The organism is Paenibacillus sp. FSL R5-0473, assembly GCF_038004565.1.
GTDB lineage: Bacteria > Bacillota > Bacilli > Paenibacillales > Paenibacillaceae > Paenibacillus > Paenibacillus amylolyticus.
Genome location: NZ_JBBORL010000001.1, coordinates 5536456 through 5594126 on the forward strand (window position 1 = coordinate 5536456; position 57671 = coordinate 5594126).

The 57671-nt window shown below is 47.3% G+C and carries 50 protein-coding genes, 17 tRNA genes and 3 rRNA genes (2 of these 70 only partly in view); 17 read left to right on the forward strand and 53 right to left on the reverse strand.

Annotated elements, in window-relative coordinates; all coding sequences use genetic code 11:
- From MKY28_RS24260 to MKY28_RS24285, 6 genes are all read right to left on the reverse strand, one after another.
- Nucleotides 1–918, reverse strand: the 5' portion of a protein-coding gene (locus tag MKY28_RS24260) for a DUF1343 domain-containing protein (protein ID WP_340937260.1). It extends 279 nt beyond the left edge of the window; the window shows 918 of its 1197 coding nt (coding positions 1–918); the start codon lies at nucleotides 916–918; its stop codon lies off the left edge, out of view.
- Nucleotides 918–1628, reverse strand: a complete 711-nt coding sequence (locus MKY28_RS24265) for a hypothetical protein (RefSeq protein WP_340937261.1) — start codon at nucleotides 1626–1628, stop codon at nucleotides 918–920. Before MKY28_RS24265 ends, MKY28_RS24260 begins: the two co-directional genes overlap by 1 nt.
- 48 nt (nucleotides 1629–1676) lie before the next feature.
- A complete protein-coding gene (locus MKY28_RS24270) occupies nucleotides 1677–2786 on the reverse strand; it encodes an ABC transporter ATP-binding protein (RefSeq protein ID WP_340937262.1) in 1110 nt (369 codons plus the stop codon).
- A gap of 271 nt (nucleotides 2787–3057) precedes the next feature.
- Nucleotides 3058–3891 (reverse strand): carbohydrate ABC transporter permease, encoded by an 834-nt coding sequence (locus MKY28_RS24275; protein WP_017691096.1) that lies wholly within the window; start codon nucleotides 3889–3891, stop codon nucleotides 3058–3060.
- Nucleotides 3892–3955: 64 nt separating this feature from the next.
- The gene (locus tag MKY28_RS24280; protein ID WP_036616502.1) at nucleotides 3956–4879 is read right to left on the reverse strand and encodes a carbohydrate ABC transporter permease; all 924 of its coding nucleotides are present in this window, start codon (nucleotides 4877–4879) and stop codon (nucleotides 3956–3958) included.
- Nucleotides 4880–4934: 55 nt separating this feature from the next.
- Complete coding sequence (locus MKY28_RS24285; protein ID WP_340937263.1) at nucleotides 4935–6287, reverse strand: ABC transporter substrate-binding protein; 1353 nt, start codon at nucleotides 6285–6287, stop codon at nucleotides 4935–4937.
- Between the two features lie 356 nt (nucleotides 6288–6643).
- Here MKY28_RS24285 and MKY28_RS24290 point away from each other — a divergent pair, with 356 nt between their 5' ends.
- Nucleotides 6644–7606 (forward strand): N-acetylglucosamine kinase, encoded by a 963-nt coding sequence (locus tag MKY28_RS24290; RefSeq protein WP_340937264.1) that lies wholly within the window; start codon nucleotides 6644–6646, stop codon nucleotides 7604–7606.
- Nucleotides 7607–7628: 22 nt separating this feature from the next.
- On the forward strand, nucleotides 7629–8534 hold the full coding sequence (gene murQ, locus MKY28_RS24295) for an N-acetylmuramic acid 6-phosphate etherase (RefSeq protein WP_340937265.1): 906 nt from the start codon (nucleotides 7629–7631) through the stop codon (nucleotides 8532–8534).
- Nucleotides 8535–8681: 147 nt separating this feature from the next.
- Here murQ and MKY28_RS24300 read toward each other — a convergent pair whose 3' ends face one another.
- Together MKY28_RS24300 and MKY28_RS24305 are read right to left on the reverse strand one after the other, a co-directional pair.
- Nucleotides 8682–9521, reverse strand: a complete 840-nt coding sequence (locus MKY28_RS24300; RefSeq protein WP_340938033.1) for a MurR/RpiR family transcriptional regulator — start codon at nucleotides 9519–9521, stop codon at nucleotides 8682–8684.
- Between the two features lie 125 nt (nucleotides 9522–9646).
- Nucleotides 9647–10876, reverse strand: coding sequence for an anhydro-N-acetylmuramic acid kinase (locus tag MKY28_RS24305; RefSeq protein WP_340937266.1), 1230 nt, complete (start codon nucleotides 10874–10876; stop codon nucleotides 9647–9649).
- A 282-nt stretch (nucleotides 10877–11158) separates the two neighbouring features.
- Between MKY28_RS24305 and MKY28_RS24310 the strand changes: the two genes are divergently transcribed.
- Nucleotides 11159–12571: an N-acetylmuramoyl-L-alanine amidase family protein gene (locus MKY28_RS24310; RefSeq protein ID WP_340937267.1), complete on the forward strand. Its 1413-nt coding sequence runs from the start codon at nucleotides 11159–11161 to the stop codon at nucleotides 12569–12571.
- Nucleotides 12572–12644: 73 nt separating this feature from the next.
- A complete protein-coding gene (locus MKY28_RS24315) occupies nucleotides 12645–13166 on the forward strand; it encodes a GerMN domain-containing protein (protein WP_340937268.1) in 522 nt (173 codons plus the stop codon).
- Between the two features lie 76 nt (nucleotides 13167–13242).
- On the opposite strand, the gene MKY28_RS24320 is transcribed toward MKY28_RS24315, so the two are convergent.
- The 4 genes from MKY28_RS24320 to MKY28_RS24335 all read right to left on the reverse strand — a co-directional run bounded on the left by MKY28_RS24320 (nucleotide 13243) and on the right by MKY28_RS24335 (nucleotide 18741).
- The gene (locus MKY28_RS24320; RefSeq protein ID WP_340937269.1) at nucleotides 13243–14832 is read right to left on the reverse strand and encodes an MBL fold metallo-hydrolase; all 1590 of its coding nucleotides are present in this window, start codon (nucleotides 14830–14832) and stop codon (nucleotides 13243–13245) included.
- Nucleotides 14829–16499: an ABC transporter permease gene (locus tag MKY28_RS24325; RefSeq protein ID WP_340938034.1), complete on the reverse strand. Its 1671-nt coding sequence runs from the start codon at nucleotides 16497–16499 to the stop codon at nucleotides 14829–14831. Before MKY28_RS24325 ends, MKY28_RS24320 begins: the two co-directional genes overlap by 4 nt.
- 81 nt (nucleotides 16500–16580) lie before the next feature.
- Nucleotides 16581–17654, reverse strand: coding sequence for an ABC transporter substrate-binding protein (locus tag MKY28_RS24330; RefSeq protein WP_076253948.1), 1074 nt, complete (start codon nucleotides 17652–17654; stop codon nucleotides 16581–16583).
- A 70-nt stretch (nucleotides 17655–17724) separates the two neighbouring features.
- The gene (locus MKY28_RS24335; RefSeq protein ID WP_076254002.1) at nucleotides 17725–18741 is read right to left on the reverse strand and encodes an ABC transporter ATP-binding protein; all 1017 of its coding nucleotides are present in this window, start codon (nucleotides 18739–18741) and stop codon (nucleotides 17725–17727) included.
- Between the two features lie 368 nt (nucleotides 18742–19109).
- Here MKY28_RS24335 and MKY28_RS24340 point away from each other — a divergent pair, with 368 nt between their 5' ends.
- The 4 genes from MKY28_RS24340 to MKY28_RS24355 all read left to right on the forward strand — a co-directional run bounded on the left by MKY28_RS24340 (nucleotide 19110) and on the right by MKY28_RS24355 (nucleotide 24226).
- Nucleotides 19110–20018, forward strand: a complete 909-nt coding sequence (locus MKY28_RS24340) for a LysR family transcriptional regulator (RefSeq protein ID WP_076253950.1) — start codon at nucleotides 19110–19112, stop codon at nucleotides 20016–20018.
- 146 nt (nucleotides 20019–20164) lie between these two features.
- Complete coding sequence (locus MKY28_RS24345; protein WP_340937271.1) at nucleotides 20165–21025, forward strand: hypothetical protein; 861 nt, start codon at nucleotides 20165–20167, stop codon at nucleotides 21023–21025.
- A gap of 374 nt (nucleotides 21026–21399) precedes the next feature.
- The gene (locus MKY28_RS24350) at nucleotides 21400–23082 is read left to right on the forward strand and encodes a helix-turn-helix domain-containing protein (RefSeq protein WP_036672996.1); all 1683 of its coding nucleotides are present in this window, start codon (nucleotides 21400–21402) and stop codon (nucleotides 23080–23082) included.
- Nucleotides 23083–23179: 97 nt separating this feature from the next.
- Nucleotides 23180–24226 carry an ABC transporter substrate-binding protein gene (locus tag MKY28_RS24355; protein WP_036672994.1) on the forward strand — a complete coding sequence of 349 codons (1047 nt, stop codon included), beginning with the start codon at nucleotides 23180–23182 and terminating at the stop codon, nucleotides 24224–24226.
- A gap of 223 nt (nucleotides 24227–24449) precedes the next feature.
- On the opposite strand, the gene MKY28_RS24360 is transcribed toward MKY28_RS24355, so the two are convergent.
- The 25 genes from MKY28_RS24360 to MKY28_RS24480 form a co-directional block, all read right to left on the reverse strand.
- Nucleotides 24450–25055 carry a short chain dehydrogenase gene (locus tag MKY28_RS24360; RefSeq protein WP_076329870.1) on the reverse strand — a complete coding sequence of 202 codons (606 nt, stop codon included), beginning with the start codon at nucleotides 25053–25055 and terminating at the stop codon, nucleotides 24450–24452.
- 185 nt (nucleotides 25056–25240) lie between these two features.
- Nucleotides 25241–25311, reverse strand: a tRNA-Gly gene (locus MKY28_RS24365).
- A 12-nt stretch (nucleotides 25312–25323) separates the two neighbouring features.
- Nucleotides 25324–25397 (reverse strand) — tRNA-Pro (locus MKY28_RS24370).
- 16 nt (nucleotides 25398–25413) lie between these two features.
- Nucleotides 25414–25490, reverse strand: a tRNA-Arg gene (locus MKY28_RS24375).
- Nucleotides 25491–25496: 6 nt separating this feature from the next.
- Nucleotides 25497–25571, reverse strand: a tRNA-Gly gene (locus MKY28_RS24380).
- Between the two features lie 8 nt (nucleotides 25572–25579).
- A tRNA-Leu gene (locus tag MKY28_RS24385) sits at nucleotides 25580–25666 on the reverse strand.
- A gap of 9 nt (nucleotides 25667–25675) precedes the next feature.
- Nucleotides 25676–25751, reverse strand: a tRNA-Lys gene (locus MKY28_RS24390).
- Between the two features lie 9 nt (nucleotides 25752–25760).
- Nucleotides 25761–25835: transfer RNA gene (locus tag MKY28_RS24395), tRNA-Gln, on the reverse strand.
- A gap of 11 nt (nucleotides 25836–25846) precedes the next feature.
- Nucleotides 25847–25922: transfer RNA gene (locus MKY28_RS24400), tRNA-His, on the reverse strand.
- Between the two features lie 97 nt (nucleotides 25923–26019).
- Nucleotides 26020–26095: transfer RNA gene (locus tag MKY28_RS24405), tRNA-Thr, on the reverse strand.
- Between the two features lie 23 nt (nucleotides 26096–26118).
- Nucleotides 26119–26196: transfer RNA gene (locus MKY28_RS24410), tRNA-Asp, on the reverse strand.
- A 27-nt stretch (nucleotides 26197–26223) separates the two neighbouring features.
- Nucleotides 26224–26297: transfer RNA gene (locus MKY28_RS24415), tRNA-Met, on the reverse strand.
- A gap of 17 nt (nucleotides 26298–26314) precedes the next feature.
- A tRNA-Val gene (locus tag MKY28_RS24420) sits at nucleotides 26315–26390 on the reverse strand.
- 6 nt (nucleotides 26391–26396) lie between these two features.
- Nucleotides 26397–26468, reverse strand: a tRNA-Glu gene (locus MKY28_RS24425).
- Between the two features lie 15 nt (nucleotides 26469–26483).
- A tRNA-Ser gene (locus MKY28_RS24430) sits at nucleotides 26484–26575 on the reverse strand.
- A 3-nt stretch (nucleotides 26576–26578) separates the two neighbouring features.
- A tRNA-Asn gene (locus MKY28_RS24435) sits at nucleotides 26579–26654 on the reverse strand.
- 1 nt (nucleotide 26655) lies between these two features.
- Nucleotides 26656–26731: transfer RNA gene (locus MKY28_RS24440), tRNA-Ala, on the reverse strand.
- A gap of 33 nt (nucleotides 26732–26764) precedes the next feature.
- Nucleotides 26765–26838, reverse strand: a tRNA-Ile gene (locus MKY28_RS24445).
- A gap of 59 nt (nucleotides 26839–26897) precedes the next feature.
- Nucleotides 26898–27014, reverse strand: a 5S ribosomal RNA gene (gene rrf, locus MKY28_RS24450).
- Between the two features lie 78 nt (nucleotides 27015–27092).
- Nucleotides 27093–30018: ribosomal RNA gene (locus MKY28_RS24455) — 23S ribosomal RNA — on the reverse strand.
- 310 nt (nucleotides 30019–30328) lie between these two features.
- Nucleotides 30329–31881, reverse strand: a 16S ribosomal RNA gene (locus MKY28_RS24460).
- The 16S, 23S and 5S rRNA genes sit together here with 17 tRNA genes alongside, the layout of an rRNA operon.
- A 614-nt stretch (nucleotides 31882–32495) precedes the next feature.
- Complete coding sequence (gene rocF / locus MKY28_RS24465) at nucleotides 32496–33461, reverse strand: arginase (RefSeq protein WP_340937272.1); 966 nt, start codon at nucleotides 33459–33461, stop codon at nucleotides 32496–32498.
- Nucleotides 33451–34671: an ornithine--oxo-acid transaminase gene (locus MKY28_RS24470; protein WP_340937273.1), complete on the reverse strand. Its 1221-nt coding sequence runs from the start codon at nucleotides 34669–34671 to the stop codon at nucleotides 33451–33453. Before MKY28_RS24470 ends, rocF begins: the two co-directional genes overlap by 11 nt.
- Nucleotides 34672–34812: 141 nt before the next feature.
- On the reverse strand, nucleotides 34813–35469 hold the full coding sequence (locus MKY28_RS24475; protein ID WP_036671925.1) for an amino acid ABC transporter permease: 657 nt from the start codon (nucleotides 35467–35469) through the stop codon (nucleotides 34813–34815).
- 23 nt (nucleotides 35470–35492) lie between these two features.
- Nucleotides 35493–36314 (reverse strand): transporter substrate-binding domain-containing protein, encoded by an 822-nt coding sequence (locus tag MKY28_RS24480; RefSeq protein WP_340937275.1) that lies wholly within the window; start codon nucleotides 36312–36314, stop codon nucleotides 35493–35495.
- Nucleotides 36315–36636: 322 nt separating this feature from the next.
- Here MKY28_RS24480 and MKY28_RS24485 point away from each other — a divergent pair, with 322 nt between their 5' ends.
- Nucleotides 36637–37281 carry a GntR family transcriptional regulator gene (locus tag MKY28_RS24485; RefSeq protein ID WP_036671927.1) on the forward strand — a complete coding sequence of 215 codons (645 nt, stop codon included), beginning with the start codon at nucleotides 36637–36639 and terminating at the stop codon, nucleotides 37279–37281.
- Between the two features lie 67 nt (nucleotides 37282–37348).
- On the opposite strand, the gene MKY28_RS24490 is transcribed toward MKY28_RS24485, so the two are convergent.
- Nucleotides 37349–38083, reverse strand: a complete 735-nt coding sequence (locus MKY28_RS24490) for a class I SAM-dependent methyltransferase (protein WP_340937276.1) — start codon at nucleotides 38081–38083, stop codon at nucleotides 37349–37351.
- Between the two features lie 164 nt (nucleotides 38084–38247).
- Here MKY28_RS24490 and MKY28_RS24495 point away from each other — a divergent pair, with 164 nt between their 5' ends.
- Complete coding sequence (locus MKY28_RS24495) at nucleotides 38248–38595, forward strand: hypothetical protein (RefSeq protein ID WP_036671929.1); 348 nt, start codon at nucleotides 38248–38250, stop codon at nucleotides 38593–38595.
- Between the two features lie 245 nt (nucleotides 38596–38840).
- On the opposite strand, the gene MKY28_RS24500 is transcribed toward MKY28_RS24495, so the two are convergent.
- The 4 genes from MKY28_RS24500 to MKY28_RS24515 all read right to left on the reverse strand — a co-directional run bounded on the left by MKY28_RS24500 (nucleotide 38841) and on the right by MKY28_RS24515 (nucleotide 41028).
- Entirely contained in the window at nucleotides 38841–39068 is a 228-nt protein-coding gene (locus MKY28_RS24500; RefSeq protein WP_017691121.1) for a cold-shock protein, read from the reverse strand.
- A gap of 188 nt (nucleotides 39069–39256) precedes the next feature.
- Entirely contained in the window at nucleotides 39257–39457 is a 201-nt protein-coding gene (locus MKY28_RS24505; RefSeq protein ID WP_017691122.1) for a cold-shock protein, read from the reverse strand.
- 395 nt (nucleotides 39458–39852) lie between these two features.
- Entirely contained in the window at nucleotides 39853–40089 is a 237-nt protein-coding gene (locus tag MKY28_RS24510; RefSeq protein WP_036607962.1) for a DUF6953 family protein, read from the reverse strand.
- Between the two features lie 150 nt (nucleotides 40090–40239).
- Complete coding sequence (locus tag MKY28_RS24515) at nucleotides 40240–41028, reverse strand: CPBP family intramembrane glutamic endopeptidase (protein WP_340937277.1); 789 nt, start codon at nucleotides 41026–41028, stop codon at nucleotides 40240–40242.
- A 303-nt stretch (nucleotides 41029–41331) separates the two neighbouring features.
- Here MKY28_RS24515 and MKY28_RS24520 point away from each other — a divergent pair, with 303 nt between their 5' ends.
- Complete coding sequence (locus MKY28_RS24520) at nucleotides 41332–42003, forward strand: phosphatase PAP2 family protein (RefSeq protein WP_100528685.1); 672 nt, start codon at nucleotides 41332–41334, stop codon at nucleotides 42001–42003.
- Nucleotides 42004–42137: 134 nt separating this feature from the next.
- On the opposite strand, the gene MKY28_RS24525 is transcribed toward MKY28_RS24520, so the two are convergent.
- On the reverse strand, nucleotides 42138–42917 hold the full coding sequence (locus tag MKY28_RS24525; RefSeq protein ID WP_036607966.1) for a helix-turn-helix transcriptional regulator: 780 nt from the start codon (nucleotides 42915–42917) through the stop codon (nucleotides 42138–42140).
- 112 nt (nucleotides 42918–43029) lie between these two features.
- Here MKY28_RS24525 and pyk point away from each other — a divergent pair, with 112 nt between their 5' ends.
- Nucleotides 43030–44445: a pyruvate kinase gene (pyk, locus tag MKY28_RS24530; protein WP_074093123.1), complete on the forward strand. Its 1416-nt coding sequence runs from the start codon at nucleotides 43030–43032 to the stop codon at nucleotides 44443–44445.
- A 140-nt stretch (nucleotides 44446–44585) separates the two neighbouring features.
- On the opposite strand, the gene MKY28_RS24535 is transcribed toward pyk, so the two are convergent.
- A complete protein-coding gene (locus tag MKY28_RS24535; RefSeq protein ID WP_340937278.1) occupies nucleotides 44586–46115 on the reverse strand; it encodes a methyl-accepting chemotaxis protein in 1530 nt (509 codons plus the stop codon).
- A 178-nt stretch (nucleotides 46116–46293) separates the two neighbouring features.
- Nucleotides 46294–46743: an SRPBCC family protein gene (locus MKY28_RS24540; RefSeq protein ID WP_017691129.1), complete on the reverse strand. Its 450-nt coding sequence runs from the start codon at nucleotides 46741–46743 to the stop codon at nucleotides 46294–46296.
- Between the two features lie 279 nt (nucleotides 46744–47022).
- Between MKY28_RS24540 and MKY28_RS24545 the strand changes: the two genes are divergently transcribed.
- Nucleotides 47023–47739 (forward strand): WecB/TagA/CpsF family glycosyltransferase, encoded by a 717-nt coding sequence (locus tag MKY28_RS24545; RefSeq protein ID WP_340937279.1) that lies wholly within the window; start codon nucleotides 47023–47025, stop codon nucleotides 47737–47739.
- A 28-nt stretch (nucleotides 47740–47767) separates the two neighbouring features.
- Nucleotides 47768–48607 carry a helix-turn-helix transcriptional regulator gene (locus tag MKY28_RS24550; protein WP_340937280.1) on the forward strand — a complete coding sequence of 280 codons (840 nt, stop codon included), beginning with the start codon at nucleotides 47768–47770 and terminating at the stop codon, nucleotides 48605–48607.
- A gap of 16 nt (nucleotides 48608–48623) precedes the next feature.
- Here the strand turns inward: MKY28_RS24550 and MKY28_RS24555 are convergent, their stop codons facing one another.
- Nucleotides 48624–49157 (reverse strand): MOSC domain-containing protein, encoded by a 534-nt coding sequence (locus tag MKY28_RS24555; protein ID WP_036671934.1) that lies wholly within the window; start codon nucleotides 49155–49157, stop codon nucleotides 48624–48626.
- Nucleotides 49158–49414: 257 nt separating this feature from the next.
- Here MKY28_RS24555 and MKY28_RS24560 point away from each other — a divergent pair, with 257 nt between their 5' ends.
- The 3 genes from MKY28_RS24560 (at nucleotide 49415) to MKY28_RS24570 (ending at nucleotide 51316) form a co-directional block, all read left to right on the forward strand.
- The gene (locus MKY28_RS24560; RefSeq protein WP_081745883.1) at nucleotides 49415–49780 is read left to right on the forward strand and encodes a DUF1304 domain-containing protein; all 366 of its coding nucleotides are present in this window, start codon (nucleotides 49415–49417) and stop codon (nucleotides 49778–49780) included.
- Between the two features lie 76 nt (nucleotides 49781–49856).
- Nucleotides 49857–50696, forward strand: a complete 840-nt coding sequence (locus MKY28_RS24565) for a DUF4261 domain-containing protein (RefSeq protein ID WP_340937281.1) — start codon at nucleotides 49857–49859, stop codon at nucleotides 50694–50696.
- Nucleotides 50697–50956: 260 nt separating this feature from the next.
- Nucleotides 50957–51316 (forward strand): hypothetical protein, encoded by a 360-nt coding sequence (locus MKY28_RS24570; RefSeq protein WP_076254902.1) that lies wholly within the window; start codon nucleotides 50957–50959, stop codon nucleotides 51314–51316.
- A gap of 148 nt (nucleotides 51317–51464) precedes the next feature.
- Here the strand turns inward: MKY28_RS24570 and MKY28_RS24575 are convergent, their stop codons facing one another.
- From MKY28_RS24575 to iolC, 7 genes are all read right to left on the reverse strand, one after another.
- Complete coding sequence (locus MKY28_RS24575; protein WP_051449808.1) at nucleotides 51465–51974, reverse strand: GNAT family N-acetyltransferase; 510 nt, start codon at nucleotides 51972–51974, stop codon at nucleotides 51465–51467.
- On the reverse strand, nucleotides 51971–52498 hold the full coding sequence (locus MKY28_RS24580; protein WP_340937282.1) for a hypothetical protein: 528 nt from the start codon (nucleotides 52496–52498) through the stop codon (nucleotides 51971–51973). Before MKY28_RS24580 ends, MKY28_RS24575 begins: the two co-directional genes overlap by 4 nt.
- Before the next feature lie 329 nt (nucleotides 52499–52827).
- Nucleotides 52828–53835: a LacI family DNA-binding transcriptional regulator gene (locus MKY28_RS24585; RefSeq protein WP_036607987.1), complete on the reverse strand. Its 1008-nt coding sequence runs from the start codon at nucleotides 53833–53835 to the stop codon at nucleotides 52828–52830.
- A gap of 129 nt (nucleotides 53836–53964) precedes the next feature.
- Complete coding sequence (gene iolB, locus MKY28_RS24590; protein WP_074093115.1) at nucleotides 53965–54771, reverse strand: 5-deoxy-glucuronate isomerase; 807 nt, start codon at nucleotides 54769–54771, stop codon at nucleotides 53965–53967.
- Nucleotides 54772–54882: 111 nt separating this feature from the next.
- Nucleotides 54883–55935, reverse strand: coding sequence for an inositol 2-dehydrogenase (iolG, locus tag MKY28_RS24595; protein WP_340937283.1), 1053 nt, complete (start codon nucleotides 55933–55935; stop codon nucleotides 54883–54885).
- A gap of 68 nt (nucleotides 55936–56003) precedes the next feature.
- Complete coding sequence (locus tag MKY28_RS24600) at nucleotides 56004–57479, reverse strand: CoA-acylating methylmalonate-semialdehyde dehydrogenase (RefSeq protein WP_244898267.1); 1476 nt, start codon at nucleotides 57477–57479, stop codon at nucleotides 56004–56006.
- Nucleotides 57480–57578: 99 nt separating this feature from the next.
- On the reverse strand, nucleotides 57579–57671 hold the 3' end of the coding sequence (iolC, locus tag MKY28_RS24605) for a 5-dehydro-2-deoxygluconokinase (RefSeq protein ID WP_340937284.1). Its footprint extends 918 nt past the window's final position; 93 of the gene's 1011 nt are visible here — the last part of the coding sequence; its start codon lies off the right edge, out of view; it ends in the stop codon at nucleotides 57579–57581.

The window sequence follows — 57671 nt, forward strand, 5'->3', positions numbered from 1 at the left end:
ACACAGCTCACCTGCGTGTTTGGAGAATGTTGGGGACATGTACACTGGATGCACATGTACACCTTCCAGCTTGTATTCCCCAAATCGTTCCGCCAAACGCTCACCATCAACCCAGGGTGCCCCAATCCACTCGAATGGGCGGGTCGTGCCCCTGCCCTCCGATACATTAGTGCCTTCGAACAGGCACGTACCCGCATATACCCGCACACTGTCCAGCGTGGGCATATTGGGAGAGGGTAACATCCAGGGAAGCCCACAATCCGCAAACTCCATGGAGCGCTGCCATCCTTCCATGGCAACCACGTCCAATTCGCAAGGTACATCCATCTCGCTGTTGACCATCAGGGCGAGTTCACCTATCGTCAATCCGGTACGTACAGGTACACGCCAAGCGCCAACGAGTGATTCATACCCCGCGTTCAGTACGCCGCCTTCCACAACGTTTCCACCTAGCGGATTGGGACGGTCCAGAATGAGCATACGTTTGCCTGCTCCAGCACAGGCATCCATCATATGGAACAAGGTTGAGGCATATGTGTAATAACGGATACCCACATCCTGAATGTCGAACAGCACCGTATCCACTCCAGCCAGCATTGCAGGCATAGGTTTCTTGTAATCTCCATACAGGCTGAACACCGGAATGTCCAGACGTGGATGAAACATGTCTCCGAATCTGACACCCGCCTGAAGCTCTCCATACAGTCCGTGCTCACAGGCATAGAGCGCTGTAAGCTCGGTATTAGCCAGTCCGGCGCACACATCTATTGTCGATACAAAATCCGCTGTAATACCAGTCGGGTTTGTAATTAGACCGATTAGGTTACCTGTTATCCATGGATGCGATAACCCTCTGGACAGAAGATCAACTCCCGTTTTTACAGCCGGGATCTGCTCGGTCCCATTCAACTGACCCATCACACATTCCCCTGGCTGACCCAGCCTGTATGCTGGTGATCATTACCACCTGTTACGACAGGCTCTTCTTCAGGCTCCAGCACATTAAGAGTAACCTTATGCTGATAAATGGCAAACATACCTCCAAACAGCGCTCCGAAACCAACGACAGTCAGCATCAGCAGAGCCGTCAGGCACATGGCCTGAAAACAAGCGCCCATCGTGTACCCCGGGTGACGGAAGAACAGCTTTACACTTTCCCCCATCGCCTGAACGATGCCCATGTTTTTTTGTAAAACAAGCTGCCAGGTATAGAACTGTGACATCAGCGCCATGAGAACAAAGAACGTCTGGAATACACCCACTGCTGTACCTGTAATTCCACCCTGTCCACCGTAATACCACCAAGTTGACCATAGAATGAAGCCTAGCACCGCGAAAAGCACACCCACCGATCCTCCCGGGATTATTCCCTTCAATGTTCCGACCCAGATATCCTTAAGTCCATTGCGCCGTTCCTTACGTTCCAATCTGTGATGCACGGCATAACAAACACCGAACAGGATGGGCATATACATCAAAGCCAGAAGCAGTATAGCGATCGGCAGCGGAGCAAACATCAGAATGGGAACCAATACGATGGAGCTAACGACACTGTACAAGGCCACCGAAATAATATCCCGATAGATTTCCGCACCCGACTTGATCAATACTTCACTCAGCTTACGCATGTTTATTCTCCCCTTTCTCACCGTTCCTTCTTCACCAGGCATCGTCTCTTACTCCCGTCCAATCGCAAGCTCCGTCTCTGGATCAAAAAAGTGCGCCTTACGTAGGTCCAGTACAAAAATTTTGTCCATACCTACATAAGCATGTGTTTCCGGGTGGACCTTGGCCGTAACAGTACGGGCACCGGAATGGAAATATACCAAATTCTCGGAGCCCAGATGTTCTACAACCTGAACTCGTGCCTGCAGCATATGGTCTGTCGGGATATTCGGAGCGACATCATCACCAAAAATATGCTCTGGACGCAGACCCATAATCACCGGCTTGCCTTGATGACTCTGAAGACGAGCGAGCACATCTACTGGCAAGGTGAATGATGCACCGTCCACGACAACCTGCGTGCCTTCAATCCGGGCATCAATGAAGTTCATCGCCGGAGAACCGATAAATCCGGCAACAAACATATTCCGCGGACTCGCATACAGTTCTTTTGGTGAAGCCACCTGCTGAATGTCTCCATGATTCATGACCACGATGCGTTCCCCAAGTGTCATGGCTTCTACCTGATCATGCGTCACGTACACAATCGTGGCACCGAGACGTTTATGCAGCTCACCCAACTCCACCCGCATCTGTACCCGCAACTTGGCATCCAGATTGGACAGTGGTTCATCGAATAAAAACACCTGCGGATCACGGACGATCGCCCGTCCCACCGCAACACGCTGGCGCTGACCACCAGACAGCTCGCGTGGTTTGCGCTCCAGCATAGCTTCCAGTCCCAGAATGGAGGCCGCATTCTGCACCTGTTCATCAATGTAGGACTTTGGCTTTTTCAGGTTTTTCAGTCCAAAGGAAAGATTCTCACGGATGGTCATATGCGGATAGAGTGCATAATCCTGAAACACCATCGCGATATCCCGATCCTTCGGATGCAGATCGTTAACTAGCCGGTCACCGATCACAATATCACCGCTTGTTTGCTTTTCAAGTCCGGCAATCATCCGCAGTGACGTTGTCTTGCCACAGCCCGAAGGACCCACAAACACTACGAATTCCTTATCTTCTATAACAAAGTCCGAGCCGGCCACAGCCGTGAACGTTCCTTTATGATCGTCTTTGAATTCTTTGCGCACTTGGCGAAACTCCACGCGTGCCATAGGTAGATCCCCCTTTACGTTGTCGCTTGTCCTGAACTATATAAGTTCAACTAACGAATATTTACACTTGCACTCCGATGACAGAACAACCTTCCGATCGCTGTTATCCCCAGATTTCTTTGATTCCTTTATAAAAGGGGAAATCCGGTGATAGCGTATGCTTCCGATGTAGCTTTCTTTTAGAAAGCTTTTAGGCGAACGCTTTCGCTTCTTCAGGTTATTTCTGTCCTCTCCGTTATAGTGTAAATGTTTAGTTGAACATATATTGGAATTAACCTTTAACTGCACCGATCGTAATGCCCTGCAGGAAGTAACGTTGCAGTGAGAAAAACAGAATGATCATGGGCAGCGCACCTATTGTAGCCCCCGCCATCATTGCGCCGAAGTCCGTTGATTCGGCAAATACAAACGAGGCCAGCCCCACCTGAATGGTACGCATCTCGTTGGAATTGGTAATGAGGAACGGCCAGAAGAATTCATTCCACGAAGCTACAAACGTGAATATCGCCAGCACCGCAATTCCCGGCTTTGCCATCGGCAGAATGACTTTCCAGAAGATACCGAATTCACTACATGCATCGATACGTGCCGCATGTATCAGCGATGTGGGCAGCGTAGACATGAACTGTTTCATCAAGAAAATGTTGCCCACACTAACGGCAGCAGGCAGAATAATGGCCGTATACGTATCTCCCAGGTCAAACACGTTGACCATCAGAATGTACAAAGGAATCAGTGTCACCTGCGCCGGGATCATCATGGTCCCAAGCAAAGTCCAGAATACCGCCTGACTACCCGGAAACTTCAGTTTGGCGAACGCATATCCCGCCAGGGAGGCGAAGAATACATTTGTGACGGTCAGAATAATCGAGATGAGCAGCGAATTGTATAACCAGCGCCAGGCATCGGTTTTGGCAAAAAAGCGCTCATATGGTGATAACGACAACTGCTCCGGAATCATCTGTGGTTTAAACGAAGCCGACATTGCACTATCCTGCACCGAACCAACGAGCATCCAATACATCGGAATGACCGTCACCAGCGCCCAGACCACCAGCAGAATGGATGCAACAACGAGCAGTATCTTTTTCTGTGTTGATTTCATGGATTTCATTCACCCCCGGATGCTTAATGCAACGTGCTCTAATCGTACGTGTTTTGAACTACCTCTAATACTCAATATCGCTGGAGAAATATTTGAACTGTATGACGGAGATGACAATGATGATAATCGCCAGTACAAACGACTGAGCCGAAGCCAATCCGAACTCATAGAATTTAAATGCCGTCTCATAGATCAGATAAGCGATTGTAGTTGTCGCAAAGTTTGGTCCACCCTGTGTCATCAGATATACCGAGATAAACACCTGAAAGGATGTAATGACACCCGTGACGAGCAGATACAGCGTCGTTGGTTTGAGCAACGGCCATGTAATCTTGCTGAACTGGGTCCAGCCGCTGGCATGATCAATATCCGCCGCTTCGTACAGCGATTTCGGAATACCACCCATGGCTGCCAGATACAGAATAATGCCCGCTCCGTGCGATCCAAGCCAGTTCATCAGAATGAGAGAAAAGAGTGCCGTTCCCGACTGGCCCAGCCAGATTACCGGGTCCAGGCCGAACAGACCGAGGAAACGGTTGAGCAGTCCTGAATCCGTCGGATCAAAGATCGCCAGCCATACAATGGAGATAGTCACCCCGGAGGCTACCGCAGGCAGATACATGGTAGCTTTGAAAAATGTCTGCCATTTGCTTTTCATTTGATAGATGAAATAGGACAGTACAAATGTAATGAGAATATTGACCGGGACTGTGCCTACGGTGAAGATGACTGTATTTTTAATCGACTTCCAGAACGTCTCATCCTTCACCAGTCGCTCGTAGTTATCCAACCCTACCCACGTTGAGTTCATAATGTTGTATTTCTGGAAGCTCATCACAAGAGCCGTCAGAACGGGATACAGTGTGAAAATGAGAAACAGCAGGACAGGCGCCAAAATAAACAAATACGCCCACCCGTAGTCTCGCCAAAACCGGGCAACCCGGGAAGTCCGGGGCACTGACGATTTTGGCGCGAGGGCGGTCTGCATGGCGAATCCTCCTCTCCTAATCAGTGTGGTTTTACGTTATGTTTGATTGTCCGAGTTATTGTCCAAACATCTGCTGGCCTTTGCTCTTGAAGTCTTCTGCGATCTGCTCCGGTGACTTTTCACCCGAGAACAGCGCCTGAATATTAGGCTTCACAACCTGTTCCTTGAATTGTTTTTGCTGAGATGCTTTGTCGATATCCAGTTCCAGTACAACCGGCATCGCGATATTCTCTGCCATGACTTTTGCAGCAGCCAGATTATCCGGTTGACCAAGCTCTTTTCCTTTAAACAGATCCACCTGGGACTGTCTTACGAATGGAAGCGCCAGTTCATTGGCCGAGTTCCCTGCTTTGGCACCACTAAGCGCCTCCATGACCAGGAACGTATTTTTGGCATGTTGTTCGCCTTTGTCCTTCTTCTGTTTGAAGGCTACATACCCTTCCCCACCCATCGTTGTGGCCGCAGGTTGATCATCATTATGCGGTACAGGCAACAGGACAAAATCAATCTTCTCTCCCTGCACCTTGCCATCATCGATGTCCTTGTTGCGATTCTGAATCATCACATCATAATAAGGAATCGCTTTGGAAATAATCGCTGTTTCCCCCGCGTAGAACATATCCGTCCGTTTCGCTGGAGCGAGAGCCGCCGTTTCCTTCGGCATATACCCTTGATCCATCAGGTTTTTGATAAAAGAGAGGGTATCCAGAATGCGACCATCATTCCATTGGAACGTGCCGTCTTTATCAAGAACATCGATCATCCCGTTGTTACGAGACAGCATTTCAATGAAGTCAAGCGAGGTTCCGTCGGTAACCAGTGCATATTGCTTGGCCCCGCCATCCATTGTTTTGGTCAGCTTGGCAGCAGCATCGTTGAATTCGGACCAGGTCCAGCCATTTTGTTGAATGGACTTCCAATCAATGCCCGCTTCCTCCAGAATGCGTTTGTTACCACCCCAAGCCCATTGGAATTGATACAAAGGCAGTCCATACTGTTTCCCCTGAATCTGGCCTAAATCAAGCGTACCTGGCAGGTAGTCGTCCTTGATCTCAGGTGTCAGGTAGCTGTCCAGCTCAAGTGCCAATCCCGTATTCACATATGTGCCGTCTACGCTATGAAAGTAAAGATCCGGCGGGTTACCTGCGTTCAGAGCGACATCGAATTTTTTGGGCCCTTCCGCCCAGGAAAGCATTTCCGTCTTCACGGTAATGTTCGGGTGTTCTTTATTGAAATCAGAGATTAGACCCTTCAGTTCATCTTCATATGTGCCATGTACAGGATAGGTCCATACCGTTACCGTATCATCGGCATTCGGGTCATCCGGAGCAGCACCTCCGCTATTCCCACAGGCAGTAACCCAGACCATCATCAACAACATCGTCCATACCAGACCCTTCTTTTTCATCCCTTCATCTCCTTTGCATGTCATCATCCGATTCTTTCATTGCCTAACCATGCTACCCCTTTGTGATCGTTCGGCCTTCAAACACCATCCACCTATACACGCGGCAGTAAGGAAAAGCACCTCCCCTGTAGATTTGGCCTGCCAGTCGCAGGCTAAATCTCTTAAATGCAATATTAACGTCAACTTAATTGACATTAACAGTATTAATTCCTTCCAAAATTGTAGATTGAATTCATTATATGAGTTGTAAAATAAAAATTCAACATTATTTTTTATTATAAAATTTAATTTTACTTTTTCTTTTCATGCAACTATACTATGTAAAAAGAAAACCCAAGCAAGCGAGGTGAGCCACTTTGCGAGTATATGTAGGCGTAGATGGAGGCGGTACCAATACTGATGCAGCAGTCATTTCTGAATCTGGTGAAATTCTTGCCCGACTCAGCGGCGGTCCCACGAATCCTCACAGCGTATCCACTGAACAGGCCATTTCCGAACTGCAACGAGTGCTGGAACAGCTATTTAATCTAATAAGTGATTTATCGACAAATTGTGAGGGTATATGCCTTGGTATGTCAGGTGTAGATACGATCCAAGAACGGCAACTTATAGCCGAAGCAGTAAATAACTATATGAAGAGTCGTAATCAACAGGCATCAGAAGGTTGTCCAGTCTGGGTTGTATCCGAAGGAGAGATTGCTCTGATGGCCTCTCTCGGACATACGCACGGTGTATTATGCATCTCTGGAACAGGGTCCATCGTGTACGGATTTACGCTGGAAGGAGAGCGATACCGTGCAGGAGGCTGGGGTCATCTGCTCGGAGATGAGGGGAGCGGCTATCGTATTGGGCAGCGTGCACTCCAAGTGGTTATGCAGAGTTATGACGGTGTTCTTCCTCCAACCCGCTTAACCCCTCTTCTTCTAAAGAATCTGAACCTTCGGGATATATCGGAGCTAAAGACGCGAGTGTATCAGACGGATTGGGGCAAAACCGAGACCGCATCCATCGCCCGCCTAGCTATAGAAGCTGCTGAACTCGGAGATGAGGCCGCCCGCGCACTGATCATTGACGAAGCCTCACAATTGGCGGATACCGCCAAGGCGCTGATTGCACGTCATCCCGAATTTGCATCCACTCCGGTTGTCCTGTCCGGATCACTGTTTCGATACGCTGTACTTTTCCGAAATACATTTATTCACAAACTATCTGAATATTATGAAGAGTTGGACTTTGTATATCATGAAGATGCCCCCGCTCCAGCGGTTGGCGCAGCACAACTGGCAAGACAACGCCGTTCCCTGAATGAATCATTTTAAAAGAGAGAAGGAGGCCATACGGATGAATCACATGCTGAATTCACTACTAACAGAACAACCCAATCCACTAACGGATCATATAGATGAATTGCCTTCGGCAGAAATTATGGAACTCATTAATAAGGAAGATCAACGGATTGCGGAGCTCATTCAGCCCCTCATTCCGGTCATTGCTCAAGCTGCGGATCGGATCTTGGAGGCATTTCAGTCTGGCGGCAGGCTTTTTTATGTAGGCGCAGGTACCAGTGGACGATTAGGAATACTTGACGCTTCGGAATGCCCGCCTACCTACGGAACCCCGCCATCCATGGTGCAGGGTATTATTGCAGGGGGATTCCGGGCAGTGAAGGACCCGGTTGAAGGTGCTGAAGATAATGAGGAGTTGGGAGCTGCCGACCTTGATGAACATGGCTTAGACAAAAACGATGTTGTGGTTGGCATTGCAGCCAGTGGACGAACGCCGTATGTGCTGGGTGCGATGAGGCACGCCAAGGAGATCGGGGCTACGGTGATCAGCCTGAGTAATAATGCAGGCACGCCGATGACCCTGTTGGCTGATGTGAGCATTGAGGCTGTTGTCGGCCCAGAGGTTGTCATGGGTTCAACACGTATGAAGGCAGGCAGCGCCCAGAAAATGATTCTGAATATGCTCACCACTACCGCCATGATTCGTCTGGGCAAGGTTTACCGTAATTTCATGGTTGATCTGAACCCTTCGAACGAAAAGCTTGTCCATCGGGCCAAACGCATGATACATCTGGCAACCGGAGCAAATGAAGCGGATATTGAAGAGGCTTTTACCGGTGCAGACGGTCATGTAAAAACGGCAATCGTCATGCTGATGGCAGGTGTGGACGCAACAGAAGCACAGCACAGGCTTAATCTGGCTGATGGATTTGTCCGTAGCGCCATTGCGGGGCCTTCCTGAGACATACAGGGGGATTATTAGAGGTTGAAAGAGAGGAGTCCGACATTAGTCTGGGCTCTTTTTTTTATTTTTTTATTCTAAAAGCGGATATAATCCGTCAAAAAATCCCCTCCTGCATAAACAGAAAGGGATTCATATGGTTTTACTTCACTTGTGCTCCAGAATAGCCTGTCGGCTCTTCTCCAAATACTCCACCGACTGGTTGTAATCCCGACTGGCAATCGCCAGATACAAAATGTCGATCACGTTCAGCTGTGCAATCCGTGACGAAGTTGCTCCGCTTCGAATATCACTTTCGGTGGAAGTAATCATCAGGGGCACATCCGCCATACTACTGAGTGTATTGCTGCCCCACTTGGTAATGCTGATTGTCGCTGCACCGCCATCATGAGCATGCTTGATACAGGAGATTACGTTTGACGTCTCCCCTGAATACGAGATACATACAACCGCATCATCCTCACGAAGCGTCGTTGCGGACGAAATCTGCATATGCGGATCGGCGAACGAAAAGCTTGTGCGATTGATTCGCATGAACTTGTAATGTGCATCCAGCGCAATCAGGTTGGAGGCCCCCACTCCATAGAAAAAGATCCGTTTCGCCTGATGAAGCACGTCCACGGCTTTTTCCACCAGACGTGGGTCCAGAATATGAACCGTATCCTTCACCGACTGAATATTGTTTGCGGACACATGCTGAATAATGCTCTCCATGGAGTCCTGGGGACGAATCTCCGTATATTGATATGGCTCACTCGTCTGCAAATCTCCGGCAATCTTCAGCTTCAGCTCCTGAAAACCCGTTACACCTAGTGATTTGCAGAGACGGATAATGGCAGCTGGGCTGCCTCCACTCCGTTCAGACAACTGGGCCACCGAGGATTGAACAGTTTCTTGAGGGTGATCGAGAATATAAGCTCCGATCTTCCGTTCGGACGGGGTCAAGTCATCCATTAATGCGCGTAAACGTACAAGTCCACCTTTCATGCCTTCCATTCGCTCCTCCTTTCCGTACTGCATTCATGTACAAGCATTTTATCTTATAATTCCACTCGCGTCTAATCGAATTCCTCGCTCTTCCATAACTGAACTCATATTAAAGTCAGGTCTCACTAAAGTGTGAGATTGCCCGAGATTACGGAGTGTTTTGCGCCGGTTACTGCCGGAAGTGTATTGGTTCTTCCCATAAGTGCCTCATGGCCAAGTAAAGCAAATCCAATGGCTTCCCGAGCATCATCGGGTATACCATAATCTGCCGTTCGCTCCAAACGGATATCCTTCGGTAGTCTCTGACGGATCATCTCCATTAACGTGGCATTGGAAGTGCCACCACCGCACGCGAGCATGGCCGATATTTGCACCTTGGGCAGGATAAAATCCTTCACTGCACGCACGATGGTTTCCGCGGTCAGACAGGTGGCAGTAGCCAGCGTATCTTCAAGGGATAAGGAACGCGTTGCGGCCATCTCCATCAGTCTCACTGCATACGCGGCTCCATATACTTCTCGCCCGGTACTTTTCGGCGGAAGCCTTTTGAAGTACTCATCCTCCAAACACAGGTTTACCAGACCCTGATCGACCTTCCCCTGTGCGGCAATACTTCCATTCGGATCATAATGCTGCCGCCCATCCGTTGCCTGCCGCACAATGGCGTCCATCACCATATTACCCGGTCCTGTATCAAAAGCCGAAATACCTTCGGTAGATGACTCGGAGGGAAGCACCGTGACATTGCCAATGCCGCCGATATTCTGCACTAGCCGTCCTTCCGTCGGGCTGCGGAACATCAGAGCATCCGCATAAGGCGTAAGCGGGGCACCTTCCCCACCAGCCGCCATATCCCTTGCCCGCAGGTTGCCAATCACTGGCAGTCCTGTCCGTTCTCGAACGACAGCACATTCACCGATCTGCAATGTCGATACCACATCAATACTTGCTCCCGTTGGCCCTGGAAATGCAGATGCTACAGGAGCATGCCATACCGTCTGTCCATGCATGCTAATCACATCCACCTGCTGCGTTGAGATACCGGCAGACTGCATCAGTTCCGTAACGCTATGCGCATACCACTCCGATACACCAAAGTGCGCGGCTGTCAGCTCGTCGACACGCGCCGTCCCCGGTGAACATAACCGGATCAGTACGTCTCTCAATCCATTCGAATACGGCACACAGACGAAATCAACCAGCTCTATCTGCTGTAATGCCCCGCTCATATCGGTTTGAATACGCACCAGTGCCGCGTCAGTTCCATCAAGTGACGTTCCTGACATTAGTCCGATGACCAGATGCTCCTGCTTCAAACGATACTTCTCCCACATCGGATAGCTGCCTGTATCCATCCACTTCCAACCTCCTGCAAGACCCGATGAACACGTCATCCTGCCATAATTTCACCCAGTATATGATATTAAATTTCACAAGTCAAACATTATATGAAATTTAATTACATCATTGAAAATAAAAAGAGAAATATTCATCCCATTTGCGATCACACATCATGTTTTCTTCCATCAATTGATAATTAGATATCAGAAGAGAAACATTTTTACATTTTTACCGTTTATATTATGTAGGGATATTTTGAAATTAAGAAAATGATCTAATATTAGTCGAGGTGCATAATGAAGAAAACCATTTTACTACTGTTTTTGAGTCTATTCTTACTCGTTTTGCTCCCTAATCAGGGAAATGCCGCTGCAAGCACGTCGAAAATCTTTATGGATGGAGAGGAATTAGTCCTCCCAAGTGATGTACAGGTGACGATTATCAATAAAAACGTGATGATCCCGATTCGTGTCGTTGCCGAAAATTTGAAATTCAAAGTCGATTGGAACCAACAAGCACGCACTGTAAAAATTCAGCAAGATCAACAGACGATTTCCCTAACCGTCGATCAAAAGCAAGCCATGGTTGCTGACAAACAAGTCACTTTGAACACAGCACCGCAGATTTTGAATAAAACGCTGGTGGTTCCCATTCGATTTGTTAGTGAACAGATGGGGCTTAAGGTGAGATGGAACAATCAAGACAAGATCGTATACTTAACAAACACCAGTAAGGAACCTGCTATTGAACCAGGAAATAGTCCTGGAAAAGGGGATTCAAGCTCTACCGCTCAGGTTACCGATATCCAATTTGCCAATAATCAGCTCGTTTTATCCACCGATGGGGCCGTTCAGCCGATAGTAACGACCCTCAAGTACCCTGATCGTCTGGTTGTGGACTTGCCCGGATCCACCTTTGGTGATATCTCCCAGCCGCTGGATCAAGGACTCAATGGCAAGTTGGATGTGAGCGGTTATCCCAATGTGACAGAAGTGAGATATTCACTGTTCAAACGAGAACCGGCACAAGTTCGCATTGTCGTAGAATTGAATAATGTGAAGGATGTCCAGTACAACCAGAACGTCATTGCCGACAAACTGATTATTGATCTGAATGTTGCGGGTGACAATGTCACACCTGCTCCAGTCACTCCAGTAGGCGACTCAGGACGCAAGGTTGTGGTCATCGATCCAGGACACGGTGGCAGTGATCCAGGGACGATCAGCATCACGAACAAACCCGAAAAGGAATACAATTTGGCATTAGCTCACAAAGTACAAGCCCTGCTGCTCAATGAACCTAATATCGAATTGGTGATGACTCGTGAAGGTGATACCTATCCGACCCGCCCTGAGCGTGTTCAACTCGCCAATCAATTAAATGCGGATGTATTTGTATCTATCCATGGCAATAGCGTGAAGTCCGCCCCCCAAGCCACAGGTACAGAGACATATTATTATCAACGCAGTAATAGTAAGGAATTAGCCACTATCATTCATCAACGTTTGTTGAAAGCCATGGGGCTTAGAGATCGTGGTGTGAAAAATGGCAACTTGGAAGTGATCCGAGACACGACCATGCCTGCGGTGCTTTTGGAAGTGGGATTCTTGAGTAATGTGCTCGATGAAGAACTGATGTCGTCCGATGAAGTTCAGATGAGAGCCGCTCAAGCGATAGCCGATGGAATCAAGGAGTATTTGGGCCTATAAATCATCAAATAAATCAGATAAAGGAAGTGATTCTTTGAATAAGAAGCTAGGTTGTGCACTTATATTATCATGCTTGATCCTTATCGGAGTTGGATGTGCCCAGAAGCCAGTGAGCCAATCCGGTTCGAATGAACCTGCTGTTCAGGGAGGACAGACGCAGGCACCAAACCCATCCGAAACGGAGGTGGATCTGGGCACAATGAATACACAAGTCGTCGATGTATATTTGGCAGACTCTCAGGTACTTGAGCTAGAGAAAACAGAGCAGGAAATTGAGTACAAGGATGACTCCGAAAAATATGAAAAAACATTTGCAGCGTTGCAAACGAACACCGATTCAGAGCTTGTTTCCCTCTGGGAGCAGGTGGAATTGCTCTCTGTCCAATATGCTGAGGGTACGGTGACTTTGGATGTTCATATCCCCGCTGAAGCGAACCTCGGTACCAGTGGAGAATTGCTCGCATTGGAAGCTTTAACAACAACGATGTTTCAATTTGATGAAGTGAAGAGTCTGGATATACTGGTGGATGGTGAAGCCGTTGATAGTTTGATGGGGCATGCCGAACTGGAGCACCCCATTCATCGCGAACCCTAAATGATCAGACAACAATGGAAAAAGAACGTCCCCAGGGACGTTCCAATCTGACGCATCAATTCGATTCATGCACAATTCACACATATAGCTCGTCACCAGCAGACAGTGAATGTATCACTGTTCCCGGTGACGGGCTATTTCTGAGCAATCCTTCTTTTAATCTGTCCGTCTCTGCCCGGTCAGCATGCACAAGGACCGTATGCCTTGCTGGAACCTGATGCAGCATCCGTTCAACATCCTTCCAGCCCTGATGCACTTTATAACGTATTTTCCGCACATCACACACGCCATACTTGTCAGGAACCCGTAGCAACTTATCAGCAAATGTGCCATGAGCAACATGCCCGGTGAGCAGAATCAGATTCTCCTCCCTGTCCGATAATTGACTATAGTACCAACGGGCAAGCGAGGACTGCATCATACCGTCCGGAATGAACCATAGCGAAGCAACATGATGTTCCAACAGTTGTTCCCGCTCTTGGGTGGTTGTAGGCAGATCCCATCCTCGTCCGGTCAGAAAGCCATCAATTTTGTCTTTCAACGAACTTCCGATGACATGCTCTCCCTTCTCCCTCAACCAATACGGAACATGCATAAGCTGCTTCATACCGTCCACCAGCCCTTGTTCCACTACGATTGGAATAGCCGGGAATTGTTGCTGTGCCCACAGTATGATCTCCTGTCCACGCCCTACGACAGGCATAGGTAAGAGCACCTTTCCACCTTGAGCAATCGTCTGGCGAATGGCTTGTTCCAGCTGTTCCAGTTTGTCGGCCTGTGTATCCTGGTCCGTACCGTAGGCCGCATCAATGATCGCCAGATCTACCAGCCCGACGGGAGATATTGGCGCAGCGTCTGCTACGTTTGCTCTGACCGCTTTGCCTGCTCCATCTGCTCCGTTGGATGTGAAATTTCTCTGCTTCATGGGTATCTCCATGGATACGAGTGTGCTTGACGATGTCTCTGATGCAACAGATTTCTGATCTGGTGACGTTATGAGTTCTCCAGCCTTTTGCCTACTGTTTATAACGATTAGTTCCTCCGCGCCCCACTGTTCACTGCTCGGAGTATCGAACAACGTATCTTCACGAATCATGTTTTCCCGTAAGAACGCCTCCGCTGGACAATCCTCCTGTAAAAGCATCGATTCTGACGTGTAGTCCCCGGAATAAAAAATCCGCTTGCCTTCCATTTCAACCCCAAACCACACCGATCCAGCCAGATGTCCACTCCGGCCCCACATCACTTTTACTCCAGGAATGGGTTCGAACCAGGTTTGGGATACAACCTCGTCCTCCAGATACCGATAACGAATAGCTTGCTCATCTGCTTCATCATAAGGAAGTTCTTCCCCTACACGCTCTACAAACCTACGCCAGTTGGCAAAATACGTACGCAGCTGCGCCCTCGTCTCCCTCGTCGTCCACACTTCACCCTGGTAGCCCAACTTATACAGTAAAGGGATAGCGACCGAATGGTCCTCATGGGCGTGGGACAACAGGACCGCATCCAGTTGCGGGACAATCTCCGGGTCAATCATCGGATACTCGCCCGTGCCTTCTTTTTTCACACCACAATCCAGCAAAAGGTGGAACTGGCTCCCGCTCAGGAGATAGGCGGAACGTCCGTGTTCCCCTGCACCGCCCCATACGTTCAGTTTGATCATGATGCATTCCACTTTCTCTTTGAATTCAGCAGTTCAATTCCAAGCAGCATCAGCACCGTCATGCCTACAGTCACAACAGCCATTGCCATTCCCAACGACACCTGACCTTGTTCAAACTGGGCAAAAATATACGTAGCCGACGTCTGCATCGACGGCGGAAGAATCAATAACGAACCTACCAGCTCCCGGGTAGCAATCGTAAAGGTCATCATCCAACCGGCCAACATGCCGGGCAGGATCAGCGGGATCAGGATTCGCCGCAGAATATACAGCGGCTTCCCGCCAAAGACTTGCCCAGCCTGGAACAACGTTCCGTCAATCTGGGTAAAGCTCGATTTTACATACTGCACGGTGTAAGGCAAGAAGAGCACAACGTACGTGAGCACAACCATGCCATAGGTGTTATACAACGTAACTGGCATCCAGGGTGAGTTCCAGAATAGAATCAGACCCACGACCATCACGATACCCGGCACCGTATTAGGCAACAGACTGAACAAGTCAATTACACGCTGCATGAATGAAGATGATCTGCCGATCGCCAGCGCAAATCCAGTTCCGATAATAACAGCGACCGTTGAAGCCGCAAGGGATAGACCGAGACTGTTCCCGATGGCCTTCATGCTCACCGATCCCCAAGATAACAGCTCTTTGTAATGATCCAAGGTCAGATTATCAAATGCAATTCCCGATCCCCGTAACTTCATGGTCGAAGCGGCAATGATGGAGAAATACGGGATACCTATCGACAGGATCAACAGAATCGCAAGATACACCCCGCATAACCATCCTGCTCCGCCACGAAGAGAATATCGCTTCGAACGTTGCCCTTTGCCACCGACCAGACGATACGTGAACTTTCGACTCATGGCAGACTGCATATACCACATCACCAGACAGACGGACAACAGCACCGATGCCAGCGAAGTCGCCTTGCCGAAGTCAATCGGCCAACTGGAGATGTACTTATGGATCTCGGAGGTCATGACATAATAGCCAATCTTGCGCCCGAAGGTTGCCGGAGTTCCGAATTCCGCAATCGTTTTGACAAAGACCAGCATGATCCCCATGCCGTAGGACGACAACAATAAGGGTAAAATAATACGTCTGAAACGGTATCCTGCACGTGCACCGTGCACAGCTCCCGCTTCTTCGAGATTGCCACCGATGCGGATCAACGCATCTCGAAGCAGCAGATACAGGAACGGGAACAGGTGCAAGCTCATGATGAGCACCATGCCCCAGAAGCTGAAGAACAGCTCACTCCAAACCGCAGATGAGGGCACCCATTGCTGCAGATATCCCCCTTTTTGCATAAACAGAATCCAGCCCATCGATCCGATATACGGCGGAGTCATGAACGGAATCATCAGGATTACATCGACCCAGCGATGCTCGCCCATTCGGGTCTTCGCCATCATCCAGGCCAGCGGCAGCGCCAGCAGCGTAGTTACCGCTACAACGCATATGCCAAGCCAGACGGAATTCAGCAATACACCTGATAGATGATGACCTGTAATCGTGCGAATCGGAGCCATCCAATCCCACTGCCCGTCCGGATACACACTTTGCCAGAAGATCAGCAAGAGCGGTACGCCAATGCTTATGGTCAGCAGAAAGAGGGCCAGAATCACGCCCACTCTCCGAAAAATTCGGTTGTTGTCCATTACAACAGGTTTCACTACGTTCACCTCACATGACTTTCCACAGACAGCAGGTATTCCTTTTGCCTAGTTGTCTCTATCCTATTATTTAAAAGTCTCGGAAAAACGTGCCGCTGTTTCTTCACCATGCTCACTCATCCAGTTCCAATCGACTTTAAGTTGTGGAATATCCTTCACATTGGCACGGTTAGTCGCTTCAATGTCTTCGCGGCCCGGGATCAGATAGGCATCTGCAACAAGCTTCTGTGCTTCATCGGACAACAAGTAGTCAATGAACGCTTTGGCATTCTCTACATTTGGGCTGGATTTCAGAATCGCTGCCGGTCTTGGGCTGATTACCGTGCCTTCCTCAGGATATACGATATCCAGTGGTTCGCCTTTTGCCTTGGAGGAATACGCCATGTAGTCCACACCTGCTGCTACGATGCTTTTGGCACCCGTAATGACTGGATCAAGTGCTTCCTGATTGGCACCTGCCATCGCTACACCATTGGCTTTATAGGCGCTCAACAGATCCCATCCTTTTTCACCATTCGCACTCAGGTATCCTGTGATGAAGTCGAGTGCTGAACCTGATAATGTAGGGTCAGGAATGTTTACTGCATCTTTCCACGCAGGCGTAGCCAGCTCTGCCCAACTTGTTGGTGGTGTAGATACCAGTTTGGTGTTATACACAATCCCCAGTGCGGAAGCACTGCTGCTAAAATAGTTGCCCTCTGCATCCGACCAGTCCTTGTTCAACTTGTCTGCATTGGCTGCTTCAGGGTATGGCATAGTCAGTCCATCGGCTTTCAGAGCCTGTGCGGAAGGTAAAGAAGCCAGAATTACAACGTCTGCAACCGGATTGGATTTCTCAGCTTCCATACGAGCCAGAATTTTTCCTGTCGTTCCCTGAAACATCTCAACTTCGATCCCTGTTTTGTCTGTAAATCCGCTCACGATGTTATCTGCCAGCTTCTGTGGGCCAGCACTGTACAAGACCAACTTGCCACCAGCCGGTTTCGTTGTTTCCGCCGCTGCTGCCGTGCTACCTTCACCCGCGGGTTGTGCCGCGTTGCCTGTGGTCGAGTTCCCTGTACTACATCCGAACAAACTGATACTCATTACCGCTGTTAATAACAGCATTGCGCTCTTTTTCCGTGTTTTCATACCCAACATATTCGTCCATCTCCCCTGGTTTCTTATAAAATGTGTACTTCTGCTTCCAACTGCGTGCTCGTTCAACAATCTAATATGCCACTGCGATCGCTTCGTTCTGCTTCACACTCGGGTGGTCATAACCATCCATTCGGCATATCCGCTCAGGGGTTACATAGAGCTGCACTCGCTCCCCTACGCGCGCCCTTTGGTTCATATAGGCTGTCCATATGCCCAGCCCTTCCATCTGCACTCGTACTTCATATCGTTCACCTACATAGCTGACACTAAGTACCGTCCCCGGATAACACAGATCGTCATGACCTGTTTTGTTCCAGGTGACATGCTCTGGACGCACCATCGATTGATTAGGCGTGAGCCAGTTGGACTTTCCGATAAACGAAGCGACATACGGATCACTTGGCGCCGAGTAGATCGTTTCCGGGCTTCCCTTTTGCAATATCCGCCCCTTCTGCATCACCACAATCTCATCCGACATCGACATCGCCTCGATCTGATCATGTGTGACGTACAGCGCAGTCAATCCCATGTCCCGAACCAGTGACATCATCTCAATCCGCATCTCTTCCCGGAGTACAGCATCCAGTGCGCTCAGTGGTTCATCGAACAGGATCACACCAGGTCTGACCGCTACGGCTCTGGCAAAAGCAACCCGTTGCTGCTGTCCACCAGACAGCTGATGAGGATATCGGTCTTCCATGCCTTGCAGGCGAACCATGCCAAGGGCTTCATTCACCTTTTGTCGCAGATCAGATTTCTGTTTTCCAGCCTTCAGGCCAAACGCTACATTTTCGTATACGGTCATATGCGGCCATAATGCAAAATCCTGAAACACCATGCCCAGATTACGCTTGTGTGTAGGTATATCAATCCGCTTCGCCGCAGAGTAGATACACTGACCATCTGCACGAATCTCCCCCGCGTCCGGCTGTTCCAGCCCGGCTAACATGCGGAGCAGTGTTGTTTTGCCACAGCCCGATGGGCCGAGCAGGGTCGTGAACTTTCCATGTTCAAGCGTTAGATCTGTTGGCAGCAGTGCGGGTGTTTGATTAAATGATTTTTGAATTCCTGTCATCTCTAATTTCATAAGCATCCCTGCCTGTCTTCTGTTACTTAATCTCTTGCACTGTTCTCAGTCTAACGTCCGCTTTCGCGAGTTGTATGTCTTGTATGTAAAATTGGAATTAACTTTTTAGATGAATTCTGTTGATGTTCATAGATTAAATCTATAGTAGGTGAACTAAATTAATTTTCATGTTGTCGCTTCGATTACAGCACCATCTTCCGATCGCTGTTATCCCCAGATTTCTTATATTCCCTTTATGAAGGGAGAAATCCGGGGATAAAGGCGAACGCTTTGCTTCTTCAGATTGGTTCTGTACTCTCCGTCTTTATGAAAAACATTAGATCATCTTATATATTGGGGCTAGTAGAAGTGAGAGGAGTGTCGGGACATTGAATCTGATCAAATTACAAATTGTAGAACTGATCGACAAACATCATCACATGACAAGCGTGGCCGAGTTACTGGGGATCAAGCAACCTACCGTTACATTTCATATGAAGTCATTGGAGGAAGAGATGGGCGTGCGATTATTCGAATCGCGTAGTGGAAAGACATTTTTAACCGAAGCCGGACAGGCTTTGCTCCACTATTCCGTCAAAATCAATGCTCTGACCCAAGAGGCACGACGGGTCGTAAAGGAATATGACAGCCTCTATCGGGGCACCCTGCACATTGGAGCAAGCTATGTACCGGCTACATATTTGCTGCCCACCATACTCAATACCTTTTCTCAGGAATTCCCGGGCATTCGTATCGTCTTATCCGTCAAACCATCACCTGTTATTCGCGAAATGTTAATTCGTCATCAGATTGATCTGGGTGTGATCTCTTCCGAGCCATTTGTTGGCCCTGCCCTGCAAGCAGAGACGTTATGTGAAGACGACCTGGTATTAATCTGCTCTCCGCAACATGGGTTGGCCCAGAAGGATGCATTAACACCTGATCATATCGCGCAGATTCCTTTTGCCTTACATGGCAATGAATCCAGTACTCGTCGGTTAACCAATCAATGGCTTGCGCAACATGACATTCGTTTGCGTAGCACGGTGGAGATGGATTCCCTGGAAGCGATCAAACAGCTGGTGTTAATCGGGGGGCATGTCTCATTCATGTCTCGTATGGCGGTACAGTGGGAGGAACAGCACGGGCTCATTCAAGTTCTTCCCATTCCCGGAGAGCAAGCGCCGCGCCATATCTATACGGTACATAACAAGGATCGCCACCCTTCCGTTCAGGTAAACCGCTTCAAAGAAGTGCTGCGAGAGGTGAGTCACGGCTTCCCCATTTTCCATGGCTGATTGCCCTGATCCGCTATAAACTATCGTTTGCCATTCATCAAATCTATACAGGGTTAACGCAATGTGCGCTTCCCTTTAATCGCTTTCATATATTCAGGCGATAAAGTGAGTCTGTACGTTAATCCAGATTAGGAGAGTGATTGGTTTTGAAAAAGTGGAAAAAGGTAACCGCCTCATTGATGTTGAGCATCGTAACATTGGGAAGTGGAATGACATTTCTGGGAGCACCCCAGGCTTCAGCTGCTGCCAATGCCGTTCCTGCTTATGAAGTAAAGTTTCTGGCCAAGCCGGAACTTGTATTGAATACAGATGGGACACCACGCAGTGAAGTGATCCAGACACTCGGCCTAAATTCCACGCCAAGAAATATTAACGTAGAGTACTTCGAGACCAATGCTCTCGGATTGAATCAACAAGGATGGAACGTTCGTTTTCGCAAAAAGGATGACAAGAATAACTACGAATTGACTTATAAAAAACGCTACCCTGTAATCAATGGCGACATCAACGCAGCGCTGACTCTGGCTAACCAAGAGGGATTTGATAAATCGGATGATAACTACGAGGCTGAGATTGATTGGGGATACGGCAAACAGACGCTGAGCTTCTCCAACACCAAAAAAGTCGATACCAAAGCGACAGGAGTCCAACTTCCTTCGCAGCAAGAAGCCTTGAACATGTTACTGGACAAGCTTCCGGGCAAATTGAAAAACTGGTCTGCCTCCAACTGGGGCAAGCAGCAATTGACTCAATCCCGTGCATATGGTCCAATCACATTCCAACGATATGAAGGTACATGGAGTGGTCAAGAGCTTACACTCGAAGTATGGCCGATCCGTGACGCAGCAGGTACAGGTATTGAGAATATCGTAGAGGTTTCTTTCAAAACCGATGATACTGAAGCCGTATCCGGACTGCGTACCCAACTGTTGCAGTTGCTGGAGAACAACAACTGGCTGATTCCGGCTGATGGCTTGAAGACACAGACGATTCTGGAAAGATACTAATCGCAAGCTCTAATTAAAAAGACAAGTTCCTCTTCCTGCGGACATCTTAGGAGAGGGGCTTGTCTTTTTTTGCGTAGTGAATTAAATGATCTGTTATTTAAGTAATTCTACGATTAACATCAGTTAAGATTTTCAATAATTATTCGCTCAACGGTTTAGATGATGGGAACTATGTATTGGCTATTTTCCAACTCGGTAACCTATTTCAATTCAAGTTATAGTGGAGAGTTACGCGGTTCAATGATTAGAATTCGCTATTTCATTTTCATATTATCATATGGACTTCTTATTTGAATGACAATATGCGATAATTGATAATTATTCTCAAATACATCATATGTAATGTTACTATTGCAAGTTAAGGAGGGATTCTGGTGACTTTGCAAGTCTTTCCACTGATATCTAACGGTGACCATACCCGTGACCTATATGCAAGATTCAAGACATCCGAAGTTCTCGATCAAGCGTCTTTTCTTGCCCCATTCGTATTAGCGGACTCACATCTTCTGCTCATCTGTACTGGCGGTGAAGCCGATATCCGTATTGGGCATAGGCTGAATCATGCCACACTCGGCAAGATGTATCTGATCCTGCCAGGAACAGCGATAGAATATACAACGGATGAGGTTCATCCTTTACAGGGCATCGCGATATATTTTGATATGTTGAAGCCTCTCTCCGACATCAATAAAGCTACTTCCGGATCTACTGTAATGGAGGTATACCAAAAAGGGTTACTTCGTTCGGCTTATGCCGATGAGTTACCGCATGAACTTTTTCAGGAATGTACCAGAATTGCCTCACAGCTCCATGAATGCATCTCTGTACCTCAAGAAAATCGTCCATTTCGTATTCAGACTTTGATGCATGAATTGTTAACCCATGTGTATGCTCCTCCCAAAGAAAGTGCAATAGGAGATTCCGAACACACCTCTGCTTTGGATCAAACGCTTGAACTTATTGAGCTTGGATATGCTGAGCATCTTTCTCGTGAAGTTCTTGCCGGAGTGGCAGGCATGAGTGTGTGGCACTATTCGCGGGTATTCAAAAACAGCACTGGCATCAGTCCCATGGAATACGTGAATAGCATCCGCATGGACCGGGCCAAAGAGATGCTGCTCGTCCCCGGCCAAACCATCAAACATATCGCCTCACAGGTTGGTTTTCAGGACGAGTTTTACTTTAGTCGCAAATTCAAAAAATATGTTGGCGTGTCTCCCTCTACCTATCAACGACAGAAACGCAGTAAAATTGCCGCTCTCTCCTTCGGAACCACTGGCCATCTGCTGGCATTACAGATCATCCCCCATGCGGCATTGATCGATAACCGACGGGATCAACACAGGAATCTGTTTTTCTCGAATATCCCTTATCATCTGGGACGTAGCAAACGCATGAATCCTCGTATCTGGCAAACCAACGTTGAGTTGTTGATGCAAGCGAGCCCTGACCTCATACTCTGTAATGAGTACGAAGCCAATACGTTAAAAAGAACGCTACAGCGAATTGCGCCTACCATCGTTATCCCATGGAAAGGATTGAGCTGGCGGGAACACTTCATACAAGTTGCCTCCATTGTGGGACAGCAACAAGATGCTCAGCAATGGTTGGAGCAGTACGATGACAAGGTAATCCAAGCCAAAGAGCAGCTTACTCATTTAATCGGTAAGGATACGGTCTCCATTATTCATATCATGATGGGTCATCTGTTAATCTACGGGCGACGCAATGGGGGCGCTGTTCTATATAACGACCTGGGCGTGGCGCCTTCACATGATCTGCTTCCAGGGCAAGTCTATCGTGCATTGGATGAACAGGAGTTGCCTCAAATGGTTGGAGATCGCATGTTACTGATTGTGGACCAGGACTCAGAATCCCAGCAACGTTGGCATAAACTACAACATACTCAGCAATGGCAAGATTTGATGCCTGTGCAGAACCAACATGTATATCTGCTAGATGAAATGCCGTGGTTGGATTATTCACCATATGCTCATGATCAGATCATCGATGAAACCCTGAAACTTTTTGGTGGAACTCAGCACATTAATCCATGACCGGATAGCACAGAAGGCTATGTCTCCCCCAACATGAGACCGCTACAATATAAAGTGTACTGAGAATCAATATCATTAGAAACACAGGGGGATTATGATGTACAAACAGCAATATGTCAAAATAACGGGGATCCTGTTCATACTCGCGATGTTACTTGTTGCGTGTGGACAGACACCTGCAAGCACTTCGCAGCCATCTGCAGATGGCGTAAAATCAGCTGCGGGGACAGATGGGGACTCATCCACTGAATCAGCTACTAAGACCGTGGAGAGCGCCAGTGGCAGCAAAGAAATCCCGGCACATCCCGAACGGATTGTGTCCATTAATATGGAGGACATTCTCCTCTCCTTGGAGGTACCACTGGTACTTGCTACACCTATTGGTCGGCAAGATTACCTGAATGAGCAACTTGAAGCTCAAGGCGTGGATGTCGAACCCATCAATGAAAGTGTCAATTTTGAAGCTGTAGTCAGCGCCAATCCGGACCTCATTATTGCCAATGCCAGTTTGGATGCCAAAATTCTCGAACAACTCGAGAAGATCGCGCCTACGATCACTTATGATCGCCGTAATTGGCAGGAATCTATCGTGCAGGTAGCTACTGCGCTAGATATTGAAGAGCGGGCTGAACAGCTTTTACAAAAAAATAAAGACCAAGTAACTGAATCTCAGAAGGTTGCAGCCGATATCACCAAGACCAAACCTACAGCTGCATTCCTGCGCCTGGAAGAGAAGGATATGCGTTTGTTCTTCTCTTCCATTCCATCCACGCCATTCCCAGCTTCCAGTTATGTAGGAGCGGGTTATGAGGTTGGATTCACTCCCGATGCTCTCGTTACCAAACTCGAGGCAGAGAACCCGGATCGGATGAATGCCAGTATCTCGGTAGAACTTTTGCCTGAAATCAAAGCAGACTATCTGTTTATCGTGTCCATTAGCTCAGATGGGTCAGCTGAAGCGTTGCAAAAAACAAAAGATGAACTCAATGAAATCCAGCAACTCCAAGTATGGAAAAGCCTACCCGCTGTCCAAAATGGTCATGTCTATGTCCTCAATGCTAAGAAATGGCTCATTGACGGCCCCATTGCCGAATCGCTCAAACGTAATGAAATGCTCGAAGTTCTTGGGCTACCTGCTCCATAATAGTCAATATACCTCTGTTTCATCCACAACAAACAAAAGGAGATTCACCGGATTTTCGGTGGATCTCCTTTTGTTTTAATATTTCAAATGGCCTCATTCAGTTCTGTTTCATGAAAAATCATTCTACATGCTTAACAGCTAAATGTATTTCATGTACACCTTTCTCATCCTGCAATTAATTAGGGATAGGTAATCATCAAAATCATATATAACTTTCCGGCTTTTAATATATTTTGAAATTTTGGGCTGTTTCAATCCCAAGTGCACTCTGGATAAACGTATTAGCCACTTTCTCTACAGGTACAGGATTAAATCCAATAAAGAAATCCTTATATTTTTCCGCAGACTCTACAAACAGATTAGGACTAACCGAATTCAAACGAATGCCTCTTGGTAACTCAAACGCTGCCGCTTTGGCAAACGAATCAATAGCCCCATTGACCATAGCACTTGATGCACCTTGCTCAATAGGGTGGTCTTGTATAATGCCACTGACCAGCGTGAAACTCCCCTTGTCGTTAATATAGTGCTGTCCAATCAATACGATATTGACCTGTCCAAGCAGTTTACCCTGCACACTAATCATATTGTTCTCAGGTGTCAGTTCTTCGAGTTTCGCATAATGGGTCTGGCCCGCCGCCACAATGACGTAATCAATATTTCTCACCGTTTCGAAGAGGGTAGTGATACTCTCTGTCGAGGTCATATCCACCTGAACATCCCCGGATTGTCTACCTGCTGTAATAACCTCAACCGAATAATCTCTCAGTTTCGCAACAACAGCTTTACCTAGCGTTCCGTTTCCACCAATGACCAGAGCTCTTTTCATTACTGTTTGTCCTCCTTTATAAATAAATGCGGTTAATCAGATACGAATTGTTCTATTTATTTAAACAAAGATTCCATCCTTAATCAAATGACAATTGACCCTATTTTAAATAGAATACCCATATTCTTTTTAACACAAAAAAAAGCCCTTGCTATAAGCAAAGGCTCTTCTATATGTTACTAGGAAGCGGGTGATGGGAATCGAACCCACGCTATTAGCTTGGAAGGCTAAAGTTCTACCATTGAACTACACCCGCAAATAAAAAAAATCGGGATGACACGATTTGAACATGCGACCCCCTGGTCCCAAACCAGGTGCTCTACCAAGCTGAGCTACATCCCGATACTTATGAGAATAATGGCGCGCCCTGAGAGATTCGAACTCCCGGCCTTTTGATTCGTAGTCAAACGCTCTATCCAGCTGAGCTAAGGGCGCAAATATTGGAGCGGAAGACGGGAATCGAACCCGCGACCCTCGCCTTGGCAAGGCGATGCTCTACCGCTGAGCCACTTCCGCAAAACATATGGTGCGGTCGAGAGGACTCGAACCTCCACGGGGGTTAGCCCACACGGACCTGAACCGTGCGCGTCTGCCAATTCCGCCACGACCGCAAAATATAATGGTGAGTCATGAAGGGCTCGAACCTTCGACACCCTGATTAAAAGTCAGGTGCTCTACCAACTGAGCTAATGACTCGTAATGAAATGGCTGGGGATATAGGATTTGAACCTATGCATGACGGAGTCAAAGTCCGTTGCCTTACCGCTTGGCTAATCCCCATTAAAAAATCATGGGGCGATCGAGGGGAATTGAACCCCCGAATGCCGGATCCACAAACCGGTGCGTTAACCACTTCGCCACGACCGCCATAGAGTAAGCCATTCATCCACTAAGAGAATCTTAGTATTAACAATTTTACTTGTAATATACATTCTATCACAAATTCAGATGTAAATACTAAAAATGGTGCCGGCGAGAGGACTTGAACCCCCAACCTACTGATTACAAGTCAGTTGCTCTACCAGTTGAGCTACACCGGCACGGTGTATATTTAATTAAAAAATGGCGGAACCGACGGGATTCGAACCCGCGATCTCCTGCGTGACAGGCAGGCATGTTAGGCCAACTACACCACGGTTCCAGATCACTTTCTCAAAGGAAAGTATAATTGCGGGGGCAGGATTTGAACCTGCGGCCTTCGGGTTATGAGCCCGACGAGCTACCGGGCTGCTCCACCCCGCGTCGTTATAAAGTTTATATGGTGGAGGCTGAGGGGATCGAACCCCCGACCCTCTGCTTGTAAGGCAGATGCTCTCCCAGCTGAGCTAAGCCTCCATATTATGACCCGTAGGGGATTCGAACCCCTGTTACCTCCGTGAAAGGGAGGTGTCTTAACCCCTTGACCAACGGGCCTTGCTAAAAAAAATCTGGCGGAGAGAGAGGGATTCGAACCCTCGAGACGCTTGTGACGCCTACACGATTTCCAATCGTGCTCCTTCGGCCAGCTCGGACACCTCTCCATATGGCTCCCCGAACAGGGCTCGAACCTGTGACAACTCGATTAACAGTCGAGTGCTCTACCAACTGAGCTATCAGGGAATGGTGGAGCCAAGCGGGATCGAACCGCTGACCTCCTGCTTGCAAGGCAGGCGCTCTCCCAGCTGAGCTATGGCCCCATACACTGTGTATTTCTTGTTGTGGTCTTGCTATGGGCCCTGGTGGACTCGAACCACCGGCCTCACCCTTATCAGAGGTGCGCTCTAACCAACTGAGCTAAGGGCCCTAATATATATCCCTTATTCCTTGGCAAGGGGGGCAAAAAAAATACCCCAAAGGGAAATCGCTTGGCGGCGTCCTACTCTCCCAGGACCCTGCGGTCCAAGTACCATCGGCGCTAGAGGGCTTAACGGTCGTGTTCGGGATGGGTACGTGTGGAACCCCTCCGCCATCGCCACCAAACGCATAGCTTAGCTTACATTCAGAGATCGTTCTCTGAAAACTAGATTCGAAACGAAACATGCGAATGACAACTTGCTATTGGATAAGCCCTCGACCGATTAGTACTGGTCAGCTCCATGCATTGCTGCACTTCCACCCCCAGCCTATCTACCTCGTCGTCTTCAAGGGGTCTTACATACTGGGAAATCTCATCTTGAGGGGGGCTTCACGCTTAGATGCTTTCAGCGTTTATCCCGTCCGTACATAGCTACCCAGCGGTGCTCCTGGCGGAACAACTGGTACACCAGCGGTACGTCCATCCCGGTCCTCTCGTACTAAGGACAGCTCCTCTCAAATTTCCTACGCCCACGACAGATAGGGACCGAACTGTCTCACGACGTTCTGAACCCAGCTCGCGTACCGCTTTAATGGGCGAACAGCCCAACCCTTGGGACCTACTTCAGCCCCAGGATGCGATGAGCCGACATCGAGGTGCCAAACCTCCCCGTCGATGTGGACTCTTGGGGGAGATAAGCCTGTTATCCCCAGGGTAGCTTTTATCCGTTGAGCGATGGCCCTTCCATGCGGTACCACCGGATCACTAAGCCCGACTTTCGTCCCTGCTCGACTTGTAGGTCTCGCAGTCAAGCTCCCTTATGCCTTTGCACTCTTCGAATGATTTCCAACCATTCTGAGGGAACCTTTGGGCGCCTCCGTTACTCTTTAGGAGGCGACCGCCCCAGTCAAACTGCCCACCTGACACTGTCCCCGCACCGGATTACGGTACCAGGTTAGAACCTAGATACGATCAGGGTGGTATCCCAACGTTGCCTCCACGCAAGCTGGCGCTCACGTTTCAAAGGCTCCCACCTATCCTGTACAGATCGTACCCAAATTCAATATCAAGCTGCAGTAAAGCTCCATGGGGTCTTTCCGTCTTGTCGCGGGTAACCTGCATCTTCACAGGTATTAAAATTTCACCGGATCTCTCGTTGAGACAGCGCCCAAGTCGTTACGCCATTCGTGCGGGTCAGAATTTACCTGACAAGGAATTTCGCTACCTTAGGACCGTTATAGTTACGGCCGCCGTTTACTGGGGCTTCGGTTCACAGCTTCGGATTGCTCCTAACCACTCCCCTTAACCTTCCAGCACCGGGCAGGCGTCAGCCCGTATACTTCGCCTTACGGCTTCGCACAGACCTGTGTTTTTGCTAAACAGTCGCTTGGGCCTTTTCACTGCGGCCCCCTCGTGCTATTCACACTACCGGGGCACCCCTTCTCCCGAAGTTACGGGGTCATTTTGCCGAGTTCCTTAACGAGAGTTCTTCCGCGCGCCTTAGAATACTCTTCTCGCCTACCTGTGTCGGTTTGCGGTACGGGCACCATCACCTGGCTAGAGGCTTTTCTTGGCAGTGTGAGATCATGACCTTCGCTACTATAATTTTCGCTCCCCATCACAGCTCAGCCTTACAATGTGCGGATTTGCCTACACATCAGCCTTACTGCTTAGACGGACATCCATCAGTCCGCGTCACTACCCTACTGCGTCCCCCCATTGCTCATAACGGCTTACGGTGGTACAGGAATTTCGACCTGTTGTCCTTCGACTACGCCTTTCGGCCTCGCCTTAGGTCCCGACTTACCCTGAGCGGACGAGCCTTCCTCAGGAACCCTTAGGCTTTCGGCGGATCAGATTCTCACTGATCTTTTCGTTACTCATACCGGCATTCTCACTTGTATAATGTCCAGCGCTCCTTACGGTACACCTTCAACCCTTATACAACGCTCCCCTACCCCTGATGCAAAGCATCAAGCCATAGCTTCGGTGGTGTGTTTAGCCCCGTTACATTTTCGGCGCAGAGTCACTCGACCAGTGAGCTATTACGCACTCTTTCAATGATGGCTGCTTCTAAGCCAACATCCTGGTTGTCTGTGCAACTCCACATCCTTTCCCACTTAACACACACTTGGGGACCTTAGCTGATGGTCTGGGCTGTTTCCCTTTTGACAATGGATCTTAGCACTCACTGTCTGACTCCCGGAAGTAAGTCTATGGCATTCGGAGTTTGACTGAGCTTGGTAACCCTTGCGGGCCCCGCACCCAATCAGTGCTCTACCTCCACGACTCTGTTTTCCGAGGCTAGCCCTAAAGCTATTTCGGGGAGAACCAGCTATCTCCGAGTTCGATTGGAATTTCTCCGCTACCCCCACCTCATCCCCGCATTTTTCAACATGCGTGGGTTCGGGCCTCCAGTGCGTGTTACCGCACCTTCACCCTGGACAGGGGTAGATCACCCGGTTTCGGGTCTACGTCCACGTACTCATTCGCCCTATTCAGACTCGCTTTCGCTGCGGCTCCGGCTCTTCACCTTAACCTTGCACGGGAACGTAACTCGCCGGTTCATTCTACAAAAGGCACGCCATCACCCCTAAAACGGGCTCTGACTTTTTGTAAGCACACGGTTTCAGGTTCTATTTCACTCCCCTTCCGGGGTGCTTTTCACCTTTCCCTCACGGTACTGCTTCACTATCGGTCGCTAGGAAGTATTTAGCCTTGGCAGATGGTCCTGCCGGATTCATACGGGGTTTCACGTGCCCCGCACTACTCGGGATCCGTCTCGGAGGGAACAGACTTTCAACTACAGGGCTTTTACCTTCTTTGGCGGGCCTTTCCAGACCTCTTCGCTTAACCGGTTCCTTTGTAACTCCATGTGAGACGTCCCACAACCCCAAAGAGCAAGCTCTCTGGTTTGGGCTTCTCCGCGTTCGCTCGCCGCTACTGACGGAATCACTATTGTTTTCTCTTCCTCAGGGTACTTAGATGTTTCAGTTCCCCTGGTATGCCTCTACACAACCTATGTATTCAGTTGTGAGTAACTGGAAATTACCCCAGCTGGGTTTCCCCATTCGGACACCCCCGGATCAAAGCTTGCTTACAGCTCCCCGAGGCAGTTTCGTTGTTCGCCACGTCCTTCATCGGCTCCTAGCGCCTAGGCATCCTCCGTGTGCTCTTAGTAGCTTAACCATTTTGTTCCGGTTTCGGTCGCTCGCTTCCCTTGTTTTGCTTGCGCAAAGCCAAAAGTCGCTCTCACCCGATACCATCACAAAAGCAATTTGACTACCGTTTTTATTGAAACTTGTTTGCACAAGTTCAGCTAAAAAGGAATGTTCTAATTCGCGTTTGTTTCGTTTCGATATCTAGTTTTCAAAGAACAAGCTCCATGCAAAAGCAAGCTGTTTGAGAGTTTGAGCTCTCAAAACTGAGCAACGAGTGAGTGTTTTGCAGCTAAGCTGCATATTTGAATGTTTCCGTTGCAGGAAACGATTCTCCATAGAAAGGAGGTGATCCAGCCGCACCTTCCGATACGGCTACCTTGTTACGACTTCACCCCAATCATCTATCCCACCTTCGGCGGCTGGCTCCTTGCGGTTACCCCACCGACTTCGGGTGTTATAAACTCTCGTGGTGTGACGGGCGGTGTGTACAAGACCCGGGAACGTATTCACCGCGGCATGCTGATCCGCGATTACTAGCAATTCCGACTTCATGCAGGCGAGTTGCAGCCTGCAATCCGAACTGAGACCGGCTTTGTTGGGATTGGCTCCATCTCGCGATTTCGCAGCCCGTTGTACCGGCCATTGTAGTACGTGTGTAGCCCAGGTCATAAGGGGCATGATGATTTGACGTCATCCCCACCTTCCTCCGGTTTGTCACCGGCAGTCTATCTAGAGTGCCCATCCGAAATGCTGGCAACTAAATATAAGGGTTGCGCTCGTTGCGGGACTTAACCCAACATCTCACGACACGAGCTGACGACAACCATGCACCACCTGTCTCCTCTGTCCCGAAGGAAAGATACATCTCTGCATCGATCAGAGGGATGTCAAGACCTGGTAAGGTTCTTCGCGTTGCTTCGAATTAAACCACATACTCCACTGCTTGTGCGGGTCCCCGTCAATTCCTTTGAGTTTCAGTCTTGCGACCGTACTCCCCAGGCGGAGTGCTTAATGTGTTAACTTCGGCACCAAGGGTATCGAAACCCCTAACACCTAGCACTCATCGTTTACGGCGTGGACTACCAGGGTATCTAATCCTGTTTGCTCCCCACGCTTTCGCGCCTCAGCGTCAGTTACAGCCCAGAGAGTCGCCTTCGCCACTGGTGTTCCTCCACATATCTACGCATTTCACCGCTACACGTGGAATTCCACTCTCCTCTTCTGCACTCAAGTCACCCAGTTTCCAGTGCGATCCGGGGTTGAGCCCCGGGATTAAACACCAGACTTAAATGACCGCCTGCGCGCGCTTTACGCCCAATAATTCCGGACAACGCTTGCCCCCTACGTATTACCGCGGCTGCTGGCACGTAGTTAGCCGGGGCTTTCTTCTCAGGTACCGTCACCTTGAGAGCAGTTACTCTCCCAAGCGTTCTTCCCTGGCAACAGAGCTTTACGATCCGAAAACCTTCATCACTCACGCGGCATTGCTCCGTCAGGCTTTCGCCCATTGCGGAAGATTCCCTACTGCTGCCTCCCGTAGGAGTCTGGGCCGTGTCTCAGTCCCAGTGTGGCCGATCACCCTCTCAGGTCGGCTACGCATCGTCGCCTTGGTGAGCCGTTACCTCACCAACTAGCTAATGCGCCGCAGGCCCATCCCCAAGTGACAGATTGCTCCGTCTTTCCAGTTCCCTTCAGGCGAAGAAAACAATTATTCGGTATTAGCTACCGTTTCCGGTAGTTGTCCCAAACTTGAGGGCAGGTTGCCTACGTGTTACTCACCCGTCCGCCGCTAACCATCAGAGAAGCAAGCTTCTCTTCAAGTCCGCTCGACTTGCATGTATTAGGCATGCCGCCAGCGTTCGTCCTGAGCCAGGATCAAACTCTCCAATAAAGTATTGAAAAGAGCGATAAGCTCATTTTGAATCTGACGAGATTAAAAATCTCATTTGTGCTCCAGTCGATTCAAGCCAAGGCTTGTTTCAAACTTTCGCGTTTCATTCTGCAAGCAGAATGTTTACTCACTCGTTGTTCAGTTTTCAAAGATCAAACTTGTTTTGTTACCGAACACCATTCTCTTCAGCAACTCTTATATAATACCATGTCCGAACCAACTTTGCAAGCTCTTTTTTTAAGTTTCTTTCGAAGCTTATTTTATTCGCTTGCCGCACCGTGTAAACCGTGTTTTCTTGGCCGGAATTAGAATATACCATGTACAGATTTCAATTGCAAGTTTTTTTTCAATAATGATAATCAACTCACATCATCAGCACAATATGTAATCTGACGCCTGTACATACAAATAACTTTCAGCATCCTTATTACGGTGCTTCTAATATACATATCCATTAAACATAACCAGGGAAGCCACTTCCACTGCGATTGCAGTGAACAATTGATTGTGACTAGCCCTAGTTTTCGGAGATCTCAGTTTTCTTTCCTTCTATAATAAATAAGAAAGTATATTCCTTGGGCACAGCTTACACATTCCGTTTCACTTCTCAGTGATTACAATATGCGCTTACCAAGTAACGAAGCGATCAGTTCCACACCAAGTCGTGCCGTATGTCTATTATGATCAAACAACGGATTCACCTCAACCAGTTCCATCGACGTAACTTGATTTGTGGAAGCAAGTATCTCCAATGCATAATGTGCCTCTCGGTAATTCAGACCACCAGGTACTGGGGTGCCCACACCCGGAGCTTCCCGCGGATCCAGACAATCCATGTCGAAGCTGACATGAATACCATCTGTCCCTTTTCCCGCTGTAGCTATTGCTTCCTCAATAACTTGCTTTATTCCCAACCGGTCAATATCATGCATCGTAAATGCTCGGATTCCCAGTCCCTTAATCTGCTCTTTCTCATACTCATCCAGATCACGCAGACCAATATAGACTAAGTTGGACGGATCAATAAACGCGCCTGCTCCAGCAATGTGCGACAGATTGAATGCAGTATGCCCCAAGGATGCAGCCACACTCATCCCATGCATATTACCGGACAAGCTCCGTTCTTCCGTATTCAAGTCTGCATGCGCATCAAACCAGATCACACCCAAATTCGAATAATGCGCTGTTAGCCCGGCAAAAGTACCAATCGCTACACTATGATCTCCCCCAAGCACAAGTGGGAAAGCCCCCTCCTCTACTGCACCTGATACTTCACTACACACCTTCTGACTGACCTGACGTACCTCATTTAAATGTTTTACACGATTTCGCTCAATAGGGGCAACCGGTTCAGAAGGACAATCTACCCGCACTTCTTTGGAAAGCACTAACCCCAGACTCGCAATCTCCCGCTTCAGTCCAGCTGTAATCAATTCATCAGGCCCCAACTCTGCTCCACCTCTTGCTCCCCCAAGTCCAAAAGGAACCTTAATGATAGCAATATTACGCCGCACAGATGTTTGACTTGTATTAATAGAAGTATCTTTTATTCCACCATGGACATCATCATCATTTTTCATGTAGGTCAGCTCCCTCATTGGTGATCAATACCTGCTCAATTCTCTCCAGTGCCCAGTCAATCTCGGACTCTTTAATCGTCAGTGGTGGAGCAAATCGAATGGTTGTCTCATGTGTTTCTTTACACAGCAGTCCAGTAGACATCAAACGCTCACAATAAGGGCGGGCTGGTTCATGCAGTTCAACACCAATAAATAAACCTTTCCCCCGAATATCCCGTATGGCTGAACTGCGAATATCTCGAAGTCTTTTCATAAAATAGTTCCCTAGACGCTCCGATCGCTCGGCAAGCTTCTCATCTTCAAGAACTTTCAGAGCTGCTATAGCTACGGCGCAGGCGAGTGGGTTACCCCCAAACGTAGAACCATGAGACCCCGGCTCAAACAAATCAAGTATCTCCGCATCAGCAGCAATAGCCGAGATCGGCATGACTCCTCCCCCCAGCGCTTTGCCCATAATCCAAATGTCCGGTTCAACCCCTTCCCAGTCGGAGGCAAAACGGCGACCTGTTCTTCCAAATCCGGTCTGGATCTCATCAGATACAGTCAACACCTGCTGGCTCTTACACAGAGCAAAAGCTTCTGCCAAATATCCATCAGGCGGGATAACGATTCCAGCCTCGCCCTGAATAGGCTCTACAAGAAAACCAGCCGTATTTGGTGTAATGGCCTGCTTCAGCGCTTCAATATCTCCATAGGGAATAATCCGGAATCCAGGTGTGAACGGTCCAAAATCTTTTTTATACTCCGCTGAAGAAGAAAAAGACGTAACCGTCAGAGTTCTTCCATGAAAGTTACCAGAGCATACGATAATCTCGGCTTGATTTTCCGGTACACCTTTGCAACGATAAGCCCATCTACGTACCGCCTTCACCGCAGTCTCCACCGCTTCCGCTCCTGTATTCATGGCGAGAATCTTCGATTTCCCCGTGAATTGTGAGAGTTTCTGATAAAAAAGAGAAGCGGAGCTACTGTGGAATGCCCGTGATGTCAGCGTAACCTGATCTGCCTGATCCTTGAGCGCCTGTATGATCACAGGATGTCTATGACCATGATTCAATGCAGAGTATGCACTTAACATATCCATATAACGGCGGCCTTCAGGGTCTTCCACCCATACCCCTTCTGCCTGTTCAATTACAATTGGGAGCGGATGATAATTAGGTGCAGCATAACGCTCCGACCAATCAATTAACATCTTGGAATCTGACATACACACCCAACACCTTTCCAAAATATTGTATACAAAATACAATAACAATGTATGCGATGCCATCGTCATTTACGACTACATCTCTCCTTTTCCACTCCAGCCTAATCCAAGCCTTTCTCGAATCCAATCCTTTATCCATAGTTAGCGAGAGGTAGACAGTCTACGTTCCAACCAAGAGAGTAAATTAGCCAGTGTAAATGTGATTATAAAATAGAGGCCGGCGGCAACAAGCAGCGGAGCAAGCGGCTGGAACGTAACACCCTGAATCGTTCTGGCCGTGTATATAATCTCGGCTATGCCGATCATGGAGACAAGCGAAGAATCTTTAATGATAATAATGAATTCATTGCCGATAGCTGGAAGCATGTTACGAAAAGCCTGCGGCAGTATAATATAACGAAGTGTCATACCATTTGTCATACCAAGGGAGCGCGAAGCTTCGGTCTGTCCTTTATCGATTGCTTGAATCCCGGCCCTGAACACCTCCGCCATATAAGCCGAGCTATTCATCGTCAGAGCTACCACCCCCGACATAAATGCCGGCAAGTTCACACCTACAACCGTCAGACCATAATGAATAATAAGAATCTGTACCAGCATCGGTGTTCCTCGAATGAGTTCAATATACGCAGATGCCACAAATTTAATTGGCCATATTCGGGATATTCGCATTAGCGCCATGATTACACCCAGCAACGTACCAAACAATACACCGAAGAAGGAAAGTTCAAGCGTGACCCACGCACTTCGTGCATAATCCTGCCAATGTTCTAATAGAAAGGAAAAATCTAAATTCACGGCATATCCCTCACTCGTCCGGTTTATTCGCCGAGCATCTCATTCGCTTCAACGACGAACCGTTCAATATCTCCGTTTGTTTTGAGCTTTTCCAATGTAGTGTTGATCTGATCCAGCAGCTTCTGATTACCTTTCTTCACTGCGATGGCCGAACCACCCTCGTCTTCAGCCTGTTTAATCTCCACACCTGCAACAACAAGCCCCTCTTGGTTCTTCACATACTGTTCAGCCACCGGCTTCTCCAGGATGAGTGCGTCTACACGCCCCGTCTGCAACTCCAGAATCAGTTCAGGTATTTTGGCCAGAGAAGTGAGCTTTGCTCCCTCTATTTCCCGAGCAATCCCTTCCTGAATGGAACTCTTTTGTACACCAACCTGTTTACCTGATAGATCATTCATGGACTTTAATGCCGCACCTTCCCCATCTCTAACAAGTACAGCCTGCTCTGCATAATAGTAGATATCCGTAAAATCAACATTCTTCTTTCGTTCTTCGGTAGGGGTTAAGCCTGATATCACAAAATCAACCTTATCTGTACCAAGGGCCATAAGAAGGCCATCAAAGTCCATGTCCTCAATCTTCAGCTCGGCTCCCAGATCAGCCGCAATTGCTTTGGCAATCTCGATGTCAAAACCTACAATGGTATCTTTACCATCAATTTTCTTATGAAATTCATAGGGTGCATAGTCCGCACTGGTTCCAAGTACAATGACTTCCTTTTCCGCAGAGCTACTGCCCGAAGACGAAGTAGCGTCTGATCCGGTCTCTGTCGTTTTTTCCTGCCCACATGCGGACATGAATACAACCACTAACAACAGCATCATTGGCAAAAGCACTTTTTTCACACATCATACCCCTATTCTTTTTTTGAATGAGTAACATAATGGTTTGTATACAATATACATAAGACAATATATGGACTTATATGTAAGTAATACTAACAAACATTCTGGTTTATCACAATCATTATTTAAACATTTATACGCTTTAATTCCATAAAATGTGCTATATATAACATAGCATTTACATCGGCTGAAACATGAAGTTTGCTTGCCCAACTTCCCCCTCGGTGTTAAGATGATAAAAACTTGAAACTCCTGAACGGCGCGTACAGTACGGCCTCACACCCATCTATTTATTCACTATACATAGAAAGGAGGATTCGGTATGGAGGTACCCAAATACCGGTCCTTGAAAGATCACGTATACGATTACATTGCCCAGAAGATCCAGGACGGAACCTTGCTTCCCAACCAGAAGATCAACGAGGCCGAGATATGCAAAAAGCTGGACATCAGTCGAACACCTACTCGGGAGGCGCTTTTCCAGCTGGCTTCAGACAATCTGCTGCAATACATCCCACGCAGGGGATTTATTGTCACTCCTTTTGATGCAGGCAAAAAACTGGAATTCTCCCAAGCGATCGGTGTGCTGGAGGCACTTGCTGCCACACTTGCAGCAGACCACCTCAGACCATCTGAACTTTTGGAGATGGAAACTCTGGTTGTTCGAATGGACGAAGATATCAGCCAGCTTGATCTTGCTGCCTACAACAAAAACCAATATCAGTTCCATAATCTGTACATTCAGCGATGTGGTAATGCAACAGTCATTGAGATGTTAAACACATTGAAGAACAGTTTCATCCGGCAATCTTATGTTAGTGATAATAAACCAAAGCTATCTGAGGTACTGCTCGAAGTTAATGAAGAGCACCGGCAAATTTTAAGTGCTTTTCGAGCCAAAGATAAGAACCAACTGGAAGCCCTGCTCAAACACCACTGGCGGATTATCGACAACGATATGTTGTAGTACGTTCTGTCGAAACAAACCAAAGGCAACCCACACGATTGTGTGAGTTGTCTTTTTCCTATTTTTCCTATTTTTCCTTTTTGACCTCCAACGGTGCCCTAGCCGCAAAAACAGCATATCCCAACTTTTTGCCGTATTTCGCGAGCAAACGATCATTGGTTTGACTCATTCGCTGCATACGTTCATCCTCAAACCAATTCATATCGATCTCGCGATGTGGATCATGATCAACGCTCCATTTTGCCATGGATCGCGAATGTTCTTTGACCTCTACCTTGGTGAAACCACACTGCTTGAGGCGTTTTCTCCATGCTGTGGCCGTTACCAGGGTTTGTATACCGTAAAATTGCTTTAACCTGCGACACATCAATTCGGTCTTCTGGCCTGATAGAACCATCTCCCGATCCACTAAAAGTCCTCCGGGCTTCAAAACCCTTCTATACTCAGTAAGTGCATTCCGCCATGGGGTAAAGATCGTAACCGACTCCACGAATACCATATCAAAATGATTTTCCGGGAAAGGCAACGATGTTACATCAGCCTGAACAAATCGAACATCCACCCGTTCTCGTCTTGCTCGCCGAACGGCCTTATCCAGCATCTGGCGATTAAGATCAATGGCCGTTACTTGATAACCCCTTTTAGCCAGGTAACACGCAGTCCTCCCAGTGCCACATCCTATCTCAAGGATATGACTATCCACAGGCAGAGATAAACCATCCAGCAACTTCAGTGTTGCCAAAAATCCTCCAGGATGGGCACTTCCCTCCCCTAACCGAGCCAGCATGTCATGATAATCCACGCGACATCCCCTCCTCACTTCTCCCAGTGTATGGAGTAGATTCAAAAACGGCTCCTCCCCATTCGATTTTCCGGGTACTCGTCCATACCAATTGGTCTTCTTTTTACTATGATATACAAACCGTTGAATTCAAGCGGCAACCGCATCTAATGAGGAGGATTTGCATGTACAGAATTAATCGGGTATGTGAAGAAACGGTTTCTCCGCACGTTGGACGTTCCGTTTGTCTCGTTATGAACGACGGTAAGCATATGTATGGTACGCTTAGTCAATGTCGTGATGGCAAAATTTATTTGAACGGGTGTTTCGAAGGACCACGGCTGTGTTCAGTCAAATCCAAACAGCAGCTTGTGAAAAGCAGCAAGAAAAACGCTGTTGTAACAAAAAAAGTTAAATCTTCGGCATACGGTCGGTATGGTTACGGAGGATACGGTGGGGGTTACGGCTATGGAGCGGGAATCGATCTGGCTCTGGTAACAACATTGTTTCTGCTGCCATTCCTGTTCATCTAAATTCCATTCTGATCGTGGTAAAATTGTAGTCATAACAAAGACCCTTTTTGCTTATAGCAAAAGGGGTCTTTATCTTTTTCATACGATTCACGTCAATTACACTATATTTTCTGTTAAAAAATGATACAAAAAAAGGCATTCGCCAAAACGAATGCCGGGAACTTCATATTTAATACCCTTACCTTCGCACAGGGTGTCTGTTTGATCTTAAAAAAAAACACCTCGTTAGAGGCGGGTAAGCTATGTTAAATCCGATTTCCTTTAGGCATCGTTTTCAGATTACTATTCGAATTCTCAAGCAATGGTAGCATCCTAGTCGTGCTGACCATCTCAGAAGCACATATCGGACAAGTAGGTACGTTATCAAACGCAAAATTGTCCCGCATCCATCCTTTGCACGTATCACTCGTACATTCCCAGATTGCCGCATCAGCTTGTGGAATCTCTTCCAACGGTTTTTTGCGATTATACATGACTTCTACCCCCTTTGTTATGGAAAAACATCTAACCGACGTTATTTCACAGAAGCCTACACTTAGCGGAAGTTTCACGTCCCACCGGACTCCTGCCTCGTCAACTAATGGGTCGACTTTTATATAACTGATCAAAAAAAAGAAGCTGCCTTTACCATTTTAACATGTTAAAGGCAGCTATGCTTTAATTACAGTTTTACAACTTCTTCTGCTTGAGGACCACGGTTTCCTTGTACAATTTTAAATTGTACGCGTTGACCTTCGTCCAGAGTTTTGAAGCCGTCGCCTGTAATAGCGCTGAAGTGTACGAATACATCTTCTCCGCCTTCAACTTCGATGAAACCGAAGCCTTTATCAGCGTTGAACCATTTTACTGTTCCGTTTTGCATGTGAATTACACCTCCAAATAAAAATTAACATGTTCCTTTGTTCTTTGCAGCAAGCAAATAAAAATTCACACATTGAAAAAGGTACCAGTCATAAACCTATAAGTGATCGCCCTTTACAATATATGAATTAGGTTTTCCACTCTCTACAACTTGTTTTTATTATAACTCCAATTCAGCAAAAAAGCAAATCTTTGTATTTTCTTTTCAAACAGCTTTGGAAATACATGTTATTAACACGCGCGGGGACAGGGTTTATCACACTTATGTGTGTGGCCGCTTATGTACGGTCTTATGAAAGGATATGCAGATCTAATCCATCTTATACATTAATTATATAACATTCTGACATGCATATCCAACACAACCAATGAATCATCTTACTCCAGTATAACACACTATGTCCATGCCCACATAAATGCATCCCGATCCCAGGCGATCTGCCCACGATGAAGCTTTCGGAAAGCTTTCTTCACTTCTTTGGACAATGATGTATTGCCGTTCTCGTTCACAAAAACAAACTCTTCACCAAAATGGGTCTTCACATATTCTATGGCAGCTTCCTGATGAAGTGTTCCTGTGAATTTAATCTCCTGTACCATCCATTCTGCTACGCCTTGTGCTGTCTTCTCCACAATATCACCTACTGTCTGAATCTAATGTACGGATAGGCAGACCTCGTATCATGAACATATCTGTCTTCCCGCCAGACTGAAGTATACCATGATCCAACTGCTGACGGGAAACTGTATGATAACTACTTTCAAGCAATACCCGCAATACCCTTAATGAACAACCGTATTCGCTTGCTCACTCCCTTTGGATGGAGTAGACGAATTTGTTCGAATGCTCCACACTAACCATGCACAGTAAGCAATCAGTACTGCCAGTATAAACAGATCGTAAGGAAGTGTACCTGTGTCCTCCAGATCATTCCCTAGAAATTGAATCAGATTATGTATGAAATGAAACAATATAAGCGGTACGATATTTCCGTTCTTCAGCATCAATAACGCCAGTACAGCTCCCAGGAGCAGCGCATAGATCAATTGTATGATCGTATCCGTCGTATCCTGACCAGACAATGCGTTCAATAGATGTGTGATGGAAAACAAGATGCTGGAGGTCACAACTGCGGCCACTGCACTTTTTCGAAGCAATATTTTGAAAATAAGCCCCCGATAGATCGTTTCCTCAACAAAAGCTACGAGCAAGGTAAAAAAGATGAAAAAGGCTACTCGTGACAAGCTCAGCTCCCCAAATCCTTTCAGGGTAAGTGTACCCAGTACAAGGAGTAGTGGAATATAATACTTTGCGTGGCCAGCCGGGATACTTCGCAAAGATCGGAAGCCAGTCTCTCCCCACTTGCGTCTTAACGTCAGATAGATCATCAGAACAATGGCAATGGGTGTAAAAGAAATGAGTACAGGGGAAGTGTAGTCCAGTTGTTTTATCGTTGCAATGGCCCCTGCTGCAAATACGGCTAACAGAAGAAGCAGCTCAATAATCACAACGGTGAGCACAGGTTTGCGCTTGGAAAAGGAATGTTTTGGCTTGGATTGCGCATTAATCATACATTTACCTACCTCGTTTCATTTATGTTCTCCGTTGTCATAAGAACTTATATGCCAATATAGTTGTATCACATATCCGTATATCTAATATTCCTATTATGGATAAAACTATAAAAGTAACAAAAAAGAGACTTATCCTGACTTCTTTTCCCCTAAAATCAGGTATGGCTTATACCTTTATCTGTCCATTATAGTATTACAAGAGTTCAAAGTTGCAGGGGTGTGGCGACTCTTCAGCGTCTTATATCTATGAAGTACCCATAACGATAGACTCACAATGCATAATGAAATCAGGGGGATACTATGAAAGCATTCTTTCAGCGCTGGGGGCATTTACTGGCTATTCTGTGCATACCGCTCCAAGGCTCCATTTACGTATTTCTAGGCAGCAACACCGGAAGTGATGTCTTCTACAATTATGCTTGGATTGACACACAGATTCCTTTTCTCAAAGAATTTATTTATCCGTACATTAGCTGGATGCCCATTCTGTATCTTGGATTTCTCTATTTGGGTCTGACGAACAAGTCACTATTCTGGCGTACGTTGATTACCTATAATGTTGGTGTCATGGCTGCCAATGTCTGTTTTGCAGTGTTCCCTACCCATGTCCCGCGCCCAGAGATCGGCGGAACTGATCTGAGCAGCGTGTTAGTACAGTTTATCTATACCAATGATGCGCCCTTCAACTGTTTCCCAAGTGTTCACGTTCTGACCAGCTACTTGCTGTTTATTGTGATTAACAGACACTTGAACTTTAAGCCTTTGGCACGGATTTCTTGGTCGGTATGGCTGTGGTTGATTATTGCTTCAACGGTGTTTGTAAAACAGCATTCCTTGCTGGACATTGCTGGAGGCATTTTGTTTGCTGAGGCCGCGTATTGGACTGTACATGTCTCTGCTCTTCGTCTTGGGCAAACACGAAAAAAAAGCAAGCAGCCACTCACAGCTTCTAACACAAGCAGTCATGTATAACGACATATATATATGTAACAGGTGGGATGATGATCCTGCTATACAGCAAAAGAGGGCATAGGCCCTCTTTTTTTGTACTCATTGAATTAAACCTACTTATATAGAAGAACTTTATTTGGGTTGGAGTACGCGTTTCATGCTATAGGTGGACGTTCATGAAGAAGGTCAGACGGTGGACTTCCGGTTATACGTTTGAATATGCGGTAAAAATAAGACAGGTCCCGGTAGCCGAGAAATTCGGCAATTTCCTGGATGGAGAGTTGTGACTCAGTGAGCAGATATATGGCTCGTTTCATCCGTTGATCATGGACATATTGACTGATGGTCTGATTTGTCATGCTTTTGAATAATGCGGCAGCATAATTGGGAGTTTTATTGATCTCGTCCCCGAGTTCTTCCTTCGTCACTTTCTCCCGATAATGCCGCTCAATATATCGCTTCATCCGTTCAACATGATTATGCCTCTCCGGCGGGATAACTCCACGATCAAGCTCCCTGTTCATATAAATCAACACTTCCATCAATAAGGCTTGGCTCATCATGACATAATAAGACGGACGCTCCTGCCATTGTTGATAAATAGCGCTCATGCGTTGATGGATCAGCTCATAACATCCAGGTTTATGCCGCAAAGCCTCATACCGTTCCAGTGCAGGCAGAGTTTCCGTATGGTCGCGTTGCAGTTGAATTACAATCTGTGTGTGCGTTACTGTAGGAATACTCTTGCCGTAATATGGGGTACCACCTGGAATGAGGAGCAATTCACCCTTTTCCATGATCTGTTTATCACCGTTCACCCAATATACACATTTTCCATAAGTAACCAAACTAAGCCGCCAAGTTTCTTGAGATTGCACAGCTTCTTCGTACCAACCGACACCATTAATATGTCGTACTTCAAGTGGAGTGACCATAACACACCTCATTATCGGACTATACTCTAATCATTGTACTATAGTTCATACCCTGATTCGACAGAAAACGCTACAATACACATATAAGCTTAAATATGAGGAGGAAATTAGCATGTTAAAAACAAAAATTATTTGTACCATGGGACCTGCTTGTGACTCAATCGAATTGTTAAAAGTAATGATTCAGGAAGGTATGACCGTTGCCCGTCTGAACATGGCTCATGGCGAACTGGAAGATCACGTTACACGGATTAACAATATCCGCAAAGCAGCTTCCGAACTGAACACCTATATACCGATCATGATGGACATCAAAGGGCCGGAAGTACGTATCGGTAAACTGAAAGAAGCATCCTGTCATCTGCAAGCTGGTAAAGAGCTGATCCTGACTACTGAAGAAATTCTTGGTGACGCTGAGCGTATCTCGGTAAACTATCCGGAACTGAACCTCGTTGTGAAACCTGGCGATCGTATCCTCATCGATGATGGCCTTGTGGATCTGACTGTACTGTCTGTGGAAGGATCCGATATCCATTGTAAAATCATCAGTGGCGGCATTCTGAAACCACGCAAAGGGGTTAACTTGCCAGGAATCAAAACGACATTGCCAGGTGTAACCGAGCGTGACGTTATGCACATCGGATTTGGGATCGAAAACGATATCGAAATTATCGCAGCATCCTTTGTTCGTAAAGGCGACGACATCCGTGAAATCCGCAGCATTCTGAAAGAACGCGGTGTAGAGCACGTACAGATCATCTCTAAAATCGAGAATCAAGAAGGTATGACTAATCTGGACGACATCATCTTGGCTTCTGACGGTATCATGGTAGCTCGTGGAGATCTCGGTGTTGAGGTGCCAATCGAAGACGTACCAATGATGCAAAAAGAAATGATCGATAAATGTAACCGCGCTGGTAAACCGGTTATCGTAGCTACACACATGCTGGAGTCCATGCAAGTGAACCCACGCCCTACTCGTTCCGAAGTTAGTGACGTGGCCAATGCTGTACTTCAAGGTGCTGACGTTGTGATGTTGTCCGGTGAATCAGCTGCTGGTAAATATCCGGTACAATCCGTGCGCACGATGGCTGCTGTTGCTCGCCGTGCCGAAACAATGATTGATTACAAAGAGCAATTCGCACAAAAATCGGCTCAACAGATCGCTGATATTACTGAAGTTATCAGTCAGGGCGCTGTAAGTTCTTCCCTCGTACTGAATGCAAAAGCAATCATCACTTCGACTGAGAGTGGATTCACAGCACGTATGATCTCCAAGTATCGTCCAAAAGCACCAATCATCGCAGTTACACAACATGAAGAAGTATTGGCGAAAATCTGCCTGCTCTCAGGTGTCATTCCGGTTATGGGCGACAAAGTAACGACAACGGATGAAATGTTCGAATCGGCTACGCGTAACGCAATCAAAACTGGTTACATTGAAAAAGGTGACATCATTGTATTGTCCGCTGGTGTTCCAATCGGTCAATCCGGTAATACAAACCTGATCAAAGTTCAACAAGTTTAATTCAATAGCTGAAACTGAAGCTATACATTTTAGCTATAAAATAGAAATACAAAAAACCACCGGGAGCAGAAATGCTTCCCGGTGGTTTTTTGTTGATGTTGTTGCCAATGATCGTGATGTTACAACAAACGGCTTCGAGATTATAGATTCCTCGAGTAATTAACCAGATCCTGTGACATGGTGTTGATCTCATCCATTGAAGCATTCACCTGTTGTGTCAGAGCAGCTTGATTTTGCGTTAACGTGGACATATTACCGATGTGCTCAAGAATCTGATCAATCAATGTTTTCATTTTCTGCATGCTATCTTCGATATTTACTGTGGCCTCCGAACTGTGATCAGCCAGTTTCCGCACTTCACCTGCAACGACGCCAAATCCCAGTCCCAGCTCTCCCGCTCGTGCAGCTTCAATGGCTGCATTCAACCCCAGCAGATTGGTCTGACTGGCAATCTCTCGAATAAACACGGTGATATTCTTCGTATCATCTGCACTGCTTTTCACTTGAATGGCCGCATCGGCGGATAACTCCTGTGCAGTAACCAGATCCTGTGCCTGATCGGTGATCGAGTTGATTCCACGTACCATCTCGCCAATGGACTCCGACAATTGTTTTGTTTTCAGATTCATGGCCTCCACGATCTGTTCCTTATTCTTCTCATGGGTAACATCTCGAATGGTTCCAGCTACACGGAGTGGTACTCCATCCTGATCCCGAATGGTCTCCCCACCCGCGTGATACCACCGATACTCCCCGTCTTTGCGCTGCAGACGATAATCCAGATCGTACGGCGTACGACCACTGTAATCGTTCATGTGTCTGGCAAATTCGTTGATCGTCCGATCATGGTCTTCCGGATGAAGTCGGCTGCTCCAGCTGCTGAACACATTCGGGAAATCCTGCTCGTCTTTAAACCCTAACTCTTTACGGAACTGGGGTGACCACCAAAATTCATTGTTTGGATTAACTACATCTCCAGCCACAACGGTCATATCCCACGGTGCCTCCACCAAGGCGCGGTTAACCAGATCATATCGGGTGACGAGTGCTTCCAGCTCATCAGACTTGCTCTTCTCCTCATGAATATCAAACATGATGCCCAGAAGTTTGACCGGAACTCCAGCCTGATTTCGGATGACTTGTCCAAGGCATCGGAACCAGCGAATTTCTCCACTTTTTGTAATCATACGGCTGATGACGTTATAGGCAGTTGTTGCTTTTGTGTCATTCACATGTTTCATAATCTCCTGCACCAGTTGGGGTCTGTCATCCGGATAGATCGATTTCGCCCAGCTTGCAAATGAATCGGGATAATCCTTGGCATTATGGAAGCCTAACATTTGGCGGAATTCATTCGAAAATGAAACGATATTATTGTTATCCAGTGGATCACCAGCAACAATTTTTGATTCCCATAATCCCACATTCATAGCCTGATTAAGCATTCTAAGGCGCATTTCCACGGCTTCGTTTTGTGCTTTCATCATATGTACTGCTTTTTTGATATTACTAGCTATTTCATCAGCATCCTGAAACTCAATGCCATCTTCGATCCCTGCGTCATAGTTGCCCTTTTCTGCGTTTGCTACCAGTTTACGACTATACTCCAATAATCTCTGATGAGTATCTGTACGAAGGTGTTTGGTCGATTCAGTACGTTTACGAAACATGCTCATTTCTCCTCTTAGCTCATATGATATATATTTCGACATTATCAGACATTAAGTGTAGAGCAATGGTCTTAATTTTGTATAAAAACAAGAACCAGCGCAGAAACAGCACTGGTTCTTATATTAATTGCCCTTTATCTTTTATGAAAATAAATCTTAAATGACTACCTCTTCCCAGCTACCAGCCAAAATTCAGTGTTTTCCCCGTCTCCACCCAAGTTTTGATGCTGCTTAGAATCATCCACCAGCTGCTCTGTGCATTCGCAATGGAAGGATGGTTATCTGTAAATTGATCATTGATCAGCGTCAGCTTCGTACACTCACCTACAGTTTCCAACTGGAAGACCACTCTGGATTGAAGCTCGGCATGATTCGCATGGTACGACGGCCCGGGATGCTCCTGATAACTGAGTCTGGACAACGGTTCAAATTCCAATATATCTCCATACACATGGACAGTCTCCGCACCATCATTGCCCGGCCCTACATAAGCAAACGGCTGGCCTGGTTGGAAATTGGTGCGAAGTTCACTGCCGAAAAAGCTGTTCCGTGTGCCGTCTGGTGATATTAGAGCATTCCACACCTCTTCCAGTCCTGCATTGATATAGAATTCATATTTCAGTTCCATGGACTCACTCCCTTTATGTATTGGATAAGCGATCTGCCACCCTCGCACTCCTATCCTATCGTTATACCCCAAAGGCCGTATTGTAAAAACGCGACAACAGGTAAAATATAAGCTCTTTATTTTTCGGGAATGTGTAATACCATAATCCAAATGGATTGCGCCCATATAGTGCTTTCCCAGAAGATCAGATATACTAAACTGGAATGAAATAACAGGTCTGTTCAAGGTAATGCGACTAATTTAGAAAGGAAATGAGATATGAGCCAATGAACCAATATTATGGGTATCCCTTTTCCCAATGTCACGATGGATCAAACCGTTGCGATCCTTGATAAAGTCGTAGATCAGGAAAGCAATGAACTCTTCCATGTCATCACAGGTAATCCCGAAATTGTTATGTCCTGTCAAAAGAATGCTTCTCTTCGCAAAGTCGTCGATCAAGCCGGGTTGGTCACGGCTGACGGTGCCGGCATTGTGATGGTATCCCGTTTTCGGGGCGGACAATTGACTGAACGGGTAACGGGTTGTGATCTGCTGTTTCGTTTATTAGAGGAAGGCGATCAAAAACACTGGTCATTCTACATGCTCGGAGCAGAGGAAAGCGTAAGTGAACAGGCCGTGAAAGTTATTGCGCAACGTTATCTGGGAGTTGTTGTAAAAGGTAGACACCATGGTTACTTCCAGGCAGATGAGGAACAACAGATTGTGGAAGAGATTTGTACTGCTCAACCAGACTTTCTTATCGTGGCTCTTGGCGCCCCCCATGCGGAACACTGGATTAACAAGTATCGCCACCAGTTGAACGCTCGTGTAGCCATAGGTGTTGGAGGCAGTCTCGATATCGTGGCTGGCAAAACCAAACGTGCCACTGCGATATGGCAGAAGCTTAACCTGGAATGGCTCTATCGCCTCCTCAGTCAACCTTCGAGATGGCGCAGGCAACTCATTTTACCCCGTTTTGCTGTGCGGGCATTGTTGTTCAGAGAACCTAAATAATGTGAGATGAGCAGGAGGGATGATTCGGATGAAACAGGTAGAACAAGGAGACAGACCAAGTATGGGCCTGTTGAATCTGAATGAAGGTGATCATAAATATCAACTGACACGCCATGCTCCTTCCGAAGCACTTCGGCCTTTTGTTAAACATTACTGGATCGTATCGTGGGATCTGACTGGACTTGAACCGTATCCCCAACATGTCGTACCTAACCCCTGTGTCAATCTGATTGTGGAACGGAACAATACGTTTTTCTTCGGACCATCGGGACGTAAATTCTCCTATCTTGTAAGCGGGAAAGGTCGTGTATTGGGCGTGAAGTTCAAACCAGGAGGGTTTTATCCCTTCCTCCGCGCTCCTGTCTCTTCTTTGTACGGACAACCGATGAATGTATCCAATATTCTTGACGTCACAGCGGAGTCCTTAGAAGACCTGCTTCTTGGGGCGGGGGATGAAGGGGATACAACCAGTTACATCGACCAACTATTATGTGCACACCTTCCTGCTGAAGACGCTCAAGCGAGAATGGTTTATGATATTGTACAACAGATTGAACAGAACCGGGAGATGCTGAGAGTGGATGATCTGTCTTCCTATTGGAATATGCATACCCGAAAGCTTCAACGCCTGTTCAATCAGTATGTGGGCATCGGACCCAAAACGGTAATCAAGTTGTATCGTCTGCAAAATGCTGCAGAATGGATGGACCGCGGTCTTCACTGTGACCTGATTAAGCTATCTCAGGATCTTGGATATCATGATCAATCCCATTTCATCCGAGATTTCAAGTCCATTATTGGCAGTACACCAGAGGAGTACTTACACTCTAGACATCCGCATGGTGAGCGCCGAGGGCTGATCAATTAGAAACCTGTCCTGAAAATCAGGACAGGCGAATGACTTCTATGGTATCCCCCGTATGGATTACACCTTCCCGTTCAACCGAGCATACAATCCCACGTTTTTTGCGAGCCGCAGGCACGAATTTTTTACGCAAACCGTCCTGTTCATAGAATTGTTCAATCATTTTTCCCGGATGTACACAGGGAAGGTTCTCCCCTTCGCATATTAACCCTGTCCCGTTTGGAAATAGGAGCCGCGTTCCAGCAGGCAGTTCCGTCAATCGATCAATGCCACGAACCAGTATATTGGCACCAAGCCACTCTGGACGCACTTCAGGAATGTTCATTTTCTCAGCAATAAGAGCACATTCTTCCTCAGACACAATACTGATCTGGCGGCGATTCGCAATCGGTGTGCCACGCTTGTAGATTTTCTGACGTGAGTCCGCCGGACGAAGCAGACCATAATGACGGTCACCCGGAATTCCTGCAAGCTCAATGTCGATAAAAGGTACAACTCGGGTCACAAATGTGGATGGATCATCAGCCAACATGACGAATTGAACTGTTCCCATAGTAATCTCCTCCCTTTCCTGAGCAATATTACTTCTTTATTGTTCATTATTACCCAATGAATGGATTGTCGACAATCGGCGTATGCTTACCTTTGTAACCCTTTTTTAATTGCAACATCATAACTCAACTGGAAAACGATAAATAATTTTAATAATACGCAATTAAATTGTTACAAATTAAATTTACTCTTTCCGTTCTTGTTGCAAACATTTATACTAGGATGGACAAGTAAATAAATTACATATCAGAAAGCAAGGTGTTTCCTTTGATTAGTATCATTTTTGTAGCTCTTGTAGCTGTCGAACACTTCTATATCATGGTGATGGAGATGTTTATGTGGACTCGTCCACGCACAATGAAAACCTTTAATCTCACGCCGGAATTCGCCAAATCCACCAAATCCCTTGCGGCCAATCAAGGCCTTTACAATGGATTTCTTGCGGCAGGTCTGATCTGGGGACTCGTATATCCGGATGCTGCCGTTGGACAGCATATTCAGATTTTCTTCCTGGCGTGTGTGATTATCGCGGCTCTTTATGGGGGAGCAACTTCTTCACGTTCCATCATTATCAAACAAGGTTTGCCTGCGATCATTGCGTTGTTGCTCGTTCTGTTCCTGTAATTTCTGTCGAATGGTGCATTGCTTCGATTCATGTTAACTCCTTTATGGTAAGGTAGTGAATAGATAGCAGTGTACAATGACCAGAATCGTTCTGGAATTGGAAGGAGAACATGTCATGGGATTGTTTGACAAGCTTCGGCGGCGCAAAAAGGAGAAAGTACCTGCAGGTGGTGCTGTCGAATCAACGAATTACAGTGAAACCATCGTGGGTTTTGTCCTGCTGGAGCGTGACGATTGTGATTTTGACCTCTTCATCAGGAACATGAAGAACGAATGGGATATCGAGATTGAAGAACGTCCAGAGGAGGGCAATCTCTTTTTCGAAGTGAATGGAATGCAAGTGGTGTGTGCCCACATTCCTGCGCCTGTGCCTGACCGTGAAGTTGAGAAGAATGCCAAACTCAACATCCTTTGGCGAGAAGCGGAGCAAGTTACCTCACGGCACCAGTCTCAGATTATTGTCTCTGTTCTGAACGCAACAAATGCTATTGATGGACACGTTCTGTTCACTCAAACAGCGAGTGCCTTATTACAGTTGGATCACGCGCTGGCCATATACATGGCCCCACTTGTTGTTGAAGCCAGTCAATATGTCGAGACTAGCCGTGGGATCAAACATGATGAGTTGCCAGTCTCGCTCTGGATACTCATCGGATTATTCCAAAATGCCGAAGGCGCTTCAGCTTACACTTACGGACTGCGTAACTTTGGAAAAGAAGAGATGGAGATTATGCAATCGTCGGAATCCTTAAGCGATGTATTTGAGATGATGTTCATGACCACAACGTATGTGGTTGAGAACGACGTCACACTACATGACGGGGAAACACTTGGTTTCTCGGCAGAACAAAAGCTGAGCATTTCCCTTTCCAAAGGTGTAGCAACGGAAGGTAACAGTTTGAAGATTGGCTTCTAATTTACGTAGGATTTTCAATTTATCATGTTACAGTTATAGAGGCCGTCTGGAGTTCATTCTCTGGGCGGCTTTTAGCTATTTAACCTTCCTTCCAATGACGATAAGATAACAATCCCTGAATTTAACTTCCCTAGGAATAAGTAGTCCATAAGAACCACTATATTGTGAATTCAGTTTTCATTTTCGCTATAAAAAGGTATAATTAATAGGCTTATAGTCTCATATATTACATATTATTTTATTATCGAGGAGTTGCCTACATGTCTGTTAGACGTTTGGATTCAACTAAACCTATTATTGAAATTATCTGGGAAGGTATTGTTTCTCCTGAACATGTCGAACAAACGAATACAGAAATCCAGAGAATAGCGGAACAATTGGGGAATTCGTTTGATGTGCTAGTAGATATGCGGAACATGAAGGCTTTCCCTCAGGATACCAAAGAAAAAATTGTGGAACACCAGAAATTACTGACACATTGGGGTATGAAACGAGCCAGTGTAGCGGTAGGTGGTGCAATCGCCAAAATGCAATTGAATCGGATTTCCAAAGAATCGGCGCACCAGACTGAATTCCAATGGGAAACGTATGACGAGGCTTTGGCATTTTTGTTGAAATAATATTGAAGTGCTACGGACTTAGTATAATAAGAGAGATACCGATGCTGTACATGGCACACAGAAAGAGGCGTTCCCATGAGGAAACGTCTCTTCTTTTGCAGTTCCACGTGGTTTACTCAGTTTTGCCAGTGATCCGAACGCTCATCATTTAAGATTCAAGTTTACTTACACGCACCATCGTTACTGATGTACCATTTAGGGACTCCTCCACAAATCCTAACCGCTTATATAAGCGAATCGCTTGGTTATCCGGGTCAACACTGAGCGAGACTGCTGCAATTCCCCGCCGTTCAACCTCATCTAATGCGGTCTGAAGCAGTAAGGTACCTACTCCTTTTCCACGTGCATCTTCCGTTACAGCCATCCCCATCTCTGGCGTAGCTGCATTCACATAACCGTATCCCGCATTCTGATCCGTATAGAATCTTAATGTTATTGAACCTAGTCTCTTGCCCTGCTGGTCAACTGCAACATACCCGAAATCCCCTTCTCTTCCCCAGTCTTCAACGTATTTGGACAGTCCGGGAGTATGAATACTTTCGATTGGAAAAGGTTCATCACCTTCTCTTCTATGCAGGGATGCGTATAACATCTCCCACAGAAAGGGGATATCCTGTTCTTCAATAGGGCGTACATAATAGTTGGTTATGATGGTCATGTTTGCTCCTCCTTCAGCTTTTCAAAAAGGCGGTCCATCTCATTCAGATTAAACTCATTGGTAATCTCGTAGTCCTGAAATTTGTCTCTTGTTTTTGCCTCGCTGTAGATTGAGATGGACTTTTCATTATAAAACGTCAGTCCAAATCCATCGGTAAAGCGACCTTCTTTATTAATGGTAAGTCGCCACTCATAGTAATGCGGATTCCTTTCAGAAACGTCGAATTCCCGTACTCTTTTGAGATCAACATCCTTTAATAGCTTCAGCATGTCTCCAATCTCTTTGGGATCTGTAATCGTTATTTCATCATCTTCATTATACGGTTCATTGTCGGAAATTTTCCTAATCGTCAGTCGATCCAATGTATCCAGCATCGTCATATGATCTGTGACCTCTGCTCGAAACGTCGTATGTTTGCTAGGGATATACATAGTGTATTGACCGGAGGTATACATACGCACTGCAATAGCTAAAAAAACAATAATCATGGCGATACCCATAATCATCTTGATTCGTTTAATCATCCCAATCCCCTCTCTAGATCTACATAAAACATATAAATTGGTAATTATTGATATATTCCAGTATAACATCTCACCCCTTCTGTTCCAATGTCATTTCTTATCTCTGGTCCCTCAATTATAATGACGTTTTGGGCTAAACTAAAAATGGAACATTTAAATGAACAAGCCGCGTTCTCCCATAGGTGAACGCGGCTTGTTTGTTACTTTGTTATATTGTTTTATTAGCTATTCAGAACGAGGTAAGACGATAACCCTTATCCCGAGCATGAATATGACATACGTAGACTTGGCCTCACGTCTGTTCAGCGTACGCCGAAAACTATTTGTTTTCAGCTCAATACACGACCTGCTGATTCTCGGATAACCAGCTCAGGCTTCAGCACAATCTTCTGTGGCTCTTTTTGTTCATCCTTTAACTCTTCAATCAACAGATCTACAGCGCGATGTCCCAGTTCTTCAATTGGCTGGGCAACGGTCGTAAGCGGTGGACTGGTCACCGAAGCCAGAATGGTATTATCAAATCCGATAATCGACACATCCTCTGGCACGCGTAGGCCCAGCTCTTTGGCTGCCTGAAGTGCACCGATGGCCTGAATGTCATTACAACAGAACAAACCTGTCGGGTGATCCTTCTCACCGAGCAGCAATAGCGCCTCTTTTTTGGCCGAGCTCAGGTCAGCTGCCGATTCCCGGATCTGATTCGGTTCCAGCGTATGACCTGCCTTAATCAGGGTTTCACGGAATCCACGTACACGTTCCTGACTGCTGCTGACTTTGGACGGTTCCGACAGAACCGCTACACGGGTGTGCCCAAGTTCAAGCAGATGCTCCGCTGCGAGTGCTCCACCGAGAATGTCATCAATGGTGACTGTATGAACCGACAGGGATGGCATATGACGGGCAATCAGAGCAACAGGGATAGACTGCTGCAAGAGGGGTGACAAAATTTCTGCATTATCGATCCCGGTTCCGATCATCATGCCATCTACCCTTTTTTGCTGAAGCAGATTCAGATAACGCTCTACCCGCTCGTCCTTATTATCCGTACTGCAGATGACCACGCTGTAACCCAATTGACGGCTTCGATCCTCCACGGCTCTTGCGAGTTCTGCGAAATACGGGTTTGAGATGTCCGGTACGAGCAGCCCCAATGTATACGTCTGCTTCCCTGTAAGTGCAGCTGCGATCGCACTGGGTTGATAATGAAGGCGTTCCATGATCTCCATAATCTCAGCGCGCCGCTTCTCGCTGATCTTGCCTTTGCCATTAATGACCTGCGAGACGGTTGCAATGGATACACCCGCCTCGCGTGCTATATCGTATATGGTTGCTTTCATTGTTTTTCCCCATTTGTGCTATATATAAATTTCGTTATACATAGATAATTGTTCTCTTCTTCTCATTATGCAGGGGGAAGTCTGCATACGCAACTTGAAGCCAGCACAATGTGCGTAGCATGAACTGTTTTACTTTTTCATCAACCACTCATGGTCAGGATCGTTATGGAATTTCCAGGTCCGGGTTGGTCCAGCCATCACGTTCAGATAGTAGACCTCATACCCCGGAGGAGCGCCTACCGGATGATATCCGTCCGGAACAAGCACCACTTCACCGTTTTTCACTGCTAGCGTCTCGTCCACAGAACGATCGTCCGTGTATATACGCTGAATGGCAAATCCCTGCTCAGGCTGCACACGGAAGTAATACGTTTCTTCCAGCAAAGATTCATCCGGGAGAGCGTCCCGATCATGCTTATGTGGCGGGTAACTGGACCAATGCCCATCTGGCGTGAATACCTCAACAACGAGCAGACTGTCCGCTTCTTTTTGTTCCGGCAAAATATTGTGAATCTGGCGTTCCAGATTGCCATATCCTCGTGCCTCTACCCCTACATCTTCCGGTGCAATGAGACGAGCCGGGTACGTGCCTTTACCGGGTGCAACACATATAGCGATTTCCAGTTCGGTACGTGCTGTGATCTGCACTTGATCGGAAGTTGAGACGTAGACCGAATACGGCGGAATTTTCTCAAAAACACTCATTCTTTTTCCGATATTATCCCATGTGTGCTCCCGGGTACTTACATTGGCGAAACCACTGAGAAGCACCACACAGAGTTCCTGATCACCGCTCTCACGGGTTAGCGTCTCCCCCTCCGCCAGCTTCGCTACCTGAAAGCCAACATATTCCCACCCCGCCGACTCCGGTGTTACGTTTATAAGTGTACCGTCTCCCTCCGGGTTGACCACGGGTTTCACAATACGTTCTGACATCTTGCCATCCACTCCTTTCTGTAGTCGTCCACAACAACCTGATACTTATAAAAAACAAAAACTTGGACCATTCTTACGCTCTATTAGAAAAAAGTGACTTTAATCATCCACCTATGGCGTTGCCGTTTGCGATTCCAGTGACACCCCAGGGACTTCACTCAGCTTCACAGGTCTTCCCCGCTCCATGGACATTTTTGCTGCCAGTGCAATTCGTTCTGCCTGTACTGCATCGTGGCCATCAACGATAACCGGTGTATCATGAATGATTGCATCGATAAAGAGGGCTGTCTCCTGTACATATGCTTCATTGTAGCGTTCCAGGAAAAAGTGTAACGGTTTGTCGCGCATGAGCCCGGCCGCTGTACTGATCTCAGCCGTATTTGGATGATCATTCGCCGCTGCGGCGCTGCCCTTCGAGCCAAATACTTCAACACGCTGATCGTATCCGTATACTGCCTGACGGCTGTTATCAATAACACCAATCGCTCCATTGGCAAAAGTCATCGTTACAATCGCTGTATCCACGTCACCATGTTCCGCAAAAACCGGATTGATCAGCACGTTGCCCTGAGCGTACACTTCTTCCACTTCACTCCCGGACAGATAACGGGCCATGTCAAAATCGTGGATCATCATGTCCATGAAGATCCCGCCAGACACCCGGATATACTCCGCAGGCGGTGGACTCGGGTCGCGAGACGTAATTTTGATAATATGTGGATCACCAATTGTACCATCCTGCACATGCGTACGTATCCGTCTGAAGTTGTGATCAAAGCGGCGGTTAAATCCAATTTGTAGCTTCACGCCAGCCTTCTGAACTGCCGCTACAGCCGCTTGGGTCTGTGCCAGATCCATGCTGACCGGCTTCTCGCAGAAGATATGTTTGCCCGCCTGGGCGGCCTGTTCGATCAGCGGCACATGTGTATCTGTTGAAGAACAGATCAGCACCGCGTCCACATTAGGCATCGAGATCAACTGGCTGCTATCCGTTGTTACCACAGGGATGCCACGGTTGGAGGCCCAAGCCTCCAATTCAGGACCTGCAAACAAGTCACTGATTCCCACAATCTCAGCATGCGGGTTGCGCAGGAGATTGTCTGCATGAATTTTGCCGATCCGTCCAGCACCGATGATGCCAATTCTCACTTTGTCCTTGCCCATTCCGTTATCCTCCCTATGTGCGTCCATATGGGCTAGGCGTTCCCTTAGCCCGAGTGATGCTCTGGTTGTTACCAGCGCGCCGTTACCATCTTCTTGCGAGTGTAGAATTCAACACCATCCGTGCCATTAGCGTGCAGATCACCATAGAAAGACTTTTTCCAACCGGAAAACGGGAAAAATGCCATTGGTGCAGGTACGCCCAGGTTAATACCCAACATGCCCGCATCAATTGTTTCACGGAATTGACGCATACTCGCTCCGCTGCGGGTGAACAGACATGCCCCGTTGGCAAAGTCGGAACGGTTCGCCAGCTCAACGGCTTCCTCCAGCGTAGACACTCTTGCCACCGAGAGTACCGGAGCAAAGATCTCATCCTGCCAAATTTTCATATTGCTATCAACTTGGTCGAATACCGTAGGCCCTACAAAATAACCGGATTCACCTGTCGCCTGGTCCTTACGTCCATCCCTGATCAATGCCGCGCCTTCCTGCTCTCCGGCTTCAATGTAACTGAGTGTGCGCTCTTTATGTGGTCCACGGATGACAGGACCGAGGAACACGCCCTCATCCATGCCGTTACCAATGGTAATGCGGTCTGCCGCTTCCACCAGCTTTTGCACCAGTTCGTCAGCCACATCACCCACAGCCACAACAACCGCACATGCCATGCAACGTTCCCCTGCTGAACCAAAGGCTGCACTGGTAATCTCTTTCACGGTTAGATCGAGATCGGCGTCCGGCATAACGATGGAGTGGTTTTTGGCACCAGCCAGTGCCTGTACCCGTTTGCCATGCTTGGATGCAGTGGTGTAGACGTATTCAGCTACAGGTTGTGATCCGACAAAGGAGATCGCTTGAACATCCTTATGTTCCAGCAACCCGTTCACGACATCATGCGCACCGTGAACGATGTTGAGCACGCCGTCAGGAAGCCCCGCCTCCTTGAACAGCTCTGCCAGGCGGCCTGCCAGCAGCGGTGTACGTTCGGACGGCTTCAGAACAAAGGTGTTACCACACGCAATAGCCAGCGGGAACATCCAGCACGGTACCATCATCGGGAAATTGAATGGGGTAATTCCCCCAATAACACCGATCGGGTAGCGATACATGCCCGACTCCAGCCCTGTAGCGATGTCAGGCAGTTGTTTGCCCATCATCAGATTCGGGGCACCTGCCGCGAACTCGACACATTCAATGCCACGTAATACCTCGCCGTACGCTTCGGCATAACTTTTACCGTTCTCCAGTGTCACCAGGCGAGCGAGCTCTTCCCAATGTTCAACCAGCAACTGCTGGTAGCGGAACAGAATACGTGCACGGCGCGGAACCGGTGTGCTGCTCCAGGATTTGAACGCTTCTTGTGCTGTCTGAACCGCCAGATCCACATCCGCTTGTTCGGACAATGGCACATGTGCAATAACCTCTTCTGTAGCCGGATTCACCACTGGCTCCGTGCGAGTTGACGCTGGGGTTACCCAGGCACCTCCGATCCAGTTTTGTACCATTGTCGCTGTTGCAGACGCTTCAGAAATTCCTTTTCCCATAGCCCTGTCTCCCTTCGCTTATGTGTGATCCCTTATGTTGAACTTATATGATTGATGTTGATCTGTATGAGTGTGTTATTCAAAGTATTGCAACGAGCTTCAAGACACGGTGATCTCGCCCCGATTGCAACGTTCAATGTAGTCATTCACCTGTTCGACCGTTGGCATTGCATCCGAACAGCTGTGGCTTGA

What these genes read in the sequence shown, in the direction of transcription:
- MKY28_RS24550 (WP_340937280.1), top strand. Translation starts at nt 47,768, where the DNA reads ATGAAACAGGTAGAACAAGGAGACAGACCAAGTATGGGCCTGTTGAAT.
- rocF (WP_340937272.1), bottom strand. Translation starts at nt 33,461, where the DNA reads ATGAAAAATGATGATGATGTCCATGGTGGAATAAAAGATACTTCTATT.
- MKY28_RS24575 (WP_051449808.1), bottom strand. Translation starts at nt 51,974, where the DNA reads ATGACCATCATAACCAACTATTATGTACGCCCTATTGAAGAACAGGAT.
- MKY28_RS24470 (WP_340937273.1), bottom strand. Translation starts at nt 34,671, where the DNA reads ATGTCAGATTCCAAGATGTTAATTGATTGGTCGGAGCGTTATGCTGCA.
- MKY28_RS24330 (WP_076253948.1), bottom strand. Translation starts at nt 17,654, where the DNA reads ATGTTGGGTATGAAAACACGGAAAAAGAGCGCAATGCTGTTATTAACA.
- MKY28_RS24600 (WP_244898267.1), bottom strand. Translation starts at nt 57,479, where the DNA reads ATGGGAAAAGGAATTTCTGAAGCGTCTGCAACAGCGACAATGGTACAA.
- MKY28_RS24320 (WP_340937269.1), bottom strand. Translation starts at nt 14,832, where the DNA reads ATGATCAAACTGAACGTATGGGGCGGTGCAGGGGAACACGGACGTTCC.
- MKY28_RS24360 (WP_076329870.1), bottom strand. Translation starts at nt 25,055, where the DNA reads ATGAAAAGAGCTCTGGTCATTGGTGGAAACGGAACGCTAGGTAAAGCT.
- MKY28_RS24545 (WP_340937279.1), top strand. Translation starts at nt 47,023, where the DNA reads ATGGGTATCCCTTTTCCCAATGTCACGATGGATCAAACCGTTGCGATC.
- MKY28_RS24285 (WP_340937263.1), bottom strand. Translation starts at nt 6,287, where the DNA reads ATGAAAAAGAAGGGTCTGGTATGGACGATGTTGTTGATGATGGTCTGG.
- MKY28_RS24540 (WP_017691129.1), bottom strand. Translation starts at nt 46,743, where the DNA reads ATGGAACTGAAATATGAATTCTATATCAATGCAGGACTGGAAGAGGTG.
- pyk (WP_074093123.1), top strand. Translation starts at nt 43,030, where the DNA reads ATGTTAAAAACAAAAATTATTTGTACCATGGGACCTGCTTGTGACTCA.
- MKY28_RS24300 (WP_340938033.1), bottom strand. Translation starts at nt 9,521, where the DNA reads ATGAAAGGTGGACTTGTACGTTTACGCGCATTAATGGATGACTTGACC.
- MKY28_RS24570 (WP_076254902.1), top strand. Translation starts at nt 50,957, where the DNA reads ATGTCTGTTAGACGTTTGGATTCAACTAAACCTATTATTGAAATTATC.
- MKY28_RS24270 (WP_340937262.1), bottom strand. Translation starts at nt 2,786, where the DNA reads ATGGCACGCGTGGAGTTTCGCCAAGTGCGCAAAGAATTCAAAGACGAT.
- MKY28_RS24305 (WP_340937266.1), bottom strand. Translation starts at nt 10,876, where the DNA reads ATGGATACAGGCAGCTATCCGATGTGGGAGAAGTATCGTTTGAAGCAG.
- MKY28_RS24580 (WP_340937282.1), bottom strand. Translation starts at nt 52,498, where the DNA reads ATGATTAAACGAATCAAGATGATTATGGGTATCGCCATGATTATTGTT.
- MKY28_RS24265 (WP_340937261.1), bottom strand. Translation starts at nt 1,628, where the DNA reads ATGCGTAAGCTGAGTGAAGTATTGATCAAGTCGGGTGCGGAAATCTAT.
- MKY28_RS24515 (WP_340937277.1), bottom strand. Translation starts at nt 41,028, where the DNA reads ATGATTAATGCGCAATCCAAGCCAAAACATTCCTTTTCCAAGCGCAAA.
- MKY28_RS24280 (WP_036616502.1), bottom strand. Translation starts at nt 4,879, where the DNA reads ATGCAGACCGCCCTCGCGCCAAAATCGTCAGTGCCCCGGACTTCCCGG.
- MKY28_RS24310 (WP_340937267.1), top strand. Translation starts at nt 11,159, where the DNA reads ATGAAGAAAACCATTTTACTACTGTTTTTGAGTCTATTCTTACTCGTT.
- iolG (WP_340937283.1), bottom strand. Translation starts at nt 55,935, where the DNA reads ATGGGCAAGGACAAAGTGAGAATTGGCATCATCGGTGCTGGACGGATC.
- MKY28_RS24485 (WP_036671927.1), top strand. Translation starts at nt 36,637, where the DNA reads ATGGAGGTACCCAAATACCGGTCCTTGAAAGATCACGTATACGATTAC.
- MKY28_RS24555 (WP_036671934.1), bottom strand. Translation starts at nt 49,157, where the DNA reads ATGGGAACAGTTCAATTCGTCATGTTGGCTGATGATCCATCCACATTT.
- MKY28_RS24535 (WP_340937278.1), bottom strand. Translation starts at nt 46,115, where the DNA reads ATGTTTCGTAAACGTACTGAATCGACCAAACACCTTCGTACAGATACT.
- MKY28_RS24495 (WP_036671929.1), top strand. Translation starts at nt 38,248, where the DNA reads ATGTACAGAATTAATCGGGTATGTGAAGAAACGGTTTCTCCGCACGTT.
- MKY28_RS24325 (WP_340938034.1), bottom strand. Translation starts at nt 16,499, where the DNA reads ATGGACAACAACCGAATTTTTCGGAGAGTGGGCGTGATTCTGGCCCTC.
- MKY28_RS24585 (WP_036607987.1), bottom strand. Translation starts at nt 53,835, where the DNA reads ATGAAAGCAACCATATACGATATAGCACGCGAGGCGGGTGTATCCATT.
- MKY28_RS24520 (WP_100528685.1), top strand. Translation starts at nt 41,332, where the DNA reads ATGAAAGCATTCTTTCAGCGCTGGGGGCATTTACTGGCTATTCTGTGC.
- MKY28_RS24355 (WP_036672994.1), top strand. Translation starts at nt 23,180, where the DNA reads ATGTACAAACAGCAATATGTCAAAATAACGGGGATCCTGTTCATACTC.
- MKY28_RS24500 (WP_017691121.1), bottom strand. Translation starts at nt 39,068, where the DNA reads ATGTATAATCGCAAAAAACCGTTGGAAGAGATTCCACAAGCTGATGCG.
- murQ (WP_340937265.1), top strand. Translation starts at nt 7,629, where the DNA reads ATGAATCACATGCTGAATTCACTACTAACAGAACAACCCAATCCACTA.
- iolB (WP_074093115.1), bottom strand. Translation starts at nt 54,771, where the DNA reads ATGTCAGAACGTATTGTGAAACCCGTGGTCAACCCGGAGGGAGACGGT.
- MKY28_RS24275 (WP_017691096.1), bottom strand. Translation starts at nt 3,891, where the DNA reads ATGAAATCAACACAGAAAAAGATACTGCTCGTTGTTGCATCCATTCTG.
- MKY28_RS24505 (WP_017691122.1), bottom strand. Translation starts at nt 39,457, where the DNA reads ATGCAAAACGGAACAGTAAAATGGTTCAACGCTGATAAAGGCTTCGGT.
- MKY28_RS24525 (WP_036607966.1), bottom strand. Translation starts at nt 42,917, where the DNA reads ATGGTCACTCCACTTGAAGTACGACATATTAATGGTGTCGGTTGGTAC.
- MKY28_RS24565 (WP_340937281.1), top strand. Translation starts at nt 49,857, where the DNA reads ATGACCAGAATCGTTCTGGAATTGGAAGGAGAACATGTCATGGGATTG.
- MKY28_RS24335 (WP_076254002.1), bottom strand. Translation starts at nt 18,741, where the DNA reads ATGAAATTAGAGATGACAGGAATTCAAAAATCATTTAATCAAACACCC.